General features: G+C 45.7%; 43 protein-coding genes (1 of these 43 cut by a window edge). 31 read left to right on the top strand and 12 right to left on the bottom strand.

Annotation, left to right across the window (positions count from 1 at the left end):
* Window positions 1-464: hypothetical protein (locus A3IE_RS0110970; RefSeq protein WP_026154891.1), on the top strand; the 464-nt coding region annotated here is incomplete at its 5' end.
* Complete coding sequence (locus A3IE_RS0110965) at window positions 461-1300, top strand: phosphotransferase (protein WP_020395670.1); 840 nt, start codon at window positions 461-463, stop codon at window positions 1298-1300. The genes A3IE_RS0110970 and A3IE_RS0110965, both read left to right, overlap by 4 nt.
* Before the next feature lie 36 nt (window positions 1301-1336).
* On the opposite strand, the gene A3IE_RS0110960 is transcribed toward A3IE_RS0110965, so the two are convergent.
* Window positions 1337-2233 carry an AraC family transcriptional regulator gene (locus tag A3IE_RS0110960; protein WP_020395669.1) on the bottom strand — a complete coding sequence of 299 codons (897 nt, stop codon included), beginning with the start codon at window positions 2231-2233 and terminating at the stop codon, window positions 1337-1339.
* Window positions 2234-2398: 165 nt separating this feature from the next.
* Between A3IE_RS0110960 and A3IE_RS0110955 the strand changes: the two genes are divergently transcribed.
* The 3 genes from A3IE_RS0110955 (at window position 2399) to A3IE_RS20470 (ending at window position 5293) form a co-directional block, all read left to right on the top strand.
* On the top strand, window positions 2399-3268 hold the full coding sequence (locus tag A3IE_RS0110955; RefSeq protein WP_020395668.1) for an SDR family NAD(P)-dependent oxidoreductase: 870 nt from the start codon (window positions 2399-2401) through the stop codon (window positions 3266-3268).
* Between the two features lie 10 nt (window positions 3269-3278).
* A complete protein-coding gene (locus A3IE_RS0110950; RefSeq protein ID WP_020395667.1) occupies window positions 3279-4091 on the top strand; it encodes an SDR family oxidoreductase in 813 nt (270 codons plus the stop codon).
* A 140-nt stretch (window positions 4092-4231) separates the two neighbouring features.
* Window positions 4232-5293 carry an alpha/beta hydrolase family protein gene (locus A3IE_RS20470; protein WP_020395666.1) on the top strand — a complete coding sequence of 354 codons (1062 nt, stop codon included), beginning with the start codon at window positions 4232-4234 and terminating at the stop codon, window positions 5291-5293.
* Here A3IE_RS20470 and A3IE_RS0110940 read toward each other — a convergent pair.
* Window positions 5262-6344, bottom strand: coding sequence for a helix-turn-helix domain-containing protein (locus A3IE_RS0110940; protein ID WP_020395665.1), 1083 nt, complete (start codon window positions 6342-6344; stop codon window positions 5262-5264). The two genes, A3IE_RS20470 and A3IE_RS0110940, sit on opposite strands and share 32 nt — an antisense overlap.
* 196 nt (window positions 6345-6540) lie before the next feature.
* Window positions 6541-7785, bottom strand: coding sequence for a hypothetical protein (locus tag A3IE_RS0110935; protein ID WP_020395664.1), 1245 nt, complete (start codon window positions 7783-7785; stop codon window positions 6541-6543).
* A 692-nt stretch (window positions 7786-8477) separates the two neighbouring features.
* Here A3IE_RS0110935 and A3IE_RS0110925 point away from each other — a divergent pair.
* The gene (locus tag A3IE_RS0110925) at window positions 8478-9005 is read left to right on the top strand and encodes a hypothetical protein (protein WP_020395662.1); all 528 of its coding nucleotides are present in this window, start codon (window positions 8478-8480) and stop codon (window positions 9003-9005) included.
* 144 nt (window positions 9006-9149) lie between these two features.
* On the opposite strand, the gene A3IE_RS0110920 is transcribed toward A3IE_RS0110925, so the two are convergent.
* On the bottom strand, window positions 9150-10826 hold the full coding sequence (locus tag A3IE_RS0110920) for a formate--tetrahydrofolate ligase (protein WP_020395661.1): 1677 nt from the start codon (window positions 10824-10826) through the stop codon (window positions 9150-9152).
* Between the two features lie 152 nt (window positions 10827-10978).
* Between A3IE_RS0110920 and bmt the strand changes: the two genes are divergently transcribed.
* The 10 genes from bmt to A3IE_RS0110870 all read left to right on the top strand — a co-directional run bounded on the left by bmt (window position 10979) and on the right by A3IE_RS0110870 (window position 21851).
* Window positions 10979-12061 (top strand): betaine--homocysteine S-methyltransferase, encoded by a 1083-nt coding sequence (bmt, locus tag A3IE_RS0110915; RefSeq protein ID WP_020395660.1) that lies wholly within the window; start codon window positions 10979-10981, stop codon window positions 12059-12061.
* A 55-nt stretch (window positions 12062-12116) separates the two neighbouring features.
* Window positions 12117-13658, top strand: a complete 1542-nt coding sequence (locus A3IE_RS0110910) for a trimethylamine methyltransferase family protein (protein ID WP_020395659.1) — start codon at window positions 12117-12119, stop codon at window positions 13656-13658.
* An 18-nt stretch (window positions 13659-13676) separates the two neighbouring features.
* Complete coding sequence (locus A3IE_RS0110905; RefSeq protein WP_020395658.1) at window positions 13677-14372, top strand: corrinoid protein; 696 nt, start codon at window positions 13677-13679, stop codon at window positions 14370-14372.
* A gap of 76 nt (window positions 14373-14448) precedes the next feature.
* Window positions 14449-15075 (top strand): DUF1638 domain-containing protein, encoded by a 627-nt coding sequence (locus A3IE_RS0110900; RefSeq protein WP_020395657.1) that lies wholly within the window; start codon window positions 14449-14451, stop codon window positions 15073-15075.
* Window positions 15044-15352: a virulence factor gene (locus A3IE_RS0110895; protein WP_020395656.1), complete on the top strand. Its 309-nt coding sequence runs from the start codon at window positions 15044-15046 to the stop codon at window positions 15350-15352. The genes A3IE_RS0110900 and A3IE_RS0110895 overlap by 32 nt, the downstream gene beginning before the upstream one ends.
* A gap of 23 nt (window positions 15353-15375) precedes the next feature.
* Window positions 15376-15840 carry a methylenetetrahydrofolate reductase C-terminal domain-containing protein gene (locus A3IE_RS0110890; protein WP_020395655.1) on the top strand — a complete coding sequence of 155 codons (465 nt, stop codon included), beginning with the start codon at window positions 15376-15378 and terminating at the stop codon, window positions 15838-15840.
* A complete protein-coding gene (locus A3IE_RS0110885; protein WP_020395654.1) occupies window positions 15837-16916 on the top strand; it encodes a methylenetetrahydrofolate reductase in 1080 nt (359 codons plus the stop codon). The genes A3IE_RS0110890 and A3IE_RS0110885 overlap by 4 nt, the downstream gene beginning before the upstream one ends.
* Window positions 16913-17815, top strand: a complete 903-nt coding sequence (locus A3IE_RS0110880; protein WP_020395653.1) for a methyltetrahydrofolate cobalamin methyltransferase — start codon at window positions 16913-16915, stop codon at window positions 17813-17815. The genes A3IE_RS0110885 and A3IE_RS0110880 overlap by 4 nt, the downstream gene beginning before the upstream one ends.
* A gap of 20 nt (window positions 17816-17835) precedes the next feature.
* Entirely contained in the window at window positions 17836-19854 is a 2019-nt protein-coding gene (locus A3IE_RS0110875; protein WP_020395652.1) for an ASKHA domain-containing protein, read from the top strand.
* Between the two features lie 2 nt (window positions 19855-19856).
* Window positions 19857-21851 carry a hydantoinase/oxoprolinase N-terminal domain-containing protein gene (locus A3IE_RS0110870; protein ID WP_020395651.1) on the top strand — a complete coding sequence of 665 codons (1995 nt, stop codon included), beginning with the start codon at window positions 19857-19859 and terminating at the stop codon, window positions 21849-21851.
* A 60-nt stretch (window positions 21852-21911) separates the two neighbouring features.
* On the opposite strand, the gene A3IE_RS22710 is transcribed toward A3IE_RS0110870, so the two are convergent.
* Window positions 21912-22316 (bottom strand): hypothetical protein, encoded by a 405-nt coding sequence (locus A3IE_RS22710; RefSeq protein WP_110721460.1) that lies wholly within the window; start codon window positions 22314-22316, stop codon window positions 21912-21914.
* 160 nt (window positions 22317-22476) lie between these two features.
* Between A3IE_RS22710 and A3IE_RS0110865 the strand changes: the two genes are divergently transcribed.
* The 4 genes from A3IE_RS0110865 (at window position 22477) to A3IE_RS0110850 (ending at window position 24516) form a co-directional block, all read left to right on the top strand.
* The gene (locus A3IE_RS0110865) at window positions 22477-23016 is read left to right on the top strand and encodes an RNA polymerase sigma factor (RefSeq protein WP_020395650.1); all 540 of its coding nucleotides are present in this window, start codon (window positions 22477-22479) and stop codon (window positions 23014-23016) included.
* Window positions 23013-23240 (top strand): hypothetical protein, encoded by a 228-nt coding sequence (locus A3IE_RS0110860; protein WP_020395649.1) that lies wholly within the window; start codon window positions 23013-23015, stop codon window positions 23238-23240. Before A3IE_RS0110865 ends, A3IE_RS0110860 begins: the two co-directional genes overlap by 4 nt.
* 62 nt (window positions 23241-23302) lie before the next feature.
* Entirely contained in the window at window positions 23303-24214 is a 912-nt protein-coding gene (lepB, locus tag A3IE_RS0110855) for a signal peptidase I (protein ID WP_020395648.1), read from the top strand.
* A gap of 83 nt (window positions 24215-24297) precedes the next feature.
* Window positions 24298-24516, top strand: coding sequence for a hypothetical protein (locus tag A3IE_RS0110850; protein ID WP_020395647.1), 219 nt, complete (start codon window positions 24298-24300; stop codon window positions 24514-24516).
* 301 nt (window positions 24517-24817) lie between these two features.
* Here the strand turns inward: A3IE_RS0110850 and urtE are convergent, their stop codons facing one another.
* The 5 genes from urtE to urtA form a co-directional block, all read right to left on the bottom strand.
* Complete coding sequence (gene urtE / locus A3IE_RS0110845; RefSeq protein ID WP_020395646.1) at window positions 24818-25513, bottom strand: urea ABC transporter ATP-binding subunit UrtE; 696 nt, start codon at window positions 25511-25513, stop codon at window positions 24818-24820.
* Window positions 25514-26305 carry an urea ABC transporter ATP-binding protein UrtD gene (urtD, locus tag A3IE_RS0110840; protein ID WP_020395645.1) on the bottom strand — a complete coding sequence of 264 codons (792 nt, stop codon included), beginning with the start codon at window positions 26303-26305 and terminating at the stop codon, window positions 25514-25516.
* Window positions 26302-27414: an urea ABC transporter permease subunit UrtC gene (gene urtC / locus A3IE_RS0110835; protein WP_020395644.1), complete on the bottom strand. Its 1113-nt coding sequence runs from the start codon at window positions 27412-27414 to the stop codon at window positions 26302-26304. Before urtC ends, urtD begins: the two co-directional genes overlap by 4 nt.
* A gap of 3 nt (window positions 27415-27417) precedes the next feature.
* Window positions 27418-29016, bottom strand: coding sequence for an urea ABC transporter permease subunit UrtB (gene urtB, locus A3IE_RS0110830; RefSeq protein WP_020395643.1), 1599 nt, complete (start codon window positions 29014-29016; stop codon window positions 27418-27420).
* A 98-nt stretch (window positions 29017-29114) separates the two neighbouring features.
* On the bottom strand, window positions 29115-30419 hold the full coding sequence (gene urtA, locus A3IE_RS0110825; RefSeq protein WP_020395642.1) for an urea ABC transporter substrate-binding protein: 1305 nt from the start codon (window positions 30417-30419) through the stop codon (window positions 29115-29117).
* Between the two features lie 782 nt (window positions 30420-31201).
* Between urtA and A3IE_RS0110820 the strand changes: the two genes are divergently transcribed.
* Both A3IE_RS0110820 and A3IE_RS0110815 read left to right on the top strand, forming a co-directional pair.
* Window positions 31202-31477 (top strand): helix-turn-helix domain-containing protein, encoded by a 276-nt coding sequence (locus A3IE_RS0110820; protein WP_020395641.1) that lies wholly within the window; start codon window positions 31202-31204, stop codon window positions 31475-31477.
* Window positions 31470-32714 (top strand): type II toxin-antitoxin system HipA family toxin, encoded by a 1245-nt coding sequence (locus A3IE_RS0110815; protein ID WP_020395640.1) that lies wholly within the window; start codon window positions 31470-31472, stop codon window positions 32712-32714. Before A3IE_RS0110820 ends, A3IE_RS0110815 begins: the two co-directional genes overlap by 8 nt.
* Here A3IE_RS0110815 and A3IE_RS0110810 read toward each other — a convergent pair.
* Complete coding sequence (locus tag A3IE_RS0110810; RefSeq protein ID WP_020395639.1) at window positions 32711-33778, bottom strand: Fic family protein; 1068 nt, start codon at window positions 33776-33778, stop codon at window positions 32711-32713. The genes A3IE_RS0110815 and A3IE_RS0110810 overlap by 4 nt on opposite strands.
* A 150-nt stretch (window positions 33779-33928) precedes the next feature.
* Between A3IE_RS0110810 and argS the strand changes: the two genes are divergently transcribed.
* Complete coding sequence (gene argS, locus A3IE_RS0110805; RefSeq protein ID WP_020395638.1) at window positions 33929-35641, top strand: arginine--tRNA ligase; 1713 nt, start codon at window positions 33929-33931, stop codon at window positions 35639-35641.
* Between the two features lie 34 nt (window positions 35642-35675).
* Here argS and cysE read toward each other — a convergent pair whose 3' ends face one another.
* Window positions 35676-36440 carry a serine O-acetyltransferase gene (cysE, locus tag A3IE_RS0110800; RefSeq protein WP_020395637.1) on the bottom strand — a complete coding sequence of 255 codons (765 nt, stop codon included), beginning with the start codon at window positions 36438-36440 and terminating at the stop codon, window positions 35676-35678.
* A gap of 234 nt (window positions 36441-36674) precedes the next feature.
* On the opposite strand from cysE, the gene A3IE_RS0110795 reads away from it, so the two are divergent.
* The 8 genes from A3IE_RS0110795 to ybgC form a co-directional block, all read left to right on the top strand.
* Complete coding sequence (locus A3IE_RS0110795) at window positions 36675-36998, top strand: DMT family transporter (RefSeq protein WP_020395636.1); 324 nt, start codon at window positions 36675-36677, stop codon at window positions 36996-36998.
* An 88-nt stretch (window positions 36999-37086) separates the two neighbouring features.
* The gene (locus A3IE_RS0110790; protein ID WP_020395635.1) at window positions 37087-38679 is read left to right on the top strand and encodes a peptide chain release factor 3; all 1593 of its coding nucleotides are present in this window, start codon (window positions 37087-37089) and stop codon (window positions 38677-38679) included.
* Entirely contained in the window at window positions 38680-39492 is an 813-nt protein-coding gene (gene cysQ, locus A3IE_RS0110785; protein ID WP_020395634.1) for a 3'(2'),5'-bisphosphate nucleotidase CysQ, read from the top strand.
* Between the two features lie 154 nt (window positions 39493-39646).
* A complete protein-coding gene (locus A3IE_RS0110780) occupies window positions 39647-40372 on the top strand; it encodes a response regulator (protein WP_026154889.1) in 726 nt (241 codons plus the stop codon).
* Between the two features lie 6 nt (window positions 40373-40378).
* A complete protein-coding gene (gene trmB / locus A3IE_RS0110775) occupies window positions 40379-41065 on the top strand; it encodes a tRNA (guanosine(46)-N7)-methyltransferase TrmB (protein WP_020395632.1) in 687 nt (228 codons plus the stop codon).
* A gap of 186 nt (window positions 41066-41251) precedes the next feature.
* Window positions 41252-42109, top strand: coding sequence for a hypothetical protein (locus A3IE_RS22080; RefSeq protein WP_020395631.1), 858 nt, complete (start codon window positions 41252-41254; stop codon window positions 42107-42109).
* Between the two features lie 117 nt (window positions 42110-42226).
* Window positions 42227-42787 carry a M23 family metallopeptidase gene (locus A3IE_RS0110765; protein ID WP_020395630.1) on the top strand — a complete coding sequence of 187 codons (561 nt, stop codon included), beginning with the start codon at window positions 42227-42229 and terminating at the stop codon, window positions 42785-42787.
* 148 nt (window positions 42788-42935) lie between these two features.
* Window positions 42936-42956 carry the 5' portion of a tol-pal system-associated acyl-CoA thioesterase gene (gene ybgC / locus A3IE_RS0110760; protein WP_020395629.1) on the top strand. Its footprint extends 393 nt past the window's final position, so only the first 21 of its 414 coding nucleotides appear in the window; it begins with the start codon at window positions 42936-42938; the stop codon falls past the right edge of the window.

Raw genomic sequence — 42956 nt, 5'->3', positions numbered from 1 at the left:
TGCAACAACGTGCTGTAGAGGATACCAATAATCAGGTGCGCCGCACCGCTTTAGAGCAACTTGTTAAACAATGGCCCGATGATCAAACCCGAATACTCTTGCAACAGCGTGCCTTAGAGGATATTGATGAGTTTGTACGCGAAATCGCTTCAGAGCAGCTTATTGAGCACTGGTCAGATCTGGCAGCCCAAGCCTGGCTGAGGTTACAGATTTACAGAAATGGGGTTGCCGCTAGGACTTATGCTAAAGAACACTCAATTTTTGGCCAGCTAGTCTTTTCATTCATACCACAATTTGGATCAGGATTGGGTTATTTAAACCCTGAAGAACCCATAAGCCAAGAACATATTCTTGAAGCTGCCGCCGCTGCCAAGATCCCCGAAGCCGATATTCCCGTACTGGTCGAATCGCTTTCCCAGCACATGGGCTGGGACATCACCAAAGGCAGTGCCCATCGTTTATGAAAGTTCTGTCAAATGTGCAAACACCCCAACAACAAGCCCAAAATTGGCTAGCCCAACAAGGTCTCCCTAACACCCAACTCACGCCCTTATCCGGCTACACCAATTTTGTTTTCCTTGTGGAAGCCAGTAAGCCACCTTATCGCTCGGTGATTCGCCTAGCCAATCACAGTTTAGCCGCCGGTTTATGTCCATTAGCCACGCATCCGGCTCATAGCATCAAGCTTCACCAACAAGCGGAGCAATTGGGCTTAGCACCTGCTTTATTAGGCTTGGATGAGCAAGTGGGGATTATGTGGCTGGCGGATGCGGGTGATCGACAAGCTTTACAAACGGCAGACTTTCCGGCGATTCGCGAGTTATTAGAGCGCTTACATGATAGTGGTTTGGATTGGTCGCTGCCTGATGGGCAAGCGCCGGATATTGCGAGCTTAAACTTATTAACGGGCCTTAGTCATGCGCCTCATTCGCCGCTCGTGCATGCTGCCAAACGTTTACTGCAACTGGCTACTGAGCGTGATTATGCCCATTTGCCTTTAGTGCCGGTACACAGCGATCTTAATCCCGGCAATTGGCTACAGGATGGGCAGCGTTGGTGGTTGATTGATTGGGATTATGCGCGACTGATGGTGGCAGAATGGGATTATGCGAGCCTTATTGTGGAGCATGGTTGGGATAAAGATAAAGCTCAGTTACTCGCACCCCGAATCGCCTTGCCTGATTTAGCGTGGTTCTGTGCCGCCTTTGCACTCTTGAGTTGGGATTGGCATGTGCAACGCGAGACGGATCAAGCGATCAAGAAACAGGCAATAGCGGCTTATTGGCTGGCCTTGTCGTAGATAATTTAAATCCTATTTTTACACCCTCTCCACATTTTAGGCGACATGCGCCAGTTGGCGATCTTGTCTGGGGGATCGCCCGAATTTACGGGTGTACTCCCTCGAAAACTGCGCCAAACTTTCATACCCCACGGCAAATGCTATCTCTGATACCTTAGCACTGGGGGTATGCAGTTCATCACGGGCGTGCAGTAGGCGCAATTCCTTCTGATATTGCAGCGGTGAGGTTCCGGTCACCACTTTAAATTGCTCAAAAAACGTCGAATTGCTCATCCCAACCCGTTGGGCTAAATCGCCAATCGCAATATTTTTCGCCAGATTCGCTTGAATGTCCTGTGTTGCCTGAAAAATGCGGCTGGCGGTGCTTTCATGCCACAGCAATCGATGTAGCATCTCGGAGTGTTCGCTCAATAATAGGCGTGCATGGATTTCTCGCCGTGTGATAGGTGCTAATAAGTTTCGGGTAGCGTCACTGCGACATTGGGAAAAATAGCGACACAAGGCATCCTCTATGTCTTGATTCGTCTCACAACGACAAATTGAAAAGGAATCCTTAGAGCGTTTGCTGGAGAGCTGCACCCCACTAATACTAGGAGACAAGGAACGCAATAGATCAAGATCCAGCGGAAAAACCAGCGCTACATAAGGCAAATCAGGCGAGGCTTCAGTAATACGAGAAACCACTGGCAAGGTATGACTCGCTATCACGGATTGCCCCGCACGAACGGTCAGCATTTTGTCACTAGCTCCGACCTGCTTAGCGCCTTGTAGGACTAAACAAAGCAAGGGATGATAAACCGTTGAATTTAATCCGCTACTAGCTTGATACCTTAATAGATGTGTTCCGCTGCTTTCATGGAACAGCATACCTTGCTGCACGCCTGCATTAGTCAGCAGGTCTGATACACACTGCAATAGTACCTGTGCTGTCATTATTTTCTCCATTATGATACTGCCATAAACCATAACATGATGCAGTACGCTATTTTGCAAAAAATCATGCTTTCTGGAGGATTAGGCAAAAAATCAGGAGTAAACAGAAAGAATCACACCATCCCTACCAGTATTATGCTCTTATCAATCTCAAAGGAGTAAAGCATGGAAAAGATTCTAATCACAGGCATTGCAGGCGGTTTTGGCAAACCGACTGCGCTTGCCTTATTGGAAAAAGGCTATGCGGTGGCAGGCAGTGTGCGTAGTCGTGAGGGCAAAAATGCAGCGGCTGTGGCTGAACTCGAAGCCGCAGGTGCAACTATTATTGAAATGGATGTCACCGACACCGATAGCACCGAACGCGGGGTAGCTAAAGCCATTGCGCAACTGGATGGATTAGATATTGTGTTCAACAATGCGGGCATTGGTTCTTATGGCATTCAAGAACTCATGTCACCTGAGGCGATGAGCCGCGTTTTTGAGGTCAATGTCATGGGGGTTCAGCGGGTTATGCGTGCTGCACTACCCCATCTGCGCAGTCAGGGACGTGGTACGGTACTCTATACATCCAGTCTGATTGGGCGCATTGCTACACCCTTCTATGGTACTTATTCCGCATCAAAATGGGCATTAGAAGCCATTGTCGAGTGCTATCGAAGTGAGCTTTCGGGTTTTGGTATTGAATCTTGTATTATTGAACCTGGCGCAATGCCCACAGCCTTTTTTAATGATCTGATTCAGGTCAATGATCCTATCCGTGAAGCACAATATGGCGATTTTGCAGCCGTGCCTGCTTTTTCTGCCGCTGGACTAGCGCAAATGCTGGAAGCTATGCCTGAACAACGTCCTGAGCGCATCGCCGAAGCGGTTGTCTCCTTGCTAGCGCTGCCTTTTGGCCAAAAACCATTCCGCACAGTAGTCGATTATACGGGTGTCGGCTCTTATATCGAACGCTATAATGCAGAACTACACGATATTACCCGCTCAGTGTTCACTAATTTCGGCATTGAACAAATGCTCGACTTAAACGCCTAAGGAAAAACCCATGAAAACTATATTCATTACGGGTGCTTCATCGGGTATTGGTGAAACTACAGCTCGCTATTTTCAAGCTAAAGGCTGGAATGTGGTCGCTACTATGCGTAATCCCGCCAATGGTGCTGAACTCGGTCAATTAGATCATGTGCAGATAACGCAACTTGATGTAACTGATGCAGCTAGTATTTCTGCCGCTGTTGCAGAAGGGATTAAGCGCTTTGGCAAGATTGATGTGCTACTGAATAACGCTGGTTATGGGGCTTATGGTGCACTAGAAGCATTTTCAATGGAACGCATCCGCCGCCAGTTTGATACCAATGTGCTTGGTTTATTGGCAGTAACCAAAGCTGTGCTACCCCATATGCGTAAAAATAAATCTGGCACGATTATCAATATTTCATCCATTGGGGGACAGATCACCTTCCCACTCGGCACGCTCTATCATGGCACAAAGTTCGCCGTCGAAGGTCTGTCTGAAGCCTTACACTATGAACTAGAGCCACTCGGTATTCAGGTACGCATTGTTGAACCGGGCATGATCAAAACCAATTTCGGTGGCAGCTCCTTTGATTTCGCGATGGATGAGAACTTGCCTGAATATATGCCTACTGTGGAAGCCATGGGCAAGCTATTCGGAAAACTAGCCGCTAAGCCTTCTGCGCCAGAAGTCGTGGCAGAAGTCATTTGGCAGGCAGCTAATGAAGATAGCAAGCGCTTACGTTTTCGAGCGGGAGCTGATGCAGAGCAACTGCTCAATGAGCGAAAACAGAAAGATGATGCCGACTTTATTGCAGGCATCAAACAACTCATGCAAAGCTGAGTGTTACAATTTACCCTAGCCGGAATGACCCATAGCCTGTTGGAGTAACTAAACCCGCGACCTAAATCACGTTCTAGGTCGCCAACTATGTCCGCTCCAGCTTAACTTCAAGCCACTTAATCAACTAAACCGAGTGGCTCATGAACTGCAAAACCCCCTTAACTACTTTAATAAAAATAGCCCTTATTACCGTTTGCCTCATCGCACCCACTTATGCGGCAGATGCGGCAAAACCTGATCTGGCTGCTTATCAAAGTTTCACGTTCACTGCTAAACATCGCTCTAAGCCCATTGAAGCATCGCTCTGGTATCCCGCCGCTGCCCCCTCTGAAACCCTCACCATTGGCGAAAATCGTATTTTCTATGGTCGGTCGGCTTATAACCATGCGGCAATAGCTCAAGGAAAACATCCCCTAGTCCTTATTTCACATGGATCGGGTGGGCATATGGCGGGTTTAGCGTGGTTAGCTAATGGCTTAGCGCAAGCAGGTGCACTAGTCATGCTCCTTAATCATCAAAGCACGACCACAGGAGACAGTTCCGCACGCGGTATGATTCTTTTTGATCAGCGTGCCAATGATGTCAAAGCTGCTTTGGATCACCTTTTGCAAGATTCCAAGATTGCCCCGTTTATTGATGAACAACACATCAGCATGTTGGGTTTCTCACTGGGTGGTACAACAGCATTGACCTTAGCAGGTGTGCGTTTTGATCGAAAAGCTTATCACCTGCATTGTAAGCGTTTGCCTAAAGAACCTGATTGCGCGTTTTTAAACAAAGAACAGGTTGATCTTCAGCAATTGCCGGATAGCTGGGAACAGGATTTAAGCGAACATCGTTTTAGTCAAATGGTAGTTATCGAGCCGGGTATGGGTTATGCAGCGCTGCCTGACAGTTTACAAGCTATAAAAATACCCATGCTGTTGATTAATCTGGGTACGACTGCACAACGTTGGAAAACAACCGATATGGCTGAAACAGGTAGCAATATAGTTAAACTTATTCCAAAAGCTGAGTATAGTGTGTTCGCACCTGCCTATCACTTTACTTTCTTACCAGAGTGTAAACCGATAGGCGAAGAGCTGTTACGCGAAGAACAAGATGACCCCATTTGTACCGATCCCGTAGGTACTGATCGTGCTCACATTCACCAGCAAATCATTACTAAAGTCAGTCAGTTTTTGAAACTGTCAAAGCCTTAGTCATTTCAAACGGAGTTTTCACTGCACGTTTGCGCCACTCACTGGGATTCATACCCGTGAGGCGGCGAAATTCACGATTAAAATTAGATTTAGTTTGAAAGCCGCAATTGCCCATAATTTCGGTAATGCTCTGCTCGCTTTGATCAAGTTGCTGCGTAATACATTCAACCCGATAAGCATTAATTAACTGCGAAACATTACAAGACAGTACGCTATTCACGGCGGCAGAAACAGTACGTGCAGGTATCCCCAGTTTGCGAGCTAAGCGATTTAGACTTAAATCAGGATCGCAGTATAAGGCTTGCGTGCGTAATAAACTGTCTAATTGCTTGATTAGTAATTGGTAATCAAGCGCTTGCTGTGGGTCAGGGTCTACCGCTTCATCCTTGAGCGTTTTGGGGGCTGCACGATGTGCTTCGTTTGTGCTAAAGGGCGGTGTCGTATACCCCATCCATGCAATTACCCAGCCTAGTATTACAATCATGAGCGCATGTAAGGTAGCAATCACGGTGGACGCGTGTTGACCTTGATACCATGCAAAATCAAACGCGACGATGGTATCGACTAGACCGGAAATCATAAAAAGGATACCCGCAGTAGCGGCGGCTTTGTTTAAAAAGGGAAGTGCATCAAACCGTGACATGACCCATTGATCAGGCGTTTTCAGCGCCAAGCTTATTAGAGCAAAACCATAAGCCAAATAGGTGAAAACAATAATAACATCAACAGCTTCATGCCAATATTGCCAAGCGCCTAGCATTAATAATAGCGGTAAGCTATGTAGCCACCTAGCAGGTTTTGCATTACGTAACTGATTGAACAGATACCACGTCAAACTAGGTAATAGCACAGCTAGCAACGGCTGGAGTGTGCGTAGTAGTTCATGATTAGAACTCCAACGAAATCCCACTACGATCTTCATACCTATCAGCAATAGCAAAAAGATATAAATCGACCAATACTGACGGTGAGTCCCCAGCATCTTGCTAAAGCGTAACAGTAAAATAAGCAGTAAAAACGCTACAATGAAAGAGAGAGGTAAGCTAGGCATAAACAGGTGGGAAACTCATCAGGCTAGTGATAGTGAGAACATCCAGCGTAACTGAAAAACTTGTATTAAGGCTAGTAAACTACAGGCGTATTATGTTTGCTATCGGCTAAGTGAAATGTTAGCCCAATGAGACAACGGATCGCTGCCCCTATTTATGAAGAGGTAAGCTGCTGTGACGAGCCTGTAGGCTACTTCGCTATTTATACACATACTCATAAGTCCAAGTACTATTCATATTATTAATAATATTCATATTCGTATTATGCCAGCTTTGTTGCATATTGCTTAATGCCTGCATATTTTGCTGCTGCATTTGCATGTTGGCCTGCATTTGATTAGAAATCATCGCGTGCATTAATTGCTGATTAGCTAAGTACTCTGCTGCTTTTTGTTCAGGTGTTAAATTAGCAACACGTTTAGCTTCAGTTTTTTCGCGTTCTAATTGCTTAGCTTTAGCCTCTGCTTCGGCTTTTTCATAAGCATCTACCCGTGCTTTATGTATTGGAGCTAATTCAGTAAATAAAGGCGTAAACTGCTTGCCCCACACAATACGAGCTTGCGTTTTTTCAGCTTCATTTTTAGTAGGCCATGCTTTAACGGTATTCGCCCACACAAAGGGTAAATCTAATAACTCCTGCCGTTTGGCTTTATCTAAACTTGACCATGCAGCAATCAATTGTTGAGCTATTTTTATTTGTAATTCAGGCGTTACTTTATAAATCGGTTTTTCTGGTTTAGCGCCCGCAATTTCATTTAAAGCAAACACCACATGCTCGACATAAACTTTAGCGACTTGTGGGCGCAGCGCATCTTTTCCAGCCGTCAATGGCGGTTGCACCTCGTCATAACGCCCCATTAGCCATTGCGCTAAACCATCTCCATTCTTAGCTTCGCGGCGTAATAAGGGTAAATATTCGCGTTGTAAATCACGGCGTTGCCATTCATCAAAAGGGTTGGAAAGCGCATCGAAATACACATTGCCAATTTTAGTCCCTACCCCTCTGGATAAAAACTGATAAGCACGGCTACTTTGACCACCATCTTTGTCATGTTCCGCAATAATTTGCTCACGCAACTCATTCCGCTCAGAATTGATCAAAGGAACTTCGAGCGCCCATTCAAAGTATTGCACCATCCGCCGCACATCACCTTCACTAAGGTAATGCGGGTCTGCCGCCATGAGGTTAAGCATATCGTTAAAGGCATCATTACTGGGGTCTTTTGCCACTTTCGGATAAACCGAAACAGTCTCCGTCTCTGACAACTCTTCTGTGTCTAACTCCTCATCTTCTTCATCGCGGGGCGTAAAGATCCTTACTAAATCGCTAGCACTAGCAGGTACTTGTACATTAGATAGGTTATCCGCATAGCTAGGAAATGAGTTAAATCCAGTCGTCAAAGTAACAATTAATACCGCTAAGGGCGCGAATCGTGGATTCATGGGGGTATCCTCGTAAGGCTTTGGTAAGGTCGCAAGCTAATGATTATTAAACTATGGACTTGCAATAACCTAAAAAAATCCAATAAAACCTAGCAGGATTGGATGGGCGTTTATATTTAGTAGATAAGCGGTTGAATTTGGTCTTAAGTCTTAATACATAGTTTGGTCATACCTCATAAGCGTTGAAGAACATGCGATTAATAAATGTTTCGACTCCTAAAACTACGAAGCCTTGGAACGGGGTATTCGCTTGCACAGAGACAGTACAGTGAACCTCTACCTGTTTACAGGTGAGCAGTACAATGGTGTTGGCGCATAATGCGGGTATATGTACAGAGATATTTAATTGGAAAAGCCAAAAACAATTCGGGCATACTTTTAGCGATCACGGTGCAGGCGCTAAGAGAACTGAAGCGCTCAAAGATAGAGCTAGACGTCATAGTAATAAACCTCCACAGGGCTGAGGACAGTGGAGCCACAACTAGCACGCTGCTGAGTTTCTAGCTGTTATGAGTCCTTGAACTGGCAATGAGGCAGTTGCAGTAAGAATTTCTGCTGGTTTATGTCAGGTAATTACTCCAAAATGACGAAATTTTTGAGGCATTACGACTAATCTTGGTTTCAAAGAGTATTGGTATGTGTACAGCCTAGCCGTGCTTAGATTCTCATTCGTTGGTAAAAAAGGCGATTGAATGAAAAATGTGAACTTTCAGCTAGCATTGTCTGAAGCTAGATTCCCGAGCACGCTACCTACATTTGATTCCGAGTTGGATAGTATTGTCTCACTGGTGCATTATTTGTGCGCTTATATCAGTGAGCAAGAACAGTGTCGTTTTAGGATAAGTGGTTTTGGTGATAATGACTGGCCAGTAGATATCCGGACGGATCTGGCAACATTAGTTCCTCAGTTACCTCAGGCATTGCTTGGGATTGAGCGAAGTGAGGTTTTTAATCTTGATTTATTTGAGCAGGGTGTAGAACGCTATATTAACTTCAAGCCTTCGGTTGAGGGACAGTGGGTCATTAAATGCAATTCGCTTACGGCATGGATTCCTCATCCAGAAACACAAACGCTATCAACCACTGAATTAAAATCGATGCTTGAAAGTTTTTTTTCAGTTTTTCTTGACTATTTGAGAAAAATTCCCAATCAGTCAGGTTGGGAGGCTATTATAGATCATTGGATAAAAACGGGGGAGGAAAGCTTGTCTGATTCATAAATCTTTTATATCCTGCAGTAAACAAACGCACTGATGCAGCCATCCTATAAATAGCACTTTTAGTTTTACTAGAGTGTATTTTAATACCCTCTAGCTTATCTGTAGGAGTGGTCTAGGATAAAGATAGAACGCCCTGCTGATGTTTTAAAATAATCCCTCAATTTCCCCTTGTTCATTTAAGTGGATTTGCTCCGCAGCCGGTAGTTTGGGCAAACCGGGCATCGTCATGATTTCGCCACAAATCGCCACGATAAAACCTGCGCCAGCACTTAAGCGGACTTCGCGTACCGGCACGGAATGTCCACTGGGAGCACCACGACGATCAGGGTCGGTGGTAAAGCTGTATTGTGTTTTCGCCATGCAAATGGGCAAATGCCCATAGCCTTGCTCTTCCCAACGTTTTAACTGATCGCGAATCTTTTGATCTGCTAAGACTTCATCAGCCCGATAAATTTGCTTGGCGATGGTTTCAATTTTTTTAAATAAAGCTAAATGATCGGGATACAAATAATGAAAGTCGTGATGCGGTTGTTCAGTCATTGCCACCACCTGCTTAGCCAACTCGGTAAGACCTGCGGAGCCCTTTGCCCAGTGTTGACACAAAATGGCTTGCGCGCCATGTTCCGCCGCATAAGCTTGTACCGCCTGAATTTCAGCCTCAGTATCCGCACTAAAATGATTAATCGCGATCACAACGGGTAAGCCAAAATTACGTAAATTTTCTAAATGGCGACCCAAGTTAGCGCAGCCTTTTTGTAAAGCTGGCAGATTTTCTTGGCCTAAATTCTCTTTGGTCACGCCGCCATTCATTTTAAGGGCGCGTACAGTGGCAACTAATACGACGGCATCCGGTTTTAAACCCGTTTTGCGACACTTAATATCAATAAACTTTTCAGCACCTAAGTCAGCCCCAAAACCTGCTTCAGTCACCACATAATCCGTTAATTTTAAGGCAGTTTGGGTAGCTATAATCGAATTACAGCCGTGGGCAATATTCGCGAAAGGGCCGCCATGTACAAAGGCGGGTGTATTTTCTAGGGTTTGTACCAGATTAGGTTGCATGGCTTGTTGCAATAATACGGTCATTGCGCCATCTGCTTTTAGATCGCTCGCATAAATAGGCGAGTGGTCGCGGCGATAAGCCACAATCATACGCCCAAGGCGCTCTTGCAAATCCTTCAAGTCCTTAGACAGGCATAAGATCGCCATCACTTCCGAAGCCACGGTAATGTCAAACCCCGCTTGGCGCGGGAAACCATTAGTGGCATCCCCTAAGGAAATAACGATTTCGCGCAAGGATCGGTCATTCATATCCATGATGCGTTTCCAAGCCACACGGCGTGGATCGATTTCGAGCTTATTTCCCCAATAGATATGATTATCAATCATGGCGGCAAGCAAATTATGGGCGCTGGTGATGGCATGGAAGTCACCGGTGAAATGCAGGTTAATGTCTTCCATCGGAATCACTTGTGCATAACCGCCACCAGCCGCACCCCCTTTCATCCCAAAGCACGGGCCTAGTGAAGCTTCACGAATACAAACGACGGATTTCTTACCAATTGCCTGCAAACCATCCGCTAAGCCAACCGTCGTAGTCGTTTTTCCTTCACCCGCAGGCGTTGGTGAAATAGCCGTCACTAAAATGAGTTTGCCATTAGGGCGATTTTGTAGGGATTCGATAAAGGAAGCGGAAATTTTGGCTTTGTCGTGCCCAAAGGGTAATAGTTCTGAGTGTGGGATACCGAGCTGTTCGCCAATTTCTTGAATGGGTTTTTTAGCGGCAGCACGGGCGATTTCAATATCAGTTTGGTGGTGCATGATGATCTTATTCTCCTCCTAATTTTAGCTTTGCGACATTCCATCATTGATTGACTAATCAGTCAATGAATTTTAAGCTGCTGAAAAAGCCCTTAGCTAAAGCCGTAGTTCATGCCAGAATGCTAGGGAGCAAATTAACCAAATGAGGTGACATGGTGCAGTCGAATGTATTTTTGCGCTTAAATGTATTTTTGCGCTTATTAGAAGAAAAACCCTTTTTATTAGCAGACGGGGCAACCGGAACTAATTTATTCAGCATGGGCTTGACCACGGGTGATGCGCCTGAACTATGGAATACAGAATTTCCCGAGAAAATTGCCGCACATTATCGCTCTTATGTGGAAGCGGGTTCAGACATTATTCTCACCAATACTTTTGGTGGTAATCGGCGTCGTTTGGCCTTGCATCAAGCAGAAAATCGTGTAGCCGAGTTGAATATAGCGGCGGCAACCATTCTGAAAGAGGAAATTGCTAAGTCGGGACGCACTATTGCAATAGGGGCTTCGATTGGCCCTACGGGCGATATTTTGGAGCCGAATGGTCCGCTGACTAAAGCCGAAGCTGCTGATATTTTTGAAGAGCAGGCGCGTGCTTTAGCGGCTGGGGGTGTGGATGTATTTTGGATTGAAACCATGTCGTCGCGTGAAGAAGTTGAGGCGGCCGTAGAAGGTGTTGGGCGCGTGGGTTTGCCAGTAGTCAATACGCTTAGTATTGATACGAATGGTCGAACCATGATGGGTTTGACGGCAGCGGATATTATTCATTTACAGCCGGTTTTGAAGCCGCATCCGATTGCTTGTGGCACCAACTGCGGTGTGGGCGCTTCAGAGGTGGTGGCAACTGTCTTGAATTTTATGAATGCTGCCCACGCGGCGGGTGAAAGCGAACCCATTATTATTGCTAAAGCCAATTGTGGTATTCCGGAATATGTGGATGGCAAAGTAGTGTATAACGGTACGCCGGAGTTGATGGCGCGTTATGTTGAATTAGCCATGGATGCGGGCGCGCGGATTATTGGTGGGTGTTGTGGCACTACGCCACAGCACATTAAAGCCATGCGCCAAGCGATGGATAATCATAAACCGCAAGCTAAGCCAAGTTTGGATGTGATCGTGCAAGATTTGGGCAGTGTATCCAAAGGCGCACAGGCGCAATTAGCAGGTGATTTAAGCGTTGAGGGTGGCTCCATTAGCGGTGGTCGGGATCGCCGTAGTTCACGGCGTCGCAGTGATTGACTGATCAGTCAATCAGACTTACTATGCTCAAATCATCTAACTCTGGAGAGGCCATATGAGTGAACGACAAGGGCGACGTGGCGGAGGCGGTCGCAGTGGAAAGCGAGCGGCTCGTAATGCCTCTCAAGTAGAGCAAGTACCGTTTATAGAGCGGAAAGTTCCTTATTTTGAAGTGCTGAGTGATGAGGCATTAAGCCAAATCGAACAGAATGCCGATACCATCTTAGAAGAAATTGGTATTGATTTTCGCGATGACCCTGAGGCACTACAATTACTGCGCGAACACGGGGCTGACGTTCAAGGTGAACGCGTACATTTTCCACGTGGCTTATGCCGATCCCTCATTCAACAACACGCCCCGCGCGAATTTACCCAACACGCACGTAATCCTGAGCGCACCACCATTATTGGCGGTAAGCGTACCATTTTAGCGCCTGCCTACGGTTCACCTTTCGTGCGAGATCTCGATAAAGGTCGACGCTATGCTTCCATTGAGGATTTTCGCAATTTCGTCAAGCTGACGTATATGAGTCCGGGGCTGCACCATTCAGGTGGTACGGTGTGCGAACCAGTGGATTTGCCAGTGAATAAGCGCCATTTAGATATGGTCTATAGCCATATCAAATACAGCGATAAACCTTTCATGGGTTCGGTCACTCACGCCTCACGTGCGCAAGACACTGTGGATATGGCAAAAATCGTGTTTGGTGATGCTTTCGTTAATGATAATTGTGTGACCACAAGCTTAATTAATGCAAATTCACCCTTGACCTACGATGACACCATGTTAGGTGCCTTAAAGGTTTATGCGCGTCACAATCAGGCAAGCTTAATTTCTCCCTTCATTCTATCGGGCGCAATGTCCCCCGTGACCGTGGCAGGCACGGCCACCCAAATTCTGGCGGAAGCTTTAGCGGGTATGGCGTTTGCGCAGATGGTGCGTAAGGGGGCGCCGGTGATTTTTGGCACTTTCTCTAGTGCGGTTTCGATGCAAACCGGTGCTCCCACTTTTGGTGGGCCAGAGCCTAGTTTGGTTATGTATACCGTTGCCGCATTAGCGCGGCGCTTGGGCGTACCCTTCCGTAGTGGTGGTGGCTTGTGTGCTTCAAAAATTGCGGATGCACAAGCGGCCTATGAAGCCGCTAATACCTTACAGACGACTGCGCTGGCGGGTGTGAATTTCGTTTTACACACAGCAGGCTGGTTGGAGGGTGGCTTAGTCATGGGTTACGAGAAGTTCATCATGGATTCGGATCAGGCGAATATGATGGCGGTGCTGCTACGAGGTGTCGACATGAGTGAGAATGGTTTGGCGATGGAAGCCTTCCGCACCGGTGGCCCTGGACAGCATTTCTTAGGTAATGTGCATACGCAGGCTAATTTTGAGACAGCCTTCTATCGCTCTAGCATTGCGGATAATAATAGCTTTGAGCAGTGGGCTGAAGAAGGCCAGCAAGATGCAGCTCAGCGTGCCAACAAACAATGGAAAAAAATGCTGGAAGATTATGAGGAGCCACCGTTAGATCCCGCGATTGATGAAGCGTTACTAGAATTTATTGCCAAACGTAAAGCGGCTGCACCCGACAAAGACTATTAATTTCCTGAGGTTGAAGATATGGCTGATGACAATGATGATGAGCTAATTCTTGCGGATTTGCCCGATGATGAGTTAGTGGCGCAGATGCACGATGATCTCTATGACGGCTTGAAAGAGGAAATCGAAGAAGGTACCCGTATCCTGTTAGATCGTGGTTGGCCAGCGGATAAGGTGCTATCTGAAGCATTGGTTGAAGGGATGCGTATTGTCGGTGTCGACTTCCGTGATGGTATTTTATTCGTGCCGGAAGTGTTGTTAGCCGCCAATGCCATGAAAGGTGGAATGTCCATCATCCGACCACTCCTAGCGGAAACCGGTGCAAAGCCGGTCGGTAAAATGGTGATTGGTACAGTAAAAGGTGACATCCACGACATTGGCAAGAACCTCGTTACGATGATGATGGAAGGTGCAGGTTTTGAAGTGATTGATCTTGGAATTAATAATTCCGTTGATGATTATTTGACCGCCCTCGAGCAGCATAAACCAGACATCCTTGGTATGTCAGCACTCCTCACCACGACTATGCCTTATATGAAAGTGGTGATTGATGCCATGGTTGAGAAAGGCATCCGTGATGATTATATCGTGTTGGTAGGTGGTGCACCTTTGAATGAGGAGTTTGGCAAGGCCGTAGGCGCAGATGCTTATTGTCGTGATGCGGCAGCAGCGTCTAGCACAGGCTCGGCTTTAGTTCAGCAACGTCGCGCCGCTTAATCCTGTGAGTATTCAAGTCACTCCTTAACATTAAGGAGTGCGCTAGCGTGTGGCCTAGTAAGTAGGAAGGACGTGTATGCTTAAGCCGTTGATGGTCATTGCTTGTGGCGCATTGGCGCGCGAAATCAAGACGCTAAAGCAAGTAAATGCTTGGGAGTTTATGCATCTGCATTACCTAGACGCGGATTTGCATAACCATCCTGAGCAGATACCAGCACGTTTACAAGCAGCCATTCAACAGTATAAAGCGCACTACGAGCAGATATTTGTCGCCTATGCCGATTGTGGTACGGGCGGTGGGATTGATCGTGTATTAGTACAAGAAAAGGTAGAGCGTTTAGCCGGTGCCCACTGTTATGCCTTTTATGCAGGTCAGGCGAAGTTTGCGGAATTGGTGGAACAAGAACTCGGTAGTTTTTATTTAACCGATTTTTTAGCACGGCATTTTGAGCGTTTGGTGATTCAAGGTTTTAAGTTGGATCGTTATCCAGTTTTGAAAGACGAATTGTTTCGCCATTATCAGCGTGTGGTGTATTTATCGCAAACGGAAGATCCGCAGATTTTGCAGCTTGCCCAACAAGCGGCAACGTATTTAGGTTTAGCGTTTGAACACGTGCATTGCGGATATGGTGAGTTAGCAAGCACACTCCAACAGTTAGTACAGAGACATTATGATCGAGAAAGTCATCATTTATTGGCGTGATATTCCCTCGCAGGTACTACTAAGGCGTGGGCGCACTAAAGCGAAGGCGTTGTTGTCCGAGCGTTTTCAAGATGCCATTGATCGCGCAGCGATGCGGGCGCGTAAGGCAGATGCTGCGGCTTATATCGAAGAATGGCGGCGTGAACGTACTGAAATGGAGTGTGAAGGTGATTTAGATGAGTGCGCTAAAGCTCAAGTGGCACTCATTGAAGCCGATTTTCCACATGAAAAACTAGAAGCATTTATTCGTAATCATGCCCTAAAGCCAGACGCTTAAGCAATAGCAGGAGGAGAGCGCTAATGTATACGATGCGACAGTGGTCAGCGCGTCATGCACGCGGTTTGAAACATTCCTATGAATGGTTAGAGCGTAGTCTGGTCAAGCTTTATCCTTATTTCCAGCGTATGGGTTTAAGCAAAGTCGAGCAGCCCCTTATGAAATTTGTGGAGCAACCGACTAAACGCTTTCTGTTTGATTCGCAATCTTGCGGGCAATGTACTTTGGGTTCGACGGGTATGTCCTGTCCGATGAATTGCCCTAAAACGATTCGTAATGGTCCTTGTGGTGGGGTGCGCGCCAATGGTAAATGTGAAGTCAAACCGGAAATGGATTGTGTCTGGGTCGTGGCTTGGCAAGGTACGCAACAACTTCGGACTGAGCAACAAGCGCTTCACATTCTGCAACCAGCCTTGGATTGGCGTTTAAAAGGTAAATCTGCTTGGTTACGTGCTGCGGAACAGCGTATCCGTGAGATGAAATCATGAGTCCTAGTCTACAGCGTGCACAGTTACCCCCTTTTTCTTATGCAGATGAGCCACCAGCGGGCGAGAATCTGCCTATTTTACCCCAGCACGTTTCTCCCGGGCGCTTAGAGCGTGTTTTACGTGCTGGGCATTTTGCGATAACCACTGAAATTGCACCCCCAGACTCAGCAGATCCTGAAGAGGTCTACCAACGCGCCCGCTTGTTTGATGGCTATGTCGATGCCATGAATGCGACGGATGGTTCAGGGGCGCATTGTCATATGTCGAGTGTAGGCATGTGCTCACTGTTAACACGCAAAGGTTATGCGATGGTGATGCAGATTTCTTGTCGTGATCGCAATCGCATTGCCATTCAAGGGGATGTGCTGGGCGCTGCGGCAATGGGTGTCTGCAATATCCTTTGCTTAAGTGGTGACGGGGTACAGGCCGGTGATCATCCGGATGCTAAGCCCGTGTTTGATTTGGATAGTATGACGGCCTTGCAAACTATTCGCACGATGCGTGATGAAAGCCGTTTTCTGAGTGGACGTAAAATAACCAGCCCGCCACGTGTCATGTTAGGTGGGGCTGCGAATCCATTTGCTCCCCCTTATGATTATCGCCCCTATCGCCTCGCCAAAAAAATTGCTGCGGGTGCGCAATTCATTCAAACCCAATATTGCTTTGATATGCCGATGTTTGAGCGCTATATGCAACAAGTGCGCGACATGGGGCTGGATAAGAAAGTATTTATTTTATTGGGAGTAGGGCCGCTGGCTTCCGCGAAAACCGCCGAATGGATTCGAGCCAATGTAGCCGGTGTGCATATTCCAGATACTATTATTCAGCGCTTAAAAGGCGCACAAGATCAAAAACGTGAAGGCTTAAATATTTGTATTGAAATGATTCAACAAGCCCGCGAGTTAGAGGGTGTGCATGGCGTCCACATTATGGCCTATCGTCAGGAGCATAATGTGGCAGAGATTGTCGAACGTTCGGGTGCTTTAGAAGGGCGTAAGCCTTGGTATCCGGGACTGGTAGAAACTAGCGCCTCATCTTCTAGTTTATCACCCGCCACTCAGGAGTTAGCTGTATGACCACAACCCTTATCACTTCTGCTAAGAAAGAAGTCAAAATTGGCTTTGATCACCCCTTTATTATCATTGGCGAACGCATTAATCCAACGGGTCGTAAGATTCTTGCCGAGGAAATGAAAAACGGTGATTACAGCCGTGTGCAAGCCGATGCTTTAGCGCAAGTACAAGCAGGTGCGCAAATGTTAGATGTGAATGCGGGCATTCCTTTAGCAGATGAGCCGCGTATTTTGGCTGAAGTGATTCAGTTGGTGCAGTCCACGGTCGATGTTCCTTTGTGTATCGATTCCTCCATTATTGATGCGCTTGCGGCGGGATTGGCGGTCTATCAAGGACGAGCCTTAGTTAACTCGGTGACGGGTGAAGATGAAAGTTTAGAGCGCGTATTGCCTTTAGTCGCGAAATACAATGCTTCCGTGGTTGCTATTTCGAATGACGAAACCGGCATTTCACAAGATATTAATGTGCGTTTTGAAGTAGCGAAAAAAATTGTCGAGCGCGCAGCAGACCATGGTATTTCGCGGGATCGGATCGTGGTTGATCCTTTGGTGATGCCGATTGGTGCGATTAATAATTCAGGGGTACAAGTGATGGCCTTAGTGCGTCGCTTACGTGAAGAGTTAAAAGTGAATACGACTTGCGGTGCATCGAATATTAGCTTTGGCCTGCCTAATCGGAATGGCATTAATGCCGCCTTTTTAACTATGGCGATGGGTGCTGGTATGACTTCAGCAATTACCAATCCACTGCATGCTGAAGTATTGCAGGCTGTCAAAGGCGCGGATGTGATGTTAGGCCACGATCCTGATTGTATGAATTGGATTCGCCTATACCGTGAGCCTTTGCCGGAAGGGGAAGGGCGTGGCGAGCGTGAAGGTCGCCGCAGAAGAAGAGCACAATAACGAAATAAAAAGGATAAAACATGACGCTTAAAACTGCGAAGGTTGTATTCATGCCTTCAGGGCGGCGTGGTGAATTTCCACTAGGCACGCCTTTACTGCAAGCAGCACAACAGTTGGGGATCGATATTGATTCGATTTGTGGCGGGCGCGGCTTGTGTGGGCGTTGCCAAGTGTTATGTATGGAAGGTGATTTTCCTAAGCTGGGTATTCGTTCGAGCCTAGAACATCTGAATGCGTTTACCGAAACCGAACAGCGTTATGAGAAGCGTCGTGCGGTGTTATTACAGGGACGGCGTTTAAGTTGTCACACTTACCTACAAGGGGATGTGGTGATTGATGTGCCGCCGGATAGTCAAGTGCATCAGCCTTTGGTGCGAAAAGAAGCGGAAGCACGTGATATTGTCTTAGATAGCGCTATCCAACTCTGCTATATCGAAGTAGAAATACCGGATATGCATCATCCTAAGGGTGATTTGCAGCGGGTGTATGAAGCGTTGGAGCAGGATTGGCATCTAAAAGAGTTACGCTGCGAATTATCGGTTTTACAACAATTACAGCCCCTTTTAAACGACGGCAAACGCGCACTCACCGTAGCAGTGTATCAGCAGAAAACGATTATAGCTGCATGGGCCGGCTTTCGTGATAAGGCGTTTGGGGTAGCGGTCGATGTCGGATCAACCACCATTGCTTTGCACTTATGTGATTTATTGACAGGGACAGTGAAAGCTTCTGCTAGCCGCATGAATCCGCAAATTCGCTTTGGCGAAGATCTGATGAGTCGCGTGTCCTATGTGATGATGCAGCCTGACGGTACGCAGGCCATGAGTCGTGCGGTGCGTGACGCCTTGGATGATTTAGTGGGCGAACTAGCCACGAAAGCTGGCATTGAGCGAAACGATATTCTGGAAATGAGCTTTGTCGCTAATCCCATTATGCATCACTTGCTATTAGGGATTAGTCCGGTGGAGTTAGGATCAGCACCTTTTGCTTTGGCTACCAACGAAGCCGTGGAGATTGCGGTTAAAGACTTAGCAATTCAAACGCACCCCAATGCACGTGCTTATATTTTGCCGTGTATTGCCGGTCATGTGGGCGCGGATGCAGCCGGTGTCGTCTTGGCGGAAGAGCCTTATGAGCAAACTGCCATGACGCTTTTAGTTGATGTCGGGACGAATGCAGAAATTGTTTTGGGCAATCGGGCACGTTTAGTCGCTTGTTCTAGTCCCACCGGCCCTGCGTTTGAGGGCGCACAAATCAGTTGCGGCCAGCGTGCAGCTCCGGGGGCGATTGAGCGGGTACGAATTGATCCTGTGACGAAAGAGCCACGCTTTAAAGTGATTGGCTCTGATCTTTGGTCAGATGAAGTAGGATTTGCCGAGTCTGTAGCGCAGATTGGCGTGAATGGTATTTGTGGCTCGGGCATTATTGAAGTCATTGCCGAGATGTATTTGGCGGGGATTATTAGCACCGACGGTGTGATTGATGGCAGTTTGGCTGAAACAACGACGCGCATTGTGCCGCAGCAAAGGACATGGTCGTATGTCTTACATCAGCCGCAGAATGAGACAGGGACGCTGATTAGTATTACTCAAAATGACGTACGCCAGATTCAATTAGCCAAAGCGGCGCTTTATGCGGGTGTGCGTTTATTGATGGATAAACTAGGGATTGAGCAGGTTGAGCGGATTCGTTTGGCGGGGGCATTTGGGAGCCATATTGATGTTAAACACGCCATGGTTTTGGGTTTAATTCCAGACTGCCCCTTAGCGCAAGTGTCTTCAGCCGGTAATGCGGCTGGCACGGGCGCTCGCATTGCTTTATTGAATCAGGCAGCACGGCGTCAAATTGAGCAGGTCGTGTTATCGATTGAGAAAATTGAAACAGCGGTGGAGCCTAAATTTCAAGAATACTTCGTCGATGCAATGGCATTTCCCCATAAGACTGATCCGTTTCCCCATTTATTTAGCGTGGTCGAGCGACCCGCTGCGAAAGAAGTGGTTGAATCCGATACAGGCAAACGGCGGCGCAGAAGAGCGTAGCGATGGCTTATCATATTGGAATTGATACCGGCGGCACTTATACCGATGCGGTCATTTTGCAGCCAAAGACGCGAGACATTATTGCCTCTGCTAAAGCTTTAACTACCAAAGGGCAATTATCGATAGGGATTATTGAGGCTTTAGAAAAAGTCTTTGCTGCGGCGCCGAATGTTTCTGCTTCGGATATTGCCCTCGTTTCCTTGTCCACCACCCTAGCCACTAATGCTTTAGTCGAGGGTCAAGGTGCTGCGATTGCCGTGGTCTTAATTGGTTTTGATGCGACTATGGTAGAGCGTACTGAGCTACACCATGCCTTGCCGCAAACACCCATTATTCGTGTGCAGGGTGGTCATCGCTATGATGGCGAAGAAGCTCATCCTTTGGATGAGAACGCTTTACTGCGTGCATTGGAGGCTTTACCGAGTTCGATTCAAGCTTATGTAGTGGCTTCCGTGTATTCGGTGCGTAACCCTGCCCACGAGCAACGTGCCAAGCAGCTGATTCGTCAAAAAACTAACAAACCTGTTACCGCTTCGTATGAATTATCCGCTGCTTTAAATGGTCCCCGCCGTGCGCTGACGGCTGCTTTCAATGCCCGTATTATTCACCTCATTGTCGCTTTAGTGGAGGCCGTACAAACTGTCATGGAAGCCAAAGGCATTGCCGCACCCTTGATGGTGGTGAAAGGGGATGGCTCTATGGCGAAGGCTGATAGTGTGATGGAAAAACCGATTGAGACTATCTTGTCGGGGCCAGCAGCCAGTGTGATTGGGGCGAGTTTTTTATCGGGTCTCAATGATTTTCTGATTTCAGATATTGGTGGAACCACTACCGATGTTGCGACGGTTTTACAAGGTTGGCCCGCGCTCAATCAAAAAGGTGCGATGGTGGGGCAATACCGCACGATGGTTCAAGCTATTGATATGCAAACCATAGGCTTAGGGGGTGATAGCGAAATTGAGATTACCCATGATGGTCGCGTGCTATTAAAAGCTAATCGGATTGTTCCGGTTTCATTGATTGGTGCAAAATGGCCTTCCGTGCAGGCCAGTTTAGAGCATGAATTAAGTGAGGCACGCGGCTTGGGGATTGCTAGTTTATTTGTCATGCGTCCGCAAGCCTATCAAACCTTAAGCATTCCTGAGGATCTGAATGCTGCCGAATTAGCGCTGTTAAATGACTTAAGTGATGAGCCGCAAGCTTGGTCGCGTGTGGTCGGATCCGTGCGGGATCGCTTACGTTTGAAGCGTTTATATGAGCGTGGCTTGGTGCAAATCGCTGGGTTTACGCCAAGTGATGCTGCTCATGTCTTGGGTTTGCAAACACAATGGTCAAAACGCGTGGCTGAATTAGCTTGTTTAATGGTAGGGCGTGCGCATGGAAAAATTTCTTTTAATGAGCAAAAACAAGAGGCTGAATCCCAAGCGTTTGCGCGTGACATTATTCATGCTTTAGTCACCAAAAGCACGCAGCTATTATTCAGTCATCTAGCAGGGGTTGCGTTTGCTGCTGAGGATGAACTGGTGAGCCGCGTGGCACAAGGTAAGCGCCAATTAGGTCATTTACACTTGGCGTTTAAGCCGGACTTGCCCTTGGTGGCAGTCGGTGGGCCTGCGCCGGTGTTTTATCCTGAGATTGGTCAGCGTCTAGCTTGTGAAACCCATATTCCACGTTTCAGCGACGTGGCGAATGCAGTGGGCGCGGCCGTAGGTTTAATCAAAACCCAAGTGCAAGTCAGTATTACTAAGGCCGAACCTGATGGCTATCATTTACATGGCCTAGGCGAGCCGCATTATTGCGCCACTCCAGTCCTAGCACTCCAGCAAGCACAAGAGTTGGCTCAAGCGGCTGCGCTGGCCCAATTAGAAAAACATGGTGGCAAGCTTAGTGAGCAGCAAGCCAAAATCCTTGAATGCGTTCAAATTCCAGATTTTCAACAGTATGATGGATTGATTTCAGCAAAAATATTGGCGGAGTGCTGGGGGCGTTTGAATTAAACGCCATATTTTACCCGAAAAACCAACTCAGCCTTATAAGCGAGTTGGCTTTGGTTGAACTTAGCGCCCGCGGCTATTCGGTCTATACGGTGGGCGTGGGCAAGGGTTGAAATTACATTGTCGTAATGGATTACGCGCTACTGTTCCACCTCCCGGACAAACCCTTAAATCACGTGTGCAGCCCCGCACTGGTGGTCGAGGCGGATAAGGTCTAACGTGTGGCGGGGGTATGTAACGAGGGGGACGCATGGGTGGTCTGTAGGGGGGGGGGCGTCTCGCGGGTGGCGGATTAGGAGTATAAGTAGGACAAGCTCTAAAAGCGCAATTGGGCCCACGACTCACATAAGAACCATCAGGGCATCTTTTGGCATCCATGGGACACATATTGCCTGCTTGTACCGGATAACTGCTCAACATAGCAATTAATAAACTGGCGGTAGCAGCAAGCGTTTTAACCACATGCATATTCAAGCTCCTCTTGTTGCAGCATAAATTTAAGTATAGATGCTAAATGGATGACGTGAAATTAAATTTCTTGACCTAAATACCAACGCTTAATGCTTATTCCTGTAACTTTCTGCCGACCTAGCGGTATGCGTAGTAATAACCTATTAGGAATGGCTAGGTGGATAGTACGACCTTAATTGCGCGGGTCTTAACAGGCGATCGAGCAGCTTTTGCACCACTTGTTGATCAATACCAAGGTAGTTTATTTGCCTATTTGGGGCGTATGGGTTTTAGTCAGGCTCAGGCCGAGGAGCTGGCGCAAGAAACTTTTATTCGTGTCTGGCAGCATTTAGGTGACTATGATCCTAAACGCGCACAATTTTCCACATGGTTATTCACGATTGCCCATCGTCTAGCCTTGAATGAATGGGATAAACGCCATCATCAATATGAGCTAGCTATGGGGGATGATACACCCGAGGCTATCAGTTCCACGTTATCACCTGCCGAACAACTCTCTACTCAGCAACAGCAACAACGCCTACAACAAGCCTTAACCCGTTTAAATTTGGCGGATCGCAGCGCCTTAGCCTTAGCTTATGTGCAAGGTTTAGATTTAAAAACCATTGCTGAATTAGAAGGTTGTAGCGAATCAGCTTTGAAAGTTCGATTACATCGTGCTAAGCAACAATTACGCACTTACTTGGAGTTGTCATGAATCCCCAACACGACCCCTTAGATGATTTATTAGCGCAAACCTTAATGAAACCACCTGCAACTTTCACGCAAACTGTCATGCAACGTATTACTTACCTACCGCAGCCTGTGAAAAAAACAGGGCAGTATTTGCAATGGTTAGCCTTATTAGGTGCAGTGGCGCTTGGTTTAGAGCAAGTCTTGGGTTTTATGTTTGGTATTTGGTTAGTCAGTAGTGCAGGTTAAAGCTTGTAACTTTTGTATTAGTAAGCGGTATAAACCACTATCACACTACTAAGGAAATGTTTATGTTTGCGACCGAACTACCCGATACGCCTAAACCTCGCCGCCCCTTATTTGCTTTACTCCTGTCTTTGGTTCTACCAGGGTTTGGACAGCTTTATAATGGACAAGTGAATAAAGCGTTATGGCTGTATTTGATTTTTAGTCTGCTTACTTTGCCCATGATGGTATTCATTGCCTTATATCTTCCCAATGGATTAATGTTGCCTGTCTTAGTGGTTAGTCTGTTGGCTGTGCTGGGGATATGGTTTTATGGGATGTGGGATGCGTGGCGTACTGCTCAGTCTTTAAAGACTTACCAATTAAAAACATGGCAATACAGTAGCGTGTATTGGTGGGTGTTTATTCTGTGTAATCTGATCATATTTCCCTTATTGTCAGCTTATATTCGTACTCATCAAGTAGAAGCCTTTTATATTCCGTCTGCCAGTATGAATCCAACGCTTAAACAGGGTGATTTATTATTTGCAGATAAATGTTATAACTGCCCGAATTGTGAAGGTGCGGTGCAACGCGGCGATATAGCGATTTTTACTTATCCTAATGATCGTTCACGTTATTACATCAAACGTATTATAGGTTTGCCCAATGATAAAATTCAGCTACAGGGACAAACGATTAGTATTAATGGTAAAGCACTGACTCAAGCCGCTCAACAAGGTTTAATCACAGAAAGTGTTGACACTAAAATGTGGCAGGTACAATGGCAACAACAGACTGAAGGTTTTAAAGACAGTGAATTTATTGTGCCTGCTGGACAGGTATTTGTATTAGGGGATAATCGCAGTCACAGTACGGATTCACGGGAGTTTGGTACAGTACCCTTAAGTGATGTGGTCGGCAAAGCGCGGCAGGTTTGGTTTTCCAAACACGATGGAGATATCGATTGGCAACGTTTAGGGCTGACACTACAATAAGTTAAGATGCGGTTTTTTAAGTAAATTTTAAGATCATATCGGTTAAATAGACACTTTCAATACTTTTCAGAAGGATAAAAATCATGGCAGATTGGCGTAAAGTAGCAAAAGGTTTTGCCTTAGGTGATGGTCATATCAGCACCAAAGAAGTCGATATGTTACGTGCTTTAGTATTAAAAGACGGTGAGGTTAGTAAAAGTGAATTAGATTTTCTAAAGGAAATTAAAGCTGAAGCGAAGAGCGCCGTTAAAGTATTAGATGATTTGATTGCAGAATGTGAAGTCATGGTTAATAAAAAGTAAACTTTCTTAAATGTTAGTTATAAGCATGTTATTAATAGCAATAACATGCTTTGATTGATTTCAAGAAAATATTTTTCCTTCAAAATTATTGATCCTAAGCTTTATAATTTATTTTAACTAAATCAATAAGGATCTTTGAATTGCTTACATACTTCTATATTTAAGGCTTGGTTTTTAGAGTTTGGCTGAATAATATTGCTTCAGTGCCAATACCCATGAAGGTGCTTGCATTGTTCTGATTAAACCTTTGCAAATCTTACCGCGTAGTATGTGACTAAATACAAGGATCGGGTATTGCAGTCTAAACTGTTAAATATTTTTGGATTAATCCTTCAGTTAATTCTCTCATCTCGCCCTGTGCCACTTGCCGTCCACGATCTAAAATGCAAAACCGATCCCCAACTCTGCGAGCAAAAGGCAATTTCTGCTCGACCAGTAAGACGCTTAGACCGGTCTCTTGATTGAGCTTGCGGATAATGTCGCCGATTTCTTGCACAATATTTGGCTGAATGCCTTCAGTCGGCTCATCTAAAATTAGTAATTGAGGAGCAAGCACTAAGGCACGACCAATCGCCAATTGTTGTTGCTGCCCGCCGGATAAATCACCACCACGCCGCTTCAGCATTTGTGTGAGCACGGGGAAGAGTTCGAAAATAAAAGCTGGAATACGGCGGATTTTATCGCGACGTGCTGGTAAACCAATGCGTAGGTTTTCTTCTACAGTAAGCAGTGGGAAAATTTGTCGACCTTGGGGGACATAACCAATACCCAGCGTCGCACGTTTTTCAGCATCCACGTCTAGCAAATTTTGGCCTTGGTAGTGAATCGTGCCATCCCGTACTGTCACTAACCCCATAATACATTGCAGCAGAGTTGTTTTGCCCACGCCATTACGCCCCATAAGCACGGTCACTTGGCCTTCGGGCACCTGCAAATTCAAGTCCCAAAGCGTGTGACTTTCGCCGTAAAACTGGTTGAGTTTATCCACTTTGAGCATTTATTCCCCCAAATACACTTCAACCACGCGTGGGTTTTGTTGTACTTCGTCCATCGTACCTTCCGCCAGTACGCTGCCTTGATGCAGCACTGTGACCTTATTCGCAATTGAGCGTACAAATTCCATATCGTGCTCCACCACCACCACTGAATGTTTGCCTGCTAAGGATTTCAATAGCTCAGCAGTACGATCCATTTCTTGATGAGTCATGCCCGCCACGGGTTCGTCGACCAACAATAAATAAGGCTTTTGCACCAAGAGCATCCCAATTTCTAGCCACTGTTTTTGTCCATGCGACAGCGCTCCAGCGAGTTTGTGATACTGTTCGCTCAAACCAATGGTTTGCAGGGTTTCGTCAATCAAAGCTTGTTGCTCGCCGTTCAATTGGGCACGCAAACTAAACCAAACCCGTTTATCACCTTTCATCGCTAGCTCTAAATTTTCCGCGACACTATGCGATTCAAACACGGTAGGCTTTTGGAATTTGCGCCCTATACCTGCATTAGCAATTTCGGGTTCGCTTAGCTTCAATAAATCAATGGTTTGGCCGAAGAAAGCTTTGCCGCTATCGGGTTTGGTTTTGCCGGTGATAATGTCCATCATGGTGGTTTTACCGGCACCATTCGGGCCAATAATGCAGCGCAATTCGCCCGCATCGATATACAAAGTGAGATTATTAATCGCCTTGAAACCATCAAAACTGACGTTTAAATCTTCCAAATACAGAATCGCTTTGTGGCTGGTATCTAATGCGCCTTGGCGATAAAAATGCGCGCCTTCACCTTCGCTCATGCTGCCACCTCGCGTTTACGCCCGAAATTTGTTTTGAGAGTGTTCCACAAACCGGCTAAACCTTGCGGCAAATACAAAGTAACGAGCACGAATAAAGCCCCGAGCATAAAGAGCCAAGACTCCGGCATTAAGCCCGTGAACACGGTTTTGGCGTAATTGACTAAAATAGCGCCCAAGACTGCACCATATAAAGTGGCGCGTCCGCCCATGGCGACCCAAATGACAATCTCAATCGAGTTTAATGGGGAGAATTCGCTCGGGTTAATTATACCGACTTGAGGGACATATAATGCACCCGCCACACCGGCGAGCATGGCAGAAAAGGTGAAAATCCAAACTTTGTAATGCTCAACTTTATAGCCGACGAAACGGGTGCGGCTTTCAGCGTCACGAATCGCAACCGTAATGCGCCCGAGTTTAGAATTAATCACATAGCGGCAGAGTAAATAGCCGATGGCCAGTGCCAAGCCTGAGCAGATAAATAAGGCTACACGCGTATAATCGGATTGTAGGCTGAAGCCAAGAATATCTTTGAAGTCGGTCAGGCCATTATTCCCGCCAAAGCCCATTTCATTGCGTAAAAATGCCCACATGAGTGCATAAGTCATGGCTTGGGTCATGATCGACAAATACACACCAGTGACCCGCGAACGAAAGGCTAGCCAGCCGAATACAAAGGCTAATAAGCTCGGTATGAATAGCACCATGAGGAGTGCAAACCAAAACATATCAAAGCCTTGCCAGAACCACGGCAGCACTTTCCAATTCAAAAACACCATAAAGTCAGGTAGTTCAGGATTGCCATAGACACCGCGATCACCGATTTGGCGCATTAAATACATACCCATCACATAGCCGCCGAGTGCGAAAAATGCACCATGCCCAAGGCTTAAGATGCCTAGATAACCCCAGACCAAATCGACGGCTACGGCTAATAAGGCATAGGTTAAATACTTACCCATTAAGGTGACTAAGTAGGTAGGAACATGGAGTGGGCTGGTATTCGAGACGACTAAATTCAAAACCGGCACGACGAGTAAAACCGCTGCCAAGACTGCCAGCATGATTTGTCCGCCGCGATCATTTTTCAGGATTTGACTAATCAGCATGGTTTAATCTCCCGCAGCACGGCCTTTTTGCGGGAATAAACCGCGCGGGCGCTTTTGAATAAACAGAATAATGAATACCAGTACTAGAATTTTGGCGAGCACGGCACCCGCCCAAGGCTCAAGAAATTTATTGATCACCCCTAGGGATAAACCCGCGACCAAGGTTCCCCATAAATTACCGACCCCACCAAAAACCACCACCATGAAGGAGTCGATAATATAACTCTGACCTAAATTGGGGCCGACATTCGTGAGCTGACTTAAAGCCACCCCTGCCACCCCTGCAATCCCTGAGCCTAAGCCAAAGGTCAAAGCGTCTACTCGTGCGGAACGCACACCCATGGCACGCGCCATGGCACGGTTTTGTGAAACCGCACGCACTTGTAAACCGAGATTAGTATTACGCAGCACGAAATATAAAATGGCGAACACTAATAAACTGAAGGCGAGAATATACAAGCGGTTGTAGGTTAAAGAGAGCACGCTATTAATCTCTAGAGAACCTGACATCCAAGAGGGATTTGATACCGGAACATTTTGCGGGGAGACCACGGTGCGCACGAGTTGTTGGAGGATAAGACTGATCCCGAAGGTCGCTAGCAAGGTTTCCAAAGGCCGCCCATATAAATGCCGAATCACGCTGCGTTCAATCAAAATCCCCATCAAGCCAGACACCACAAACGCAGCAGGAATAGCCAAGAATAATGAGTAATCAAGGTAATTCGGCATCAACTTTTGAATGAAATAAGTCGTATAAGCACCAAGCATAATCAGCTCACCATGTGCCATATTAATCACACCCATCACGCCAAAAGTGATTGCCAAACCTATTGCCGCCAGTACCAGCACAGAGCCGAGACTTAGCCCAAAAAACAGGGTTTCCAGTTGCCCATTTAAGGCCACCTTATTCTCAATACTGCGCAAAGTGGTTTGTGCAGCTTTGGCAATTTCAGAATCCGCGTCGCTACTTAAGATCGTGAGTTTATTGCGTACTATTGGATTGAGATTACCCTCCAAAGCGTTAAGGGCAGACAATTTTGACGCTTTATCGCTGCTATTCAGGGATGCCAATTGAATGGCTAAATAGAGTGCATCTTTAACTTGTGAGTCGGTTTCTTTACTGAGCAAGTCTTGTAGTTGCGGGAGCTGCTCGGGGGTAACGGTTTCTAATAAACCTATAGTAGAGGCTAAACGCACTTTCGGGTCAGAGCTGGATAGGCTTAAGCCTCCCAGTTTGCTGCGTAAATATTTACGCAAAGTATTATTGATAGGGATTTTTCGGTAATCGTCTTTATTTAATGCACTTAAAGCTTGGCCTGTACTGGCATCCAACGAATTACCGTCAGCAAGTACTGCTAAACTATCATTCTGTTTATGTTGATAAAGTTGGCCTTCAAGTAGGGCTTTTAAGGCTAGTGGTGCTTGCGGATCGGAACTGGCGGCAAGTAAATCGGCAGCTTCGCGGGTTTTATCGAAACTGGCTTGTTTAAAAAGGCTGCTGGCTTGATTCCAAGTAGGATCGGTTTCTGCCCAGACAGCGGCAATACTAAAAAATAAAAGGATTAAAGCAACACCAATGCGGGCGCGTGACTTGGCTAACATGTGCTTACCTTGCAGAAAAGAGGACGCCCGCGACCGATCGAGCAGGTGAGATGGACGTCCTCAGGTTACTTGCGGATCAGGAAATTATTGTTGACTCATTACTCATATTTTTGACCTGAGCATTTTTTTGTTTCTGTGTTGTAATTACCGCAAGGCTTGCCATCGGTCTCTTTGCCAGTCCAGTCGGCTACAAGGGGCTTGGAGTCGGGTAAGAAATCCGACCACGCATCGCCCGCGATTTCTGGCGTTTTCGACACCACTTCAAACTGCCCGTTTTCTTGAATTTCGCCGATTAAGACGGGTTTGGTTAAATGGTGATTGGGCAATACTTTGGCTGTACCGCCGGTGAGATTAGGAAACTCTAGGCCAATCATGGCTTGCTCGACTTTATCGGTCTCAGTCGTGCCCGCTTTTTCGACAGCTTTTACCCAAAGATTAAAGCCTAAATAATGCGCTTCCATCGGGTCATTAGTGACACGCTTATCGCTCTTAATGAACTCATGCCATTTTGTGATGAACTCTTTATTAGCCGTTGTATCGACACTCATAAAATAGTTCCAAGCCGCCAAATGCCCGACTAAAGGCTTGGTATCAATGCCGGATAATTCTTCTTCGCCCACCGAGAACGCCACGACCGGAATGGTTTCAGCAGTAATGCCTTGATTACCCAGCTCTTTGTAGAAAGGCACATTCGCATCACCGTTGATAGTGGAAACCACTGCCGTTTTCTTGCCCTCGGAGCCGAATTTTTTAATATCTGCGACAATCGACTGCCAATCCGAATGACCGAATGGCGTGTAGTTGATCATAATGTCTTTTTCATCGACGCCTTTTGCTTTTAAATAAGCCTCGAGGATCTTATTGGTCGTGCGTGGATAGACATAATCCGTACCGGCTAACACCCAACGCTTAACTTCTAAATCTTTCATTAAATAATCGACGGCTGGAATCGCTTGCTGATTGGGTGCTGCACCGGTGTAAAAGACATTCTTAGAGGATTCCTCACCCTCATATTGCACCGGATAAAACAGCAAACTGTTTTTCTCTTCAAACACCGGCAAGACTGATTTACGTGAAACCGACGTCCAGCAGCCGAAAGTCACTGCCACTTTATCTTTTTCGATGAGATCGCGAGCTTTCTCAGCGAACAAAGGCCAATTCGAGGCAGGATCAACAACCACCGCTTCGAGTTTTTTCCCCAAAACCCCACCTTTTTTATTCTGCTCATCAATCAACATAAGCATGGTGTCTTTTAAAGTGGTTTCACTGATAGCCATTGTTCCGGAAAGCGAGTGTAGGACACCGACTTTGATAGTGTCGTCGGCGGCATAAGCGCTACCTATCATAGTGAATGAAAGGCCGAGCGTTAGTAAGGATTGTTTGAGTCGCTTGTTTAACAACATACCTACTCCTAAGAATAAAAAGAACCGCTAGTGTTTTTAAAGTATGTGTTGGCCAATGCAACCGGTATGCCAATGCAATTATTCATATATATTTCAAATGCTTAGTTAAAAATATTTAACGCATTAACTATTTTGGTGCATAAATGCACAGTCAAATGGATGCATTTTTTATGTGCAGCGCTTCAAAATGCAGCTTAGCAATCAAGAAGTCGAGTAAAGCGTCTTAGGTGGTTATGGTTTAAGGGATTTTTATAAAGCAGGTCGTAAAATTTTATAGATGTATTTTGAACCTGTGACACTAGAGGGTATTAGCGAGAGCATTCGTTCGCTAATGAATCTATCATAAAGCGCCTCGGAGCTGGTTAAGATCAGCCGCTTCAACGACCGTTATAAGTCTTGTTGAAATGAACAGCGCAAACCAACACTGGCTAGCACTTGATTCACTTGATGAAGGTGTTGTGTTGGAATACCTCTGCTTTCTTCACCGAGATTCCTTAAACGTTACGATAATACCCTTAAGCTTCATAGAAGAGGCAGGTGGAACATGGCTGTGTAACAGTTATTGTGCACCTGCAGCTTGTACAGTGCTTGAAAATAAAAAAATGGAACTTAAGAGCAGTGATAAAAATTTCATTCTGATGTCCTTGGAGCGATTCGCCCGTTTGAGAAAGCCTTGAATTTTTTAGCGTAAAACAGCCAAGAAAAATTCTATATTCATCTTGAAATGTCTAGTATATGATACAAAAGACACTTTAATTAAAAAAATGTACTAAATACTTGACATGAATCTGGTAGAACTAGGCAAAGTTATTCGTATGGCACGCAAGCAGCGCAAGCTCACCCAAGTAGAGTTAAGCACCCAGTTAGGCTTAAGTCGTGCCACCTTATCCGCGCTAGAAAATGGCACGGTACAAGAAATTGGCATCCGCAAAGTAATGTCGATTTGTGCACTCTTAGGTCTAGAATTGAATGCGCAAGCGCCCCAAAGTAAACGTCCCACCTTGCACCATCTCGTGACAGAAGCCGAACAGCGTAAACGGAGCAAAAACCATGAGTGACGAACAGCAGCTCGATATTTTTTGTGACGGGAATTTGTCCGGTGTCTTGGGGCGTAGTCATTTGCAGCCACGCACTTACTTATTTAACTATCAGGCAGATGCTAGTGATGCTTTGGCGGTTTCGCTCACGATGCCCGTGATTCCCGATCAATATATTTTTCAGCAAGGTGTTCATCCGATTTTTCAAATGAATTTACCCGAGGGTGAATTACGTGAAACCTTGCGCTATAGCTTTCAGAAAACGGTACAACACTTCGATGATTTGAGTTTATTAAGTATTGTCGGGCATTCGCAAATTGGTCGAGTGCGCATTGCGGAAATAGGGGAGCAGCCAGCTACCATGCCACAGCAAAGTGTCCAAGAACTCCAGCATTATGCGGGCACAGAGGATTTATTTGCCGATTTATTACAGCGTTTTGGACGCTATTCGGGCATTTCTGGGGTGCAACCTAAGGTTTTAGTGCGTGATGAAGCCACTATTGCTCAAGCAGAGCTGCCGAGCGATTTAGAGCAAGTGACATGGCGCGATTCAACCCATATTGTTAAAGCGTGGAACCCTGAGCGTTTTCCGCATTTGGCTGCTAATGAGTATTTTTGTTTGAAAGCGGCGGAGCGTGCGGGCTTGGAAATTCCTCACATTGAATTATCGGCCCAAGGTAAATTGCTGATCGTTAAGCGTTTCGATTTAGATAAAAAAGGTGGCTATTTAGGGTTTGAAGATTTTTGTGTATTAAATGGTTTAGCGACTGAAGATAAATATTTAGGTTCTTATCAAGATATTGCAGAGCGTATTCGTCAATTTGTATCCCCCGCTTATTTGCATGATGCCATGGAGCAATTTTTCTTATCAGTGGCCTTAAGCTGTGCTGTCAGAAATGGTGATGCGCATTTAAAAAATTTCGGTGTCATTTACGCTGATCCAGAGGCTGATATTCGCTTAGCACCAGCTTTCGATATTGTTTCGACTGCTGTTTATATTCCCAATGACCATTTGGCATTGTTATTCGGTGGCAGTAAGTTTTTCCCACAGCGCAAAGGTTTAATCACCTTTGGACGCCGTTATTGTGGGCTAACAGAACGGCGTACTCAGCAATTATTAGAATGGATACTGCACGGCATGGACGCGACACTGGCGGATATTGCTGCCTATCAACGTGAAAATCCGTCATTTGCTGAGATTGGGGCACGAATGCAACACGTATGGCGTGAAGGGATGAATGATTTACGCGCTGGTTAAGCAAAGGCACTGACGAGGGCAATGTCTTCCGAACCCTGCACTAAAGCTTTATAACGCTTGGCACTTTTCACATAAGCCTGCACAAAGGTATTAACCAAGAACTCATGACGTTGCCGTTCGTAAAGTGCCAGCAGACCGAATAAATACTCGCGCTTACTCACTTCACTCCACGTAAAAGGAGCGAGCTGTTGTTGACACAGTGGAATGTTCAAACACAAACGCGCCGTCCGATTATTCGCTTCTCGAAACGCTTGTAAATACGATAAAAATAATAAAGTAAAGATGGCTTGTTCATAAGGGTCGTGGATGGCCTGAGCCTTATCGCAAAACTGGGCAAAATAATATTGAATTTGCTCCGGATCATTCAGTGGCAAATACGCGCTTTCTGTAAAAGATAAGGTACGCACCCGTAAATTAGAACTAATCGTAGCATCTTGTAAACTGCCCGCACCAAGTAAAGCATGGAGTTGTGCTATGTATAAGTCATCCACTTTCAAATGAGAGCGTTGGTCTATTAAATAATTCAGTGCAGTGCGTTGTTTACAAAGATTATTGATGGCAGCTTGGCTTAATTGTGTGGGCCGTTCATTAAACTCTAGTAATGCTTTACTATCTAACCATGAGAGTTTAATGCCCTCTAAATTGGCTGAATTGTAAAGCCAGTCGATCGCTGCGGTATTAAGGAGTTGAGCATAATCAGCGGTCGAGTCACAAACCTTACCCGCTTTATGCAGTTTTTCTAATTGGTAAGGGCTAAGCAAGCTGTATTGGTTAGGTTGGTAGATATCAAGCCAGTCTGCGTAGTAATACACCACAGGGCGCTCTTGCGGTGGGCGACTTAAATCCCAGCGTAAATAAGGTTCGGAATCAGGGTTTAAGCGATAGGTACGCGCACGCGTTGGCGCGTCAGGGCTTAATATGCCTTGCTCTACCAACTGGGACAAATCGCGAAATAAGGTGGTGCGTCCTACCTCGACCCAAGGTAATAAGTCGCCAACCGCTAAATTTTGGGCAGGGTTTTCGAGAAATTTATCCAAAATCAGTTGTTGACGCTCACTAAGCATAATTTCATCCTTGATTGGAGTGGCTATTGTTTCAAAGTTTAGTCTAAGCCTGCAACAATTTCTGCAACATACTTATGCTAAAACACCCTGCTTTTCGCCTGCACTCAAGCTACAATAAGTCTTTTTTCCTAGCTCGCTCTAATTCTAACTATGACTATTCGCCAATTACTTGATGATCGTTTAACAACAGCACTACACCTTGCGGGAGCGCCAGATTCTAGTTCTGCGCAAGTGCGCCCGTCTGCGCGACCTGAGTTTGGTGATTATCAAGCGAATGGTGTAATGGCGGCTGCCAAGCAAGCCAAACTGAATCCGCGTGATTTAGCCGCAAAAATTCTAGATAATCTTGATTTAAGTGATGTGGCGGACAAAGTTGAGATTGCTGGGCCTGGTTTTTTAAATATTCATTTGAAAAATAATTGGTTAGCTGAGCAGTTGGGTAGCGAAAAAGCGTTCGATCTTACACCACAAAAAATCGTAGTGGATTATTCCAGCCCGAATTTGGCTAAAGAAATGCATGTCGGCCATCTGCGTTCAACCATTATTGGTGACGCGATGGTACGTGTCTTAGAGTGGCTTGGTCATCAGGTAATTCGCCAAAATCATGTAGGTGACTGGGGCACACAATTCGGGATGCTGTTGGCGCATTTAGCGGATTTAAAAGCTCAAGGCGACGAAATTTCCATGCAATTGCACGATTTGGAGAGTTTTTATCGTGCCGCCAAGTTACGTTTTGATGCTGAGCCAGCGTTTGCACAACGTGCGCGAGACATGGTGGTCAAGCTCCAATCAGGCGATGTGGAATGCTTAGCCTTGTGGCATCAATTTATTGAAATTTCCCTCAGCCACAGCGAAGAAACCTATCAGCATTTAGGAGTATCGCTTAATCGCGAGCATGTCAAAGCAGAAAGTAGCTATAACCCTGATTTGGCAAATATCGTTAGCGCTTTACAATCCAAGGGTTTACTCACCGAAAGTGATGGTGCGCAATGCGTATTTCTGGATGAGTTTCGCAAAAAAGACGGCAGCATTGACCCAATAATTATTCAAAAAACAGGGGGTGGCTTTTTGTATGCGACGACTGATCTTGCCGCACTACGCTATCGCAATGATATTTTAAAAGCGGATCGCATTTTATACTTCGTGGATGTGCGCCAATCGCTGCATTTCCAGCAAATGTTTGCATTGGCACGTAAAGCAGGTTTTGTTGATGCGCATGTTTTATTGGAGCACATGGCGTTTGGCACTATGCTCGGCGAAGATGGCAAGCCCTTTAAAACACGCACCGGCGGCACTGTGCGCTTGGCTGATTTATTAAAAGAAGCGGAAGAACGTGCCTTCAGCCTAGTGAGCGATAAAAGTCCTGAGCTAGACGAGGCTGAGCGGCGCGAGATTGCGCGTAAAGTGGGCATAGGCTCGGTGAAATATGCTGATTTATCCAAAAACCGCAATTCGGATTATGTATTTAGCTGGAATGCGATGTTGAGTTTGGAAGGCAATACCGCGCCTTATTTGCAATATGCCTATGCACGGATTCGCAGCATTTTTAGAAAATTAGGTCGTGAAGCGCCCGAGGCCAGTATTCAATTGCAAGAGTCCAGCGAGCGTGCTTTGGCGCTGCGCTTACTGCAATTTGATGAAGTTTTATTGAGTGTGGCTAAAGATGGTCTGCCGAATCAGCTTTGCTTATATTTATATGAATTGGCGGGCAATTTCATGAGTTTTTATGAGGCTTGCCCCATTTTAAAAGATGATGTGCCTCGTGATAGTCGTGATAGTCGTTTAAAATTGGCTGATCTTACAGCGCAAACCTTAAAACAAGGTTTGGGTTTGCTCGGGATTGAAGTGATGGAACGTATGTAATGCAACACAAAAAAGGCGCTATCAGCGCCTTTTTTTAGATCTCGTAGCAGTTAGTTTCTTTATTAAAGCTATTAGCTTGTAATTTAGGCAAGGGTTCGACTTCCAAATTCCCACCCAAACGATGCACTTCTTTGCACAAGCAATCCATGCGTTCATCCATCATGTGGATATGGTCAAGCATACGATTGACAGCGTTGGCGATTGGATCGGGCATATCCTGTGTTGCGCCATAAGCATCAAAGCCGAGCTTTTCCGCTAGTTCTTCGCGGCGCTTGTCGTCCACATCACGCGCTTTCACTGCACGCCCTGGAATACCAACCACGGTGGTGTTTTCTGGAACATCTTTCACGACAACCGCATTCGAACCGACCCGTGCACCATTATTTAAGGTAATAGGGCCAAGAATTTTCGCACCTGCCCCAATCACCACATTATTCATTAAAGTAGGATGGCGTTTGCCCGGTTTCCAACTGGTTCCACCTAAGGTGACACCCTGATAAAGCGTACAATCATCGCCAATTTCTGCTGTCCCACCAATCACCACACCCATGCCATGATCAATGAAAAATCGCCGCCCAATCGTCGCTCCCGGATGAATTTCAATACCGGTATAAAGGCGGGGGATATTGGAGAGAAAGCGGGCGAGCCATTTGAAATTATGCTGCCATAACCAATGATTCATACGATGAAATAACACCGCATGTACGCCGGGGTAGGTAGTAATAATCTCAAATACATTACGCGCCGCCGGATCGCGCTCAAAAATGCAGTTGATATCTTCACGAACACGCTCAAACATGGATTCGTTCTTAAACCTGACTAGGGCTAGTTATGGTAGTGGAATTGTGCAATGTGGTCTATGGCAAAACGTTAATCGGATTAACACCGCCATATGTCGTCGCAACGCTAGTTCATCGATGAAGCTTAATGAAAATGGTACTTTATGGTCTATAATTGGTATAAAAACTAGAGTGTTCTAGTGATTTAGCTAAAAATAAATCAGGGGTTAAATAAAGCTAATGGTATTAAGCTTATGCATTATTTTTATCTTCTGCTTTCTATTGTATTTGATGTAGCTGGTATGGCAGCGCTTCACAAAGCTCATGGTCTTTCCCATGTAAAGTATTTAATTATTGGTTTGGTTTTATTTAATTTAGCCATAGTAGCTTTTGCACTTTGCCTACGCCAATTAGATATAACAACTGCTAATGCGACTTGGGCCGGTTTAAGTATTTTATCTGTTTCACTTTTAGGCTATTTAAACTTTGACGAGCATTTTAACGGATTGCGGTGTTTTTATATTTTTCTAGTTACTTGCGGTGTAGTTGGATTGAATGTTACCAGTGTGAGCCATTGAGTCAGTGTACGCAGTTTAGCGGCCCATTACCCTCCTAGAGTACTTTCCGTTATAATCGCGCTTTTCCCACGCTTTGACGCTTGATATCATGACTGACCGCTTACAAGAAACCGCACGCCGCCGCACCTTCGCTATTATTTCTCACCCTGATGCTGGTAAAACTACCATGACCGAAAAGGTCTTACTATTTGGCGGTGCTATCCAATTAGCGGGTACGGTCAAAGGGCGTAAGGCCGCACGCCATGCGACGTCTGACTGGATGACGATGGAAAAAGAGCGTGGCATTTCAGTCACTTCTTCGGTCATGCAATTCCCTTATAATGGACGCATTGTCAATCTGCTCGATACCCCGGGCCATGAGGACTTTTCTGAAGATACCTATCGGGTCTTGACAGCGGTTGATTCGGCACTCATGGTGATTGACGTGGCAAAAGGGGTCGAGGAACGTACCATTAAATTAATGGAAGTTTGTCGCCTGCGCGATACACCGATTATGACCTTCATTAATAAACTTGACCGCGAAGGCAAAGAGCCGATTGAGTTATTAGATGAAGTTGAAACAGTGTTAACTATTCAATGTGCTCCTATTACTTGGCCCATTGGAATGGGGAAGCGCTTAAAAGGTATTTATCATTTATATCAAGATAAGGTAATTCTCTATAAGCCTAGCACCGAGCGCAAATTGGATTATGAAGAAATTCAAGGGATCAATAATCCTGAGTTAGACGAAAAAATTGGAACGCAGGCGCAAGAATTACGGGATGAAATTGAATTAGTTAAAGGCGCTAGCCATGCATTTAATGTAGAAGAGTATTTAAAAGGCAGTTTAACACCCGTTTATTTTGGCACTGCTTTAAATAGCTTTGGGATTCGTGAGTTGTTAGATGATTTCGTGGAATATGCGCCAGCGCCACAGCCGCGCCCGACCACAACACGTGCAGTGGAGGCAGCAGAAGAGGCGTTTACGGGGTTTGTGTTCAAAATTCAGGCGAATATGGATCCACAACATCGTGATCGTATGGCGTTTATGCGGGTTTGCTCCGGCAAATTTGAGAAGGGTATGAAGGCTAAGCATGTGCGTATTGGCAAAGAAGTAAAAATTCCTGATGCCCTAACCTTCATGGCATCGGATCGCGAGCATGTTGAAGACGCTTACCCAGGGGATATTATTGGTTTGCATAATCATGGCAGTATTCGCATCGGCGATACCTTTACGCAAGGTGAAAACCTTCAATTCACGGGTATTCCCAACTTTGCACCAGAATTATTTCGGCGCGCGCAATTAAAAGACCCGCTCAAAATGAAGCAACTTCAAAAAGGCTTAGATGAGCTATGCGAAGAAGGTGCTACGCAATTATTTCGTCCTTTGACCAATAATGATTTGATTTTGGGAGCGGTAGGCGTATTGCAATTTGATGTAGTGGCTCAGCGCTTAAAAGATGAGTACAAGGTGGATGCCCGTTTTGAAGCGGTCAATGTGCAAACGGCACGTTGGGTCAGCTCAAATGATGCAAAAAAGTTAGAGGAGTTTAAAACGAAAGCTGCCCAGAACTTGGCTATCGATCATGCAGGCGAATTAGTGTATATCGCGCCCACACGCGTTAATCTGCAAATGGCAATAGAAAAATGGCCTGAAATTCAATTCCATGCCACACGCGAGCACGGTGTAGGAAACGTATAAATGAACACTAGCCCCTTACCAGATCTCACTTATTTATTGCCTGAAATAGTTCGTATTGCCAAAGGCGCTGGTCAAAGTATCCTTAACATTTATCAACAAGCTGATCATAGCATTGAGCATAAAACGGATAACTCGCCGCTAACTGCAGCCGATTTAGCCTCACACCATTATATTATCCAACAATTATCCGCCTTGACGCCTAATTACCCCGTTCTATCGGAGGAGTCAGCACATTTGCCCTATGAAGAGCGTGCCCAGTGGGAGACTTATTGGTTAGTCGATCCTTTGGATGGTACGAAAGAATTCATTAAGCGTAATGGCGAATTCAGTGTGCTGATTGCGCTGATCCATCAACATCAATCGATACTAGGCGTTGTACATGCACCGGTATTGGAAACCACTTGGTATGCGGCCAAAGGCTTAGGCGCGCGTCGTCAACTAAACCACGAGCCGCCTAGTTTGCTGGCAACACGCCAAACGCCTGATAAGGTCACCATTGTCGGTAGCCGTTCGCACGCCGGTGACTCGCTGAAAAACCTTTTGGATCGTGTTGGCAATTATGAATTGGTTTCAATGGGTAGTATTTTAAAAGCCTGTATGGTCGCCGAGGGTAAGGCCGATCTTTACCCTCGTCTAGGCCCGACTTCTGAGTGGGATACTGCAGCAGCTCAAATTATTGTTGAAGAGGCGGGTGGTGATTTTGTTACATTGCCAGAATTACAACCACTACGTTACAACCAAAAGCAGTCTTTGCTAAATTCAGAGTTTTTAGTTAGTGGTGTCTCTGCTTCGGCTTGGCAAAAAATCCTCTAAAATTGTAACAATTATGATTAATTTAGCAATTAGCTAAGTTATCGCCTAGAAATTTACATTTTTTTAGAAAAATCTTTGAATAGGAGTAATTTAATAGCAATAATAGAGTGGATCACTATATAATTTTGTATATGCGTTTGGGTCTTAGCATGATATTTCTGGAGAGATAACGATTAGCAGGATTCTTGTACTAGATGATGATGAGGTCTTGCAAAAATTATTAAACGCCTACTTAGGGCAGCAGGGCTACCAAATTCATTCACTGTTTGAAGGAGAGTTGTTGAGTGATTTTTTGGAGAAAAATCATGTCGACTTAGTCATTCTTGATTTGGTTTTGCCGGGCAGAAATGGATTAGACTGGCTGACATGGCTTAAGCATAAGCGCCCCCATTTACCCGTGATTATTCTATCGGCTGAACAAACTGTGGAGATGAGGATTGCAACCTTGTCCGCAGGCGCCGTTGATTATTTAGCCAAACCTTTTCACCCAACCGAATTATTATTGCGGATTAAAAATATTTTGCGCGTCCACCATGCGCCATTAAATACCTCCAAACTTGCGGACTATCAATATTGTTTTGATGCAGAACGCGCTTTGTTTTTTCGCCATAATATCACTATCAAACTGACGACGACTGAGACTTTATTGCTCAAGTTTTTCTTTGAGCATGTGGGAGAAGTGGTCAGTCGGGATGCTATTTCCGAAACCTTGCGCGGCAGCCGCCACCATCCGTTAGATCGTAGTATTGATGTGCATATCAATCGCTTGCGTAAAAAAATTGAAGAGCGTCCTTCTTTACCCAAATACTTGAATACAGTGTGGGGAAAAGGTTATCGTTTCATTCCTCCTAAAAAGCCGAATCCTGACCCCACTGTTTGAGTTTGCATGGATACCCCAAAACTGCGTGAAATTAAGAGCTTTGTCTTGCGCCAAGGTCGTTTAACTAAAGCTCAACAACAAGCGATTGACACCCTGTGGCCGCGCTATGGCATTGACGCAGGCAGCTCACTCCTAGATTTTGCGCAGCTCTTTGCGAATGATCATCCCGTAACGCTTGAAATTGGTTTTGGTAACGGCGAATCGCTTGCAGAAATGGCTAAAGCGTCGCCAGAGCGGAATTTTGTAGGTATCGAAGTGCACACACCCGGGGTGGGGCATTTACTATATTTAATCGGTGAACAACAGCTTTCTAATATACGCCTACTAAATACCGATGCTGTAGACATTATTAAACAGCGTATTGCTTTGCAAAGTTTGGATAGGGTGCAGCTTTATTTTCCCGATCCTTGGCATAAAAAGCGGCACCATAAACGCCGCATTGTGCAGGCAGACTTTGTACAGATGATTGCCGAACGGCTTAAACCCCAAGGTATCTTTCATCTAGCGACTGACTGGGAAGACTACGCACTACAGATGGCCGATGTCATGAATGCCAGTTCAGCTTTTAAAAGTTTAGCACCAGATGGCACTGCATTTTCTCCCCGTCTAACAGAACGCCCCCTCACTAAATTTGAGCAACGTGGCCTAAAATTGGGTCATGGGGTCTGGGATTTACTCTACCAGCGCGTGTAGATACTGCGTTATCAACTCTAGAAAAACCGCAAAAATGACTCGCTAGGCGTGGTTGCTAAACTGCGCCCAACTGACTCATGCCAGTATTCGGCAAATCATGACGTATAGCCCAAGTTTAACTCTGATTAATTGGATCGATTTGCTATTCATAGGTTTTATAAAAATACTGAGCTAGTCAAGCGGACTATGAAAAAGCTACTTTACAGTTTGGCCTTACTGCTGTGTTTATTGCCTAATCGTTTAGCTGCATTCTCGCCGACCGTTGAAATTCATATTGCTGGGAAATGGCGACACGTCAGTCAGCTAGATGTTAAAGCGGTATTGGACTCGGCAGTGACTGTGGCAATTCCTTATGTAGGTGCGCGCACGATGGAGCCGATTCAAGTCAGAAATCACAATAAAGGCCCCATTTCCCTATACGAGCGTAGTCCTGCACAAGAGTATGTTGTGCTTTTGGATATTGATGGTGCTTATTACGCACAAATGGCCTATCAATTTTCACATGAATATTGCCACCTGCGCTCAAATTATGATCTAGCCCCGCACAATATCACGCGCCAACAATGGTTTGAGGAAGCTCTATGTGAGGCGTTTAGTTTGTTTAACTTAGAGCAAATGGCCAAGCAATGGGAAAGCCATCCACCCTATCCAAGTTGGAAAGCGTATGCGCCCGAGTTAAAAAAGTATGTGGCCTCGCTCAAGAAAGAGCAACATCGCCGCTTAGCACCTTCGCTTAAAGCATGGTACGAAATGTACCGCAATACCTTAGAAGAGAATCCTTATGCGCAAAATCGCCAACTTAATGAGCAAATGGCAAGCCATTTATTAGGTCTTTTTGAGAAATATCCACAAAGTTGGCAAGCTATTAATTATGTAAACCTTGGCGAAATTACCCAACATTATACATTTTCGGACTACTTGAACGATTGGTTGTTCTATACGCCCACTCAGTGGCAACAACCGATTCGCGAATTACTTCAAGAACTAGGTTTTGAACAAAAATATGCTGTTAAGCAACCTTGCTGCTTATCAGTGATATTTTAAATTTAAGTCAAACTATGAAATAGTTGCTGATCTAGAGTGAACTTCTTTAATCCTCGCGTTGTCTCATGCTAAGCAGAGGTAATAAACGTATAATGTAAGATAATAGAGGCCAAACCCATGCAGAAACCACTGCTTTTTTTAATCGCAATTACCATTTTTATTATGGGCTATTGGATTCCAGAGGATCGTCACATGCCGGTGGCAGGTGCAAAGCCTTATGACTGGAATCCTGCTGCTTTTTGGCATATGGGTAGTCAACAGCCGCAAAAAGGCATCAATATTTTTGCGCGCGAAGGCACCCCTGTTGTTGCTGCTACCAGTGGTTGGGTGGTCTATAAAGACCAAGACGAGCAAGGTGAGAATTCAGTTTGGGTATTAGGCTCAAAATGGCGTTTACACCATTATTCGAATTTGAAAAAGGTCGATGTTCGTCCAGGTGTTTGGGTCAAAACGGGTGAGCAGATTGGTAGTGTAGGCCAAGCCGTTACGACCAGCTACAAAAGCCCAGCAAATTTGTATTATTCGATCCGTAGTTTGCCACCACAGGTTTCTGAACTGAAGCCTGAGAAACCGTTTTGGTTAGAGCAAGTATTTTATGTCGATCCGCACAAGTTCTTGACAGAATATCAGGCGAGTGACACCACTCAGGCAGTTGAGAAAAAAGCGCTAGAACATTAATTTTCCAAGTCCTCTTCCCATTCGTTTACGGGCATCTAGTATGCCCGTTACTTTTTTAGGCATCTGTCACTAGACAAGGCCAAATTCTTGATGTAGCGCTAACACTTTTCCATTATTCTTCAGCCTAACAAAAATTCAACAGGGTGCTATGAGTCAATTTGAATTAGGG

It is taken from the genome of Thiolinea disciformis DSM 14473 (assembly GCF_000371925.1).
Taxonomy (GTDB): domain Bacteria; phylum Pseudomonadota; class Gammaproteobacteria; order Thiotrichales; family Thiotrichaceae; genus Thiolinea; species Thiolinea disciformis.
Note: the sequence above shows the minus strand (reverse complement) of the source record. Positions and strands in the feature narration are given on the sequence as shown.

Coding starts and splice junctions, on each gene's coding strand:
- A3IE_RS0110965 (WP_020395670.1), top strand. CDS start 461: ATGAAAGTTCTGTCAAATGTGCAAACACCCCAACAACAAGCCCAAAAT.
- A3IE_RS0110960 (WP_020395669.1), bottom strand. CDS start 2,233: ATGACAGCACAGGTACTATTGCAGTGTGTATCAGACCTGCTGACTAAT.
- A3IE_RS0110955 (WP_020395668.1), top strand. CDS start 2,399: ATGGAAAAGATTCTAATCACAGGCATTGCAGGCGGTTTTGGCAAACCG.
- A3IE_RS0110950 (WP_020395667.1), top strand. CDS start 3,279: ATGAAAACTATATTCATTACGGGTGCTTCATCGGGTATTGGTGAAACT.
- A3IE_RS20470 (WP_020395666.1), top strand. CDS start 4,232: ATGAACTGCAAAACCCCCTTAACTACTTTAATAAAAATAGCCCTTATT.
- A3IE_RS0110940 (WP_020395665.1), bottom strand. CDS start 6,344: ATGCCTAGCTTACCTCTCTCTTTCATTGTAGCGTTTTTACTGCTTATT.
- A3IE_RS0110935 (WP_020395664.1), bottom strand. CDS start 7,785: ATGAATCCACGATTCGCGCCCTTAGCGGTATTAATTGTTACTTTGACG.
- A3IE_RS0110925 (WP_020395662.1), top strand. CDS start 8,478: ATGAAAAATGTGAACTTTCAGCTAGCATTGTCTGAAGCTAGATTCCCG.
- A3IE_RS0110920 (WP_020395661.1), bottom strand. CDS start 10,826: ATGCACCACCAAACTGATATTGAAATCGCCCGTGCTGCCGCTAAAAAA.
- bmt (WP_020395660.1), top strand. CDS start 10,979: ATGGTGCAGTCGAATGTATTTTTGCGCTTAAATGTATTTTTGCGCTTA.
- A3IE_RS0110910 (WP_020395659.1), top strand. CDS start 12,117: ATGAGTGAACGACAAGGGCGACGTGGCGGAGGCGGTCGCAGTGGAAAG.
- A3IE_RS0110905 (WP_020395658.1), top strand. CDS start 13,677: ATGGCTGATGACAATGATGATGAGCTAATTCTTGCGGATTTGCCCGAT.
- A3IE_RS0110900 (WP_020395657.1), top strand. CDS start 14,449: ATGCTTAAGCCGTTGATGGTCATTGCTTGTGGCGCATTGGCGCGCGAA.
- A3IE_RS0110895 (WP_020395656.1), top strand. CDS start 15,044: ATGATCGAGAAAGTCATCATTTATTGGCGTGATATTCCCTCGCAGGTA.
- A3IE_RS0110890 (WP_020395655.1), top strand. CDS start 15,376: ATGTATACGATGCGACAGTGGTCAGCGCGTCATGCACGCGGTTTGAAA.
- A3IE_RS0110885 (WP_020395654.1), top strand. CDS start 15,837: ATGAGTCCTAGTCTACAGCGTGCACAGTTACCCCCTTTTTCTTATGCA.
- A3IE_RS0110880 (WP_020395653.1), top strand. CDS start 16,913: ATGACCACAACCCTTATCACTTCTGCTAAGAAAGAAGTCAAAATTGGC.
- A3IE_RS0110875 (WP_020395652.1), top strand. CDS start 17,836: ATGACGCTTAAAACTGCGAAGGTTGTATTCATGCCTTCAGGGCGGCGT.
- A3IE_RS0110870 (WP_020395651.1), top strand. CDS start 19,857: ATGGCTTATCATATTGGAATTGATACCGGCGGCACTTATACCGATGCG.
- A3IE_RS22710 (WP_110721460.1), bottom strand. CDS start 22,316: ATGCATGTGGTTAAAACGCTTGCTGCTACCGCCAGTTTATTAATTGCT.
- A3IE_RS0110860 (WP_020395649.1), top strand. CDS start 23,013: ATGAATCCCCAACACGACCCCTTAGATGATTTATTAGCGCAAACCTTA.
- lepB (WP_020395648.1), top strand. CDS start 23,303: ATGTTTGCGACCGAACTACCCGATACGCCTAAACCTCGCCGCCCCTTA.
- A3IE_RS0110850 (WP_020395647.1), top strand. CDS start 24,298: ATGGCAGATTGGCGTAAAGTAGCAAAAGGTTTTGCCTTAGGTGATGGT.
- urtE (WP_020395646.1), bottom strand. CDS start 25,513: ATGCTCAAAGTGGATAAACTCAACCAGTTTTACGGCGAAAGTCACACG.
- urtD (WP_020395645.1), bottom strand. CDS start 26,305: ATGAGCGAAGGTGAAGGCGCGCATTTTTATCGCCAAGGCGCATTAGAT.
- urtC (WP_020395644.1), bottom strand. CDS start 27,414: ATGCTGATTAGTCAAATCCTGAAAAATGATCGCGGCGGACAAATCATG.
- urtB (WP_020395643.1), bottom strand. CDS start 29,016: ATGTTAGCCAAGTCACGCGCCCGCATTGGTGTTGCTTTAATCCTTTTA.
- urtA (WP_020395642.1), bottom strand. CDS start 30,419: ATGTTGTTAAACAAGCGACTCAAACAATCCTTACTAACGCTCGGCCTT.
- A3IE_RS0110820 (WP_020395641.1), top strand. CDS start 31,202: ATGAATCTGGTAGAACTAGGCAAAGTTATTCGTATGGCACGCAAGCAG.
- A3IE_RS0110815 (WP_020395640.1), top strand. CDS start 31,470: ATGAGTGACGAACAGCAGCTCGATATTTTTTGTGACGGGAATTTGTCC.
- A3IE_RS0110810 (WP_020395639.1), bottom strand. CDS start 33,778: ATGCTTAGTGAGCGTCAACAACTGATTTTGGATAAATTTCTCGAAAAC.
- argS (WP_020395638.1), top strand. CDS start 33,929: ATGACTATTCGCCAATTACTTGATGATCGTTTAACAACAGCACTACAC.
- cysE (WP_020395637.1), bottom strand. CDS start 36,440: ATGTTTGAGCGTGTTCGTGAAGATATCAACTGCATTTTTGAGCGCGAT.
- A3IE_RS0110795 (WP_020395636.1), top strand. CDS start 36,675: ATGCATTATTTTTATCTTCTGCTTTCTATTGTATTTGATGTAGCTGGT.
- A3IE_RS0110790 (WP_020395635.1), top strand. CDS start 37,087: ATGACTGACCGCTTACAAGAAACCGCACGCCGCCGCACCTTCGCTATT.
- cysQ (WP_020395634.1), top strand. CDS start 38,680: ATGAACACTAGCCCCTTACCAGATCTCACTTATTTATTGCCTGAAATA.
- trmB (WP_020395632.1), top strand. CDS start 40,379: ATGGATACCCCAAAACTGCGTGAAATTAAGAGCTTTGTCTTGCGCCAA.
- A3IE_RS22080 (WP_020395631.1), top strand. CDS start 41,252: ATGAAAAAGCTACTTTACAGTTTGGCCTTACTGCTGTGTTTATTGCCT.
- A3IE_RS0110765 (WP_020395630.1), top strand. CDS start 42,227: ATGCAGAAACCACTGCTTTTTTTAATCGCAATTACCATTTTTATTATG.